This is a genomic window from Rhodococcus sp. IEGM 1372 (assembly GCF_030056835.1).
GTDB lineage: Bacteria > Actinomycetota > Actinomycetes > Mycobacteriales > Mycobacteriaceae > Rhodococcoides.
Window position 1 is genome coordinate 1 of sequence record NZ_JASHKS010000037.1, and the last position, 43,822, is coordinate 43,822.

At 64.9% G+C, this 43,822-nt stretch carries 48 protein-coding genes and 1 pseudogene; 39 read left to right on the top strand and 10 right to left on the bottom strand.

The window, feature by feature from the left end; genetic code table 11:
* Positions 1-72 precede the first annotated feature (72 nt).
* Complete coding sequence (locus tag QM590_RS21375; protein ID WP_317813903.1) at positions 73-1,212, bottom strand: acyltransferase family protein; 1,140 nt, start codon at positions 1,210-1,212, stop codon at positions 73-75.
* Positions 1,213-1,472: 260 nt separating this feature from the next.
* Between QM590_RS21375 and QM590_RS21380 the strand changes: the two genes are divergently transcribed.
* The 9 genes from QM590_RS21380 to QM590_RS21420 all read left to right on the top strand — a co-directional run bounded on the left by QM590_RS21380 (position 1,473) and on the right by QM590_RS21420 (position 9,975).
* Positions 1,473-2,096 (top strand): superoxide dismutase, encoded by a 624-nt coding sequence (locus tag QM590_RS21380; RefSeq protein WP_045197953.1) that lies wholly within the window; start codon positions 1,473-1,475, stop codon positions 2,094-2,096.
* Between the two features lie 202 nt (positions 2,097-2,298).
* Entirely contained in the window at positions 2,299-2,826 is a 528-nt protein-coding gene (locus QM590_RS21385) for a peptidase (RefSeq protein WP_094638518.1), read from the top strand.
* A 208-nt stretch (positions 2,827-3,034) separates the two neighbouring features.
* Complete coding sequence (locus QM590_RS21390; protein ID WP_068045022.1) at positions 3,035-3,739, top strand: TMEM165/GDT1 family protein; 705 nt, start codon at positions 3,035-3,037, stop codon at positions 3,737-3,739.
* Positions 3,740-3,772: 33 nt separating this feature from the next.
* On the top strand, positions 3,773-4,957 hold the full coding sequence (locus QM590_RS21395) for a sensor histidine kinase (RefSeq protein WP_269596335.1): 1,185 nt from the start codon (positions 3,773-3,775) through the stop codon (positions 4,955-4,957).
* A complete protein-coding gene (locus QM590_RS21400) occupies positions 4,954-5,970 on the top strand; it encodes a DUF8320 family protein (protein WP_269596336.1) in 1,017 nt (338 codons plus the stop codon). Before QM590_RS21395 ends, QM590_RS21400 begins: the two co-directional genes overlap by 4 nt.
* An 86-nt stretch (positions 5,971-6,056) precedes the next feature.
* On the top strand, positions 6,057-7,352 hold the full coding sequence (locus QM590_RS21405; protein WP_269596337.1) for an ABC transporter substrate-binding protein: 1,296 nt from the start codon (positions 6,057-6,059) through the stop codon (positions 7,350-7,352).
* The gene (locus tag QM590_RS21410; protein WP_269596338.1) at positions 7,349-8,254 is read left to right on the top strand and encodes a carbohydrate ABC transporter permease; all 906 of its coding nucleotides are present in this window, start codon (positions 7,349-7,351) and stop codon (positions 8,252-8,254) included. The genes QM590_RS21405 and QM590_RS21410 overlap by 4 nt, the downstream gene beginning before the upstream one ends.
* Entirely contained in the window at positions 8,251-9,090 is an 840-nt protein-coding gene (locus QM590_RS21415; RefSeq protein ID WP_068045038.1) for a carbohydrate ABC transporter permease, read from the top strand. Before QM590_RS21410 ends, QM590_RS21415 begins: the two co-directional genes overlap by 4 nt.
* A gap of 117 nt (positions 9,091-9,207) precedes the next feature.
* Positions 9,208-9,975 carry an SDR family NAD(P)-dependent oxidoreductase gene (locus QM590_RS21420; protein ID WP_269596339.1) on the top strand — a complete coding sequence of 256 codons (768 nt, stop codon included), beginning with the start codon at positions 9,208-9,210 and terminating at the stop codon, positions 9,973-9,975.
* A gap of 41 nt (positions 9,976-10,016) precedes the next feature.
* Here the strand turns inward: QM590_RS21420 and QM590_RS21425 are convergent, their stop codons facing one another.
* Positions 10,017-11,630: a TM0106 family RecB-like putative nuclease gene (locus QM590_RS21425; RefSeq protein WP_411567371.1), complete on the bottom strand. Its 1,614-nt coding sequence runs from the start codon at positions 11,628-11,630 to the stop codon at positions 10,017-10,019.
* A 107-nt stretch (positions 11,631-11,737) separates the two neighbouring features.
* Here QM590_RS21425 and QM590_RS21430 point away from each other — a divergent pair, with 107 nt between their 5' ends.
* From QM590_RS21430 to QM590_RS21470, 9 genes are all read left to right on the top strand, one after another.
* Positions 11,738-12,388, top strand: a complete 651-nt coding sequence (locus QM590_RS21430; RefSeq protein ID WP_037186611.1) for a DUF6474 family protein — start codon at positions 11,738-11,740, stop codon at positions 12,386-12,388.
* Positions 12,389-12,402: 14 nt separating this feature from the next.
* Positions 12,403-12,957, top strand: coding sequence for a hypothetical protein (locus tag QM590_RS21435; RefSeq protein WP_269596340.1), 555 nt, complete (start codon positions 12,403-12,405; stop codon positions 12,955-12,957).
* 44 nt (positions 12,958-13,001) lie between these two features.
* The gene (locus QM590_RS21440) at positions 13,002-13,658 is read left to right on the top strand and encodes a YcnI family copper-binding membrane protein (protein ID WP_269596341.1); all 657 of its coding nucleotides are present in this window, start codon (positions 13,002-13,004) and stop codon (positions 13,656-13,658) included.
* The gene (locus tag QM590_RS21445) at positions 13,655-14,200 is read left to right on the top strand and encodes a copper resistance CopC family protein (RefSeq protein WP_269596342.1); all 546 of its coding nucleotides are present in this window, start codon (positions 13,655-13,657) and stop codon (positions 14,198-14,200) included. Before QM590_RS21440 ends, QM590_RS21445 begins: the two co-directional genes overlap by 4 nt.
* Positions 14,201-14,216: 16 nt before the next feature.
* Entirely contained in the window at positions 14,217-15,161 is a 945-nt protein-coding gene (locus tag QM590_RS21450) for a CopD family protein (RefSeq protein ID WP_269596343.1), read from the top strand.
* Between the two features lie 35 nt (positions 15,162-15,196).
* Positions 15,197-16,372 (top strand): DNA cytosine methyltransferase, encoded by a 1,176-nt coding sequence (locus tag QM590_RS21455; protein WP_269596344.1) that lies wholly within the window; start codon positions 15,197-15,199, stop codon positions 16,370-16,372.
* Positions 16,356-17,213 carry a GIY-YIG nuclease family protein gene (locus tag QM590_RS21460; protein ID WP_094669712.1) on the top strand — a complete coding sequence of 286 codons (858 nt, stop codon included), beginning with the start codon at positions 16,356-16,358 and terminating at the stop codon, positions 17,211-17,213. The genes QM590_RS21455 and QM590_RS21460 overlap by 17 nt, the downstream gene beginning before the upstream one ends.
* Positions 17,214-17,237: 24 nt before the next feature.
* On the top strand, positions 17,238-18,146 hold the full coding sequence (locus tag QM590_RS21465) for a LysR family transcriptional regulator (protein WP_269596345.1): 909 nt from the start codon (positions 17,238-17,240) through the stop codon (positions 18,144-18,146).
* Positions 18,147-18,214: 68 nt separating this feature from the next.
* Entirely contained in the window at positions 18,215-19,324 is a 1,110-nt protein-coding gene (locus QM590_RS21470) for a TDT family transporter (RefSeq protein WP_269596346.1), read from the top strand.
* On the opposite strand, the gene QM590_RS21475 is transcribed toward QM590_RS21470, so the two are convergent.
* Positions 19,315-19,665: a VOC family protein gene (locus tag QM590_RS21475; protein ID WP_269596347.1), complete on the bottom strand. Its 351-nt coding sequence runs from the start codon at positions 19,663-19,665 to the stop codon at positions 19,315-19,317. The genes QM590_RS21470 and QM590_RS21475 overlap by 10 nt on opposite strands.
* 78 nt (positions 19,666-19,743) lie before the next feature.
* Between QM590_RS21475 and QM590_RS21480 the strand changes: the two genes are divergently transcribed.
* Positions 19,744-21,024 carry a plasmid pRiA4b ORF-3 family protein gene (locus QM590_RS21480; RefSeq protein ID WP_269596348.1) on the top strand — a complete coding sequence of 427 codons (1,281 nt, stop codon included), beginning with the start codon at positions 19,744-19,746 and terminating at the stop codon, positions 21,022-21,024.
* A 30-nt stretch (positions 21,025-21,054) separates the two neighbouring features.
* On the opposite strand, the gene QM590_RS21485 is transcribed toward QM590_RS21480, so the two are convergent.
* Positions 21,055-22,149 (bottom strand): hypothetical protein, encoded by a 1,095-nt coding sequence (locus QM590_RS21485; protein ID WP_269596349.1) that lies wholly within the window; start codon positions 22,147-22,149, stop codon positions 21,055-21,057.
* An 89-nt stretch (positions 22,150-22,238) separates the two neighbouring features.
* Between QM590_RS21485 and QM590_RS21490 the strand changes: the two genes are divergently transcribed.
* The 9 genes from QM590_RS21490 (at position 22,239) to QM590_RS21525 (ending at position 30,900) form a co-directional block, all read left to right on the top strand.
* On the top strand, positions 22,239-22,484 hold the full coding sequence (locus tag QM590_RS21490) for a type II toxin-antitoxin system Phd/YefM family antitoxin (RefSeq protein ID WP_149407682.1): 246 nt from the start codon (positions 22,239-22,241) through the stop codon (positions 22,482-22,484).
* Entirely contained in the window at positions 22,472-22,861 is a 390-nt protein-coding gene (locus tag QM590_RS21495) for a type II toxin-antitoxin system VapC family toxin (protein ID WP_269596350.1), read from the top strand. The genes QM590_RS21490 and QM590_RS21495 overlap by 13 nt, the downstream gene beginning before the upstream one ends.
* A gap of 96 nt (positions 22,862-22,957) precedes the next feature.
* Entirely contained in the window at positions 22,958-23,671 is a 714-nt protein-coding gene (locus QM590_RS21500; protein ID WP_317813909.1) for an extracellular solute-binding protein, read from the top strand.
* Complete coding sequence (locus tag QM590_RS26005; RefSeq protein WP_317813911.1) at positions 23,605-24,003, top strand: extracellular solute-binding protein; 399 nt, start codon at positions 23,605-23,607, stop codon at positions 24,001-24,003. The genes QM590_RS21500 and QM590_RS26005 overlap by 67 nt, the downstream gene beginning before the upstream one ends.
* Complete coding sequence (locus QM590_RS21505) at positions 23,969-25,612, top strand: ABC transporter permease (protein ID WP_411741375.1); 1,644 nt, start codon at positions 23,969-23,971, stop codon at positions 25,610-25,612. The genes QM590_RS26005 and QM590_RS21505 overlap by 35 nt, the downstream gene beginning before the upstream one ends.
* A 25-nt stretch (positions 25,613-25,637) precedes the next feature.
* On the top strand, positions 25,638-26,654 hold the full coding sequence (locus QM590_RS21510) for an ABC transporter ATP-binding protein (RefSeq protein ID WP_269596352.1): 1,017 nt from the start codon (positions 25,638-25,640) through the stop codon (positions 26,652-26,654).
* A gap of 217 nt (positions 26,655-26,871) precedes the next feature.
* Positions 26,872-27,357, top strand: a complete 486-nt coding sequence (locus QM590_RS21515; RefSeq protein WP_068045167.1) for a MarR family winged helix-turn-helix transcriptional regulator — start codon at positions 26,872-26,874, stop codon at positions 27,355-27,357.
* Between the two features lie 57 nt (positions 27,358-27,414).
* Positions 27,415-29,361 carry an MDR family MFS transporter gene (locus QM590_RS21520; RefSeq protein ID WP_411567375.1) on the top strand — a complete coding sequence of 649 codons (1,947 nt, stop codon included), beginning with the start codon at positions 27,415-27,417 and terminating at the stop codon, positions 29,359-29,361.
* A gap of 135 nt (positions 29,362-29,496) precedes the next feature.
* Entirely contained in the window at positions 29,497-30,900 is a 1,404-nt protein-coding gene (locus QM590_RS21525; protein WP_269596354.1) for a PQQ-binding-like beta-propeller repeat protein, read from the top strand.
* A 24-nt stretch (positions 30,901-30,924) separates the two neighbouring features.
* On the opposite strand, the gene QM590_RS21530 is transcribed toward QM590_RS21525, so the two are convergent.
* The gene (locus tag QM590_RS21530) at positions 30,925-32,517 is read right to left on the bottom strand and encodes a succinic semialdehyde dehydrogenase (RefSeq protein ID WP_256980806.1); all 1,593 of its coding nucleotides are present in this window, start codon (positions 32,515-32,517) and stop codon (positions 30,925-30,927) included.
* 115 nt (positions 32,518-32,632) lie between these two features.
* Here QM590_RS21530 and QM590_RS21535 point away from each other — a divergent pair, with 115 nt between their 5' ends.
* Both QM590_RS21535 and QM590_RS21540 read left to right on the top strand, forming a co-directional pair.
* Positions 32,633-33,838, top strand: coding sequence for a lipase family protein (locus QM590_RS21535; RefSeq protein ID WP_269596355.1), 1,206 nt, complete (start codon positions 32,633-32,635; stop codon positions 33,836-33,838).
* A gap of 131 nt (positions 33,839-33,969) precedes the next feature.
* A complete protein-coding gene (locus QM590_RS21540; RefSeq protein WP_269596369.1) occupies positions 33,970-34,722 on the top strand; it encodes a MerR family transcriptional regulator in 753 nt (250 codons plus the stop codon).
* On the opposite strand, the gene QM590_RS21545 is transcribed toward QM590_RS21540, so the two are convergent.
* Positions 34,691-34,984, bottom strand: a complete 294-nt coding sequence (locus QM590_RS21545) for a WhiB family transcriptional regulator (protein WP_269596356.1) — start codon at positions 34,982-34,984, stop codon at positions 34,691-34,693. The genes QM590_RS21540 and QM590_RS21545 overlap by 32 nt on opposite strands.
* A 235-nt stretch (positions 34,985-35,219) precedes the next feature.
* On the opposite strand from QM590_RS21545, the gene QM590_RS21550 reads away from it, so the two are divergent.
* Positions 35,220-35,603 carry a DUF5313 family protein gene (locus QM590_RS21550; protein ID WP_269596357.1) on the top strand — a complete coding sequence of 128 codons (384 nt, stop codon included), beginning with the start codon at positions 35,220-35,222 and terminating at the stop codon, positions 35,601-35,603.
* Between the two features lie 24 nt (positions 35,604-35,627).
* A complete protein-coding gene (gene rraA / locus QM590_RS21555) occupies positions 35,628-36,107 on the top strand; it encodes a ribonuclease E activity regulator RraA (protein WP_094638506.1) in 480 nt (159 codons plus the stop codon).
* Between the two features lie 44 nt (positions 36,108-36,151).
* Here rraA and QM590_RS21560 read toward each other — a convergent pair whose 3' ends face one another.
* Positions 36,152-36,991, bottom strand: a complete 840-nt coding sequence (locus QM590_RS21560) for an alpha/beta fold hydrolase (protein ID WP_269596358.1) — start codon at positions 36,989-36,991, stop codon at positions 36,152-36,154.
* Between the two features lie 102 nt (positions 36,992-37,093).
* Between QM590_RS21560 and QM590_RS21565 the strand changes: the two genes are divergently transcribed.
* From QM590_RS21565 to QM590_RS21575, 3 genes are all read left to right on the top strand, one after another.
* Positions 37,094-37,666, top strand: a complete 573-nt coding sequence (locus QM590_RS21565; RefSeq protein WP_269596359.1) for a TetR/AcrR family transcriptional regulator — start codon at positions 37,094-37,096, stop codon at positions 37,664-37,666.
* A 103-nt stretch (positions 37,667-37,769) separates the two neighbouring features.
* Positions 37,770-38,138 (top strand): glyoxalase superfamily protein, encoded by a 369-nt coding sequence (locus QM590_RS21570; protein WP_269596360.1) that lies wholly within the window; start codon positions 37,770-37,772, stop codon positions 38,136-38,138.
* A gap of 148 nt (positions 38,139-38,286) precedes the next feature.
* Positions 38,287-39,435 (top strand): serine hydrolase domain-containing protein, encoded by a 1,149-nt coding sequence (locus tag QM590_RS21575; RefSeq protein WP_269596361.1) that lies wholly within the window; start codon positions 38,287-38,289, stop codon positions 39,433-39,435.
* Between the two features lie 3 nt (positions 39,436-39,438).
* Here the strand turns inward: QM590_RS21575 and QM590_RS21580 are convergent, their stop codons facing one another.
* The gene (locus QM590_RS21580) at positions 39,439-40,350 is read right to left on the bottom strand and encodes an aminotransferase class IV (RefSeq protein WP_188078823.1); all 912 of its coding nucleotides are present in this window, start codon (positions 40,348-40,350) and stop codon (positions 39,439-39,441) included.
* Positions 40,351-40,414: 64 nt separating this feature from the next.
* On the opposite strand from QM590_RS21580, the pseudogene QM590_RS21585 reads away from it, so the two are divergent.
* Positions 40,415-41,388, top strand: a pseudogene (locus tag QM590_RS21585) (aldo/keto reductase).
* Entirely contained in the window at positions 41,375-41,827 is a 453-nt protein-coding gene (locus tag QM590_RS21590; protein ID WP_269596362.1) for a GNAT family N-acetyltransferase, read from the top strand. Before QM590_RS21585 ends, QM590_RS21590 begins: the two are co-directional and overlap by 14 nt.
* Here QM590_RS21590 and QM590_RS21595 read toward each other — a convergent pair.
* Complete coding sequence (locus tag QM590_RS21595) at positions 41,809-42,057, bottom strand: PLDc N-terminal domain-containing protein (RefSeq protein WP_269596363.1); 249 nt, start codon at positions 42,055-42,057, stop codon at positions 41,809-41,811. The genes QM590_RS21590 and QM590_RS21595 overlap by 19 nt on opposite strands.
* 59 nt (positions 42,058-42,116) lie before the next feature.
* Between QM590_RS21595 and QM590_RS21600 the strand changes: the two genes are divergently transcribed.
* On the top strand, positions 42,117-43,127 hold the full coding sequence (locus QM590_RS21600; protein WP_269596364.1) for a hypothetical protein: 1,011 nt from the start codon (positions 42,117-42,119) through the stop codon (positions 43,125-43,127).
* A 15-nt stretch (positions 43,128-43,142) separates the two neighbouring features.
* Complete coding sequence (locus QM590_RS21605; RefSeq protein ID WP_269596365.1) at positions 43,143-43,340, top strand: PLD nuclease N-terminal domain-containing protein; 198 nt, start codon at positions 43,143-43,145, stop codon at positions 43,338-43,340.
* 6 nt (positions 43,341-43,346) lie between these two features.
* Here QM590_RS21605 and QM590_RS21610 read toward each other — a convergent pair whose 3' ends face one another.
* Entirely contained in the window at positions 43,347-43,703 is a 357-nt protein-coding gene (locus QM590_RS21610) for a hypothetical protein (protein ID WP_269596366.1), read from the bottom strand.
* Positions 43,704-43,822: the final 119 nt, after the last annotated feature.

Consider the following 43,822-nt stretch of genomic DNA (forward strand, 5'->3'; position numbering starts at 1 on the left):
CACTGCAGATATCCAGTATCAACCGGACATATCCATACTCACAGTCACATTGAGTACCCAGGGGGGGCTCGGTCAGGTGGCGGATCGGGCGCGTAGGCGGGCGTAGTGAGTGCTGATATGTCGTGCCGCGGGCAGTTCGATCCAGCGGTACATGATTTCGGCTAGCAGGGCCGTGCCGGCCAGGAATGCCAGGACGGCGGCGCTGGGGCCCAGGTGCGGTTCGACGGTTGCGTAGATGCGGTAGAGCACGAGGGTGTGGATCAGGTAGATCGCGTAGCTCCGGGTGCCGATCCATCGGATGACGGGCCAGCGGGTGATGGGTCCGTTGTATCGGGCGAGTATCAGGACCGTTCCGGTGACGACGAGCAGTGTCCAGAGGTAGGTGTCGCCCATCCAGAAGGTGTGGACTTCGATGGCGAGTCGGATCACTTCGATCTGGGCGATGACGCCGACGACGACCCATCGCCAGGTGATCAGTCGTGCCCATCCGAGGTAGGCGATCTGGCCGAGGAACAGCGTGGGGAGTACGCCCGTGACCTTGGTCAGGAACGGGACTGTGTAGGGCTGCGGTAGGTAGAGGTTGTAGACGATCACCAGGGCGCACAGTGCAGCTCCGACGAGTGGCACCACGATGGGTCTGGTGTTCAGTGTTCCGCGCATCGAGATGCAGTAGAGGTAGAACACGATCTGAACGACGAGGGTCCAGGTGACGCCGAGGACGGCGACTTCCGGTCGCAGGAAGAAGCCGCCGAGGAAGAAGCTGAGGAACGCTTCGCCGTTGGTGATGCCGGGTTGGCCGCTGAACATTCCGTTGAGGCCGAGTTTGACCAGGATGACGGCCATGGCGACGGCGAACCAGAGCGCCGGGACGAGGCGGGCGAGACGCGCGACCATGAAGTCCCGACGCGATTGCCGCATGGCGGATCGGGTGATCAGCAGGCCGGTGAGCAGCATGAAGATGCTGACTCCGACGAACGAGAGGTGCATGTTGAGGCCTGCGTCCTCGATGAGGACGGTGTTGACGACGTCGATCATCCACCAGCCGCCGCCGATGTCGTCGAGCAGATAGAACGAAATGTGTGAGTACAGCACCGCGAGGACGGCGATGACGCGGAGGAGGTCTGCACCGTCCATCTGGACTCGGGGCGCGTCGACCGGCTGCGTGGCGGCGGACTTGTCGACCGTCTTCTGGCTCGGTCGGTCCCCTTCCACACCCGCGAGTTTAGGTTCCGTTCATCCGTTCGACCAATCCGCGGCCGCTCCGCAACTGATTCGTGATATTCGGAGCAGATTCACAGCCGAATAATTTGCCTGTCTCGTTCACACGAATTTATTCCGAGAAAAGCATCTCGGTTACAACTGTTGCACTGGGGGTAGGAATGAGATTGGGTTGAACCCTACGAAAGATCCGCAGTAGGACGAACGTGCCCGCATCACACGATGGGTACGGCGTCGTTAGAGAAGGGAACCACGTGTCCGAGTACACCTTGCCCGACCTTGATTTCGATTACTCCGCCCTCGAGCCGCACATCTCGGGCGAGATCAACGAGCTTCACCATTCCAAGCATCACGCGACCTACGTCGCAGGCGCGAACACCGCGGTCGAAAAGCTCGCCGCCGCGCGTGACAACGACGATCATGCAGCCATTTTCCTGCTGGAGAAGAACCTCGCGTTCCACCTCGGTGGCCACGTCAACCACTCCATCTGGTGGAAGAACCTCTCGCCCAACGGTGGCGACAAGCCCGAGGGTGAGCTCGCTGCCGCAATCGACGACCAGTTCGGTTCGTTCGACAAGTTCCGCGCACAGTTCACCGCTGCCGCCAACGGCCTGCAGGGCTCCGGCTGGGCAGTTCTGGGCTACGACTCGCTGGGCAAGAAGCTGCTCACCTTCCAGCTCTACGATCAGCAGGCCAACGTGCCGCTCGGCATCATCCCGCTGCTCCAGGTCGACATGTGGGAGCACGCCTTCTACCTGCAGTACAAGAACGTCAAGGCAGATTACGTGAAGGCGTTCTGGAACGTCGTCAACTGGGCCGACGTCCAGGCTCGCTTCGAGGCCGCGACGTCGAAGACCCCGGGTCTGATCTTCCCGTAGGTCCTCGCACCACCCGCTTCACCGACAGCGTCGATGGACCACTGCCCCGCTCAGACGGGTGCAGTGGTCCATTCACGCTTCGAAGGGAGTTCGCTGGCACTCTCCCCATCTTGTGTGCCAGCCGTTTTCGCGTCATTCTCTTCCTACCCAACGTCGTGTACCCGGCTTCGAGCCCTGTACCTGTCTGGGAGGAACGATCGAGATGGACGAGCGAGATCTCATCGGTGTTTCACCGTTTCATGCCGCCGGTCTGCTGCGCGGATTCGTTGTTTCCGGCCGCTGGCCGGACACCACCAAGGAATGGGCCCAGTTTCTGGCCCTCGCTGTGCGGGTGGCCTCGATGCCGGGCCTGTTGGCGACGTCGACGGTGTTCGGGGTGCGTGAGGAATTGCCCGACGACCCCGCGCCGGGGACGGTCGGCTTGGTCGTCGCCGAGGGTCCGGTGATCGGTGACTTCGCGTTGGCTCCCGGACGGTTCGCCGCGCATCAACCTGCCGCCTTGCTGATGCTGCATCCACCGTCGGAGACGACACCGACGCTCCCGGAATGTGTCGGCGCGGCGTCCGGCTGCGTTCTGCTCCCCGGCCTTCCGCATCTCGGACTCGACCATCGGGCGGCCTGGGTGGAGGCCGAATCCGACGGCACCGTGACCTCGATGGTCAGCCGGGTCGGTCTCGATCCCATCAGCGATCCCGACACCGCAGTTTTGGCGATGCTCCTCGCATCCTGACCGCTGTCCGCACACGAATTTTCGGGAACCCAAACTTATTGTCGCATTGGACATTTCGCGACGACACCCCTACAGTCGTGTGCAGCGAAGGGGAGTAGCCCCCAATCACCGTGTCGACATACTGGTTGCTCGAATGCAACCCGGCACCTGAACCGGCCAGTTCCGGTGGGCGAGACCTTCGGTCCTATCGACGACCGAGGAGTCCGCTGTGCTGTCCGCATTACTGTTGAGTTTCGCTGTCATTTTCGTCGCCGAGCTGGGTGACAAGTCCCAGCTCATGGCCATGACATTCGCCCTGCGCTACAAGTGGTACGTCGTCATCGGCGGCATCACCGTTGCCACCACCGTGGTGCACCTGGTCTCGGTCGCGGTCGGCCACTTCCTCGGTGTATCGATTCCCACCGAGGCGATCTCCATCGTCGGCGGCATCGCGTTCGTCATCTTCGGTCTCTGGACGCTACGCGGCGACTCCCTGTCCGACGACGAGGGCGCGAAGGCCTCCCGGGTCACCAAATCCGCATTCCTCGCGATCGCGTCGGCGTTCTTCCTGGCCGAGCTCGGCGACAAGACGATGCTGGCCACCGTCACTCTCGCCGCCGACAACGACTGGGTGGGCGTGTGGATCGGCTCCACCGTCGGCATGGTCGCTGCCGATGCACTCGCCATCGTGGTCGGCGCGGTACTCGGAAAGCACCTGCCGGAGCGCATGATCCAGTACGGCGCGGCCATCCTGTTCTTCGTCTTCGGTGCCGTCCTGTTCTTCGAGGGCCTGATGCCCGGCACCGCAGCTCCCTACATCGCTGCCGGAGCAGTCGTCGCGATCTCCGCCGTCGTCGTCGCCGTGTTCGTTCGACGCTCCCGCATCAGGGCAGCGCGGGAATCGGCACAGCAGACCAGCACCGAACACGCCTGACCTTGGTTTACACTCCTCTCCCGGGAGGGGTGCATGAACAACGAGCAGCAGGTGAGTACGACCGACGCGGCGCACCACTCGACCGACCGGCTGATCAGAATCTTCGGCCGTTTCGTCGGTACCGGCTATCTCATCTATCTGCTGCTGTTGATCCCGGATATCGCACGGAGCAGCGAGGTGGTTCCCGGTTGGTGGACTCCGGTCACCGTTGCGGTCGTGTTCGGCACCGGATTCGCGTTCGCGGCCTCCACCTTTCACCCGAGCATCGGGGTCATTCGCGTTGCCGGTTCCGTGGCCGCGTTGGCGTTTCCGATCATGGCCCTGCTGTGGTGGGTGGCTTGGGACGGTGCCACCTTCGATCAAGCCGGGACGTTTCTCGCGGTATTTCCCGGCTTGGCGGCACTCGCCGCCGCCACGGTGTGGCACCCCGTCCCGGCGTTCATCCACATGAGCGTCAGCGTCGTTCTTGTGCAGCTAGCCAACCAGGCTGTGCGAGAACCGTTCCCCCGCAGCAACATCATTGCGGAGATCTTCTTCGCGATGATGTTCTGCACGGTGTTCGTGGCCGCCACACTCGCCGCGGTACGCACCGGACGCATTCTCGACGCGACGATCTCGACGACACACGACGACGCAGCCCGGGCGGCCGCGGCCACCGCGCGTGAGGTCGAGCGCGAACGATTCGACGCGCTGATCCACGACGAGGTCATGTCTTCGCTGCTGGCTGTTGCCCGCCATGGCCGCACGCCCAGCCTGGCGCGTCAGGCGCGCTCGACTCTGCTGCATCTCGATGACCTGACCACCGGCACCGTCTCCGAGACGTTCTCGGCCGACGAGACTCTGGCTCAGCTTCGTTCTGCAGCAACGACAGTCGACGAGTCGATCGACTTCACCGTGCACGAGGGCGCGCTCGAGCGGACAGAGCACTACCCGGCCGAGACGGTACGCGCCATCGCCGCTGCACTGGCAGAGGCTTTGCGCAACAGTAGAATTCATGCCAGGGCATCACACCGTTCGGTTGCCGTGGAGCTGGCCCCGTCGTCGATGCACATCACCGTTCAGGACAACGGCATCGGCTTCGACCGACGTTCGGTGCCGCCCCACCGACTCGGCGTCGCCGTCAGCATCGAAGGCCGGATGCGTCAACTCGACGGCGGGTCGGCCGAGATCGAATCCTCCACCGCAGGCACCATCGTGCGATTGGGGTGGAAGCGATGAACCGCCAGGACATCCGCGACCTGCTGTCGATGAGGTCGGCAGCGGCGTACGCGGTTGCCGGTTTCTTCGTCCTCGCGTGCCTGGTGTGTGCATCCGCAACCCTGACCGGGGTGTCCGCAGTGTGGCCCGAATACGCAGCGGTGCTCGTGCTCTCGGCCGCGGTCATCCTGCTGCTCCGGGCACCGGGTGACCCACTGACCGCGCGGTCGACCGCACTGATGACCGTATCGGGCCCGGTGGCAGCCGCTCTGGTCTTCGCCGTCCTGCCGGTGCCGCTGACCGGAAGCTTGCAGACCTGGCCCCTGGGGATGTCGGTGGTGATCTACACCTTCATGTGTGTCCGCGGCCGGACCCCGGCCGCGTGGCTCGGGCTGGCACTGACCATGTCGGTGGCCATCGGATGGGCGGTGGTGACGGGTCAGGGATTTCTGTACGGGCTCTCGTTCAGCGCGATCAACATCGCGCCGCTGTTGATGGCGACGTTCTTCGCCTTCACCATTCGTCCCTTGGCCGCCGCAATTTTCGAGCTGCGCAAGCAGTCGACGGTGCGTATCGCGTCCCAGGCCGCGGCGGCGGCCGTGCTCGAGGAACGCGACGCTCGCCTGGCCAGTCTCGACGCGTTGGCCCGTCCGCTGCTGCAGCGCATCGCCGACGGCCCCGATCCCACCGAGGAGGAAGTCCTCGCGTGTCGACTCCTCGAAGCCGAGCTCCGCGATTCCCTCCGCGCCCGCGGTCTGGTGCGACCCGATCTCGCTCGCGCCGCCAGGTCCGCTCGGGCCCGCGGGGTGGAGGTGATGATGCTCGACGACCGATCCCCGGACGTACTCGACGATGACGCCCGTGAACGCATCGTGGCCGCCGCGTCGGGTGCTCTCGATGCCGCGGAGGCGGGCGCGGTGACGGTCCGCCTTCTACCGCCCGGCCGGACCGTGGCCGCGACGATTCTGCTCGACGACCTGGGCGACGGTGCGCACCGCGTCGAGTACGACGAAACCGGTCACGTTCGGCGCTGAACAGTGGTTTGGACCGCTGCTCCCCTGGCTACTCTGCGGCGGACCAGTCGGTCTGTACAGCTGCAGCCGGTGAACGGAGATCTTTCATGGCACTCGATCGTCGCTCGTTTCTGATCGGATCCGGTGCTGCCGCAGTGCCGTTGCTGTTGGCCGGATGCGGCTTCGTCAGATCCAGCCCGTCGCAGCAGACCGAGGGCACACTCACGTTCACCACCTGGGGTACCGATGCCGAGCTGGCCGGCTTCCGGGACTCGATCAGCGCATTCGAGGCGGCCAATCCCGGCTCGACGATCACCCTCAATGCGGTGCCGTACGAGCAGATGTTCACCAACATCGACGCCCAGCTGCAGGCAGGCAATCCACCCGACATCTTCCGCGTCCCGTATTACACGTTCGGCGCATATGCCGGCCGAGGCCAACTGCTGGATCTGTCGCCGCTGTTGGCGTCGGACACGCGGGATCAGTTCACGCCCACAGCGTGGGCCGCAGTGCAGAACGGCGGAATCCCCTACGGCCTACCGCACCACACCGACACCTCGGCAATTCTGGTGAACCGAAACCTGTTGTCGCAGGCTGGTATCGACTCGGTTCCGACAAGTCTGGACGACGCCTGGAGTTGGGACGAGTTGGCGTCGATCGGCGATCGACTGCGTTCCTCGCTGCCGGCCGACAAGTACCCGTGGGCCTACAACTGGCAGGGCAACGGTGTCACCCGCTGGTTGAGTCTGCTGTTCCAGGCCGGCGGGTCCTTCCTGGCCGAGGACCAGAAGACTCCCCTGATCGACTCCGACGAGGCGCGCCGAGCCGTCGAATTCTCTTCGTCGTTCTTCTCGAACGGCTACGTGCCGGCGAACAACACCATCGCGTCGTCGAGTTACGCCAGCGAGGCGTGGTTCTCGCAATCGGTGGCGATGGTGTGGTCGGGTGCGTTCCAATTGCCCGACGCCGATGCGACGGCCAGTTTCGATTGGACGGCCACCTACGCTCCCCGAGATCGCCGGGGCGGCGGCGACTTCGGTGGCAACGCACTTGTCGCGACGTCGCAGACCTCGCAGCCGGAGCTGGCGGCGTCGTTCCTCGAGTTCGTCACACAGCAGGAACAGATGCGCAACTTCTGCAGGGCCGCCTCGTTGCTGCCGACGCGTACCGATCTGCTCAACTCCGACCTCGAGTTCGATATCCGGTCGGAGCTGGCCCCGATCTTCGCAGCTCAGGCCACTACGGTGCAGCCGCAGGATGCCGCTCAGGTGGCGTCGCCGTCGATGTCGGCGATCATTCCGGTTCTGAAGGAGCAGCTCGATCTTGCGTTCGCCGGTTCGCAGGATGCCGCTGCAACTGTGTCTGCACTGCAGAGCGGAATCGCCGGGGTCACCGGCGCATGACGGCTGTAGTACGAGCGAAGACCAAGCGCGCCGGGGCCAGAAAAGAAGCGTTTGCGGCCGCCGGATTCCTGGCCCCCAGTTACGCACTGTTGGCCGTGTTCGTCCTCGTTCCTCTCGTCGCCGCGTTTGTCGTCAGCCTGCAGCAGACGGACGGCTTCGGTGCAGGTGAGTTCGTCGGGGCAGCCAATTACGCACCCCTGGTGGATGATCCGCTGTTCTGGCGGGCGCTGATCAACACCCTGCTGTTCACGGCGTTGGTCACTCCGCTGTCGATGCTGTTCGGTCTGATCGCGGCCGTCCTCCTCAACTCCGCGTTGCCGGCGCGGCCGCTGTGGCGCTCACTGGTGATCCTGCCGATGGCCGTCTCGGGCGTGGCGACCGGCCTGATCGGCATTCTGGTGTTCGACCAGAACTCGGGCGTGCTGAACAATCTGATCGGTTTCCTCGGGCTGCCTGCCATCGATTGGCAGTCTTCTCCCGGGCCCGCTTTCGCGTCGATCGTCATCGCCACGGTGTGGTGGCGCACCGGGTTGAACATGCTGATCTATCTGGCCGGTCTTCAAGGTCTCGGTCCCGACCTGTACGAGGCGGCCCGGCTGGACGGCGCGAACGCATTTCAGCGCTTCCGCAACGTGACGGTGCCGCTGCTGGGTCCCACGTCGTTCTTCCTGCTGGTGCTCAACGTCATCTACTCGTTCCAGGTGTTCGATCTGGTCTTCGTCCTCACCGGCGGCGGACCGGGCGGGGCGACCTCGGTCCTGGTCACGTACGCCTACGAGACGGGCTTCGTCACCCGCGATCAGGGCTACGCCGCATCGATCGGCATGGTGCTGTTCCTGTTCGCCCTCACCTTCGCCGCCGCGCAATGGCGCGCGAGCCGAACGAAGGATCTGGTCGAATGAGCGGGCCGAGAAACGCGTCCGCTCGCCGCGCACTGGTGCTGCGCACCGTGATCATCGCCGTCATCGGCCTGATCACCGTCGCACCGCTGTATTGGATGCTGGCCGTGGCGTTCTCGACTCGCGGGGAATTGCTGGGCGGGGGTGAGCTACGGCTGTGGCCGCGCCAGGTGACGTGGGAGAACGTCACCCGCGTGTTCGACTCGTTCCCGGTCGCGACGTGGCTGGGCAACTCGATCGCCATTGCCGTCGTGGTCACGATCATCACCGTGGTGACGAGTCTGCTCGCGGGATATGCGTTCGCGCACTTGAAGTTCCGATTCTCGACGCCGCTGTTCTTCATTGCGCTGGCAACGTTGGTACTGCCCGTGCAGGTGATCATGGTGGCGCTGTTCCGCATCGTCGTCGGACTCGGTCTCTACGGCACGTACTGGGCGGTGATCCTGCCGAGTTCGGCGTCGGCGTTCGGGCTGTTCCTCGCGCGCCAGTTCATGCTCGGCATTCCCCGTGAGCTGCTCGAGGCGGCCCGACTCGACGGTGCCGGGCATTGGCAGATCTTCCGACGCGTCGTGCTGCCGCTGTCGGGACCGCTTATCGCCGTCCTCGCCTTCATGAGCCTGCTGCAATCGTGGAACGACTTCGCGTGGCCGCTGATCGCACTGCGGGAGAACGAGTTGTTCACCCTCCCCATCGGCCTGCTGTACCTGCAAGGCCAGGCGAACAGTGACTACGGTGCCACGATGGCGTTCGCGCTGATCAACGTCGTGCCGATGGCGTTGCTGTTTCTGTTCTTCCAAAAATACTTCATCGCCGGATTCGCGCGCAGCGGTATCAAGTAGGCCCCACTCCAGGGTGCCTGAGGGCGGGTGAGGTGCCCCGCCGGTTATGGTGCAAGCGACTACGAGGTCGCAGCCTGTGCCGCGGCCCGCCACCGTGAGCGAAGGGGATCGTACGACGTGGAGATTTCAGGAACAGCAGCACTTGTCACCGGCGGGGCATCGGGCCTCGGTGCCGCAACGGCCGCACGTCTGGCCGCCGCGGGCGTCACCGTCTTCGGTCTCGATCTGCCGCAGTCCATCGAGCGTGCCGGAGACAGCGTCCCGGCAGGGGTGACGCTGCTCCCCGCGGACGTCACCAGCGAGGCCGAGGTCGAGGCCGCACTGGACACGATCGTCGCATCCGGTGTGCCGCTGCGCATCGTCGTCAACTGTGCAGGCGTCGGCTGGGCGGGCCGCATTCTGTCCAAGAAGGGACCGCACGATCTCGAGCTGTTCCGCACCGTCATCACCATCAACCTGCTCGGCACGTTCAACGTGATGCGCCTGGCCGCGAACCGGATGCAGTCGCAGTCGACCGTCGACGATGCGGGCCAGCGCGGCGTCGTCATCAACACGGCCTCGGTCGCGGCGTTCGAGGGCCAGATCGGTCAGATCGCCTACACCGCCTCCAAGGGCGGCGTGCACGCGATGACCATCACCGCAGCTCGCGACCTGGCGCAGGTCGGCATCCGCGTCAACACCATCGCCCCCGGCATCGTCGACACCCCGATGCTGGCAGGCGTCACCGAGGAATACCGTCAGGGCCTCGAGGCGTCGGTGCCGTTCCCCTCACGTCTGGCGCAGCCCAGCGAGTACGCGCAGCTGGTCCAGATGATCGCCGAGCACGATTACCTCAACGGTGAGACCATCCGCATGGACGGCGCAATCCGCATGGCTCCGCGTTAATCACTGACCACTGGCGCGTGGCCCCGCCGATCGAGGCGGGGTCACGCGCGAGCGCGCAGGTCCGCCACCGTCGGGATTTCCTTCTCCGCGCGGTCGGACATCCACTCGCGCAACACTTTCGTCGCCAGAACGTCGTCCTCGTTGTAGACGAGCAGTCGCTCGCGCTGCGTGTGGTCGGGCTCGGCGTCGTATCCGACGGCTTCCCGGTACCACCCCATCGACGCCTCGCCGCCGGCTTCGTCGTCTCGCCACGAAAATCCTGCGACAGGCGCAATCTTTTTCAGTCCCTTGCCGTTCGGGCAGATGAACTGATCGCTCACGGCCTGGTAGATGTCCACCCACTGCTCGCTGTCGATGAACTCGCGAATCTGCGCCTCGGTGGGAACCCCGGGAACGTCCGCGAAACGGCGAGCCGAGTCGAGCAGCCACTTGTCTTCCGCCTGTCGCGAATAGCAATAGGCGGCAAAGGTTTTGCCGCGCGCAGCCGCGTCGGCCCTGGTGTCCATCAACCAGTTCCAGAACACCGCAAACGAGCGTCCCTCGTCGACGGTCGGCAGCGGATCCCACGTGACGAAACCCCGATACGACGGCGGCGGGCCGCCTGCCTCGGTGAGCAGCGTGCCCCACAGATACGCGCCGTGTTCCTGGTAGCTCTCCATGTCCACGTCCACCTCGACGTCGGCGCGATGCACCGAGACGGTCTCCGAGCGCCGGAGCAGCGGCACGTCCGCTCGCCAGGCCAGCGCGGCGGACACGGCGTCGTCGAAGTTGCCGAACGGCCACTCCTCGGGAGCCGGGCCGGTCCACTGCGCCAACTCGTCGATGGTGCGCACGCCCGCGCTGCGCAACACCTCGGCGCGGGACCCGGAGGCGACAAGCGAGACGTCCCGAACGGCTTCGAGTTGCGGCTTGCAGTCGAACCACCATGCACACGAACGACATTCGCTCACCTGGGAGGGCACGGTGAACGCGACGCCCTGGGCCACCGCGAGCCGGTCCGCGAAGCGGGTGTCGTACTCGTCGAGGACCGTCGTGAGATCGTGCACCAGCATGCATTCACCCTTGTAGCCCACTGCGCCGCCGACGGGTGTGGCCGTGGCCAGGCCCTCGTGCGCGAGCATCCGATACAGGTGCGCGAGCCGGAGTTGATCGCGCAGCTGACTGCGCACCTTTCGAGTCTCGTCGATCGCCGGAGACCACTGGTCGAGCGGGGTGGTGCGCGCCCCACGGCCGGGGTCGGTGACCTTGTGGTTGACGGCGATCACCGGGATGTATCCGCCCGCCGCGTCACGGATGAGCAATTCGCTGCGCCCGCGTCGACCGGTGTCGCGTTCGAGGGGCAATACCGCGTTCCAGATGCGTTCCACGCCGGCCCGGCAGGCGGCGACGGTCGCGTCGGCCGCCTCTCGGGCGGTGGGTTCGTCGATCTCGATCCACCGCATCGAATCGCCGACCGCCAACTGCGCACGGACGTTCTCGCGGTGAGCCTGAGCTGCTTCTCGACGCTGCCGCACCCCTGGGTTCTCGGGTTCACCGCGCAGCAACGATCCGTACGCGGTGTCGAGATAGAGCCGATGCCTGCACCGCGTCAACGATCCGGCATCGAGCAGCACGGGCACAGGAGATGTGGCTGCCGCGCCTCGTTGACCGTTCACACTGTTAGACACTAGGTCAGCCCTCCGACAGCCTGCACAGATCAGCGCCCGATAGGGTGTGGGTAACGCACTGTCCCGCCTAGCAGCACACGTCAGGAGCCTTTTCGATGGGTTTGTTCCGCAAGCGTAAGGGTCGAGCCACTCGCAAGGCAGAGGCCAAGGCGCTCAAGCACAAGGCAACACTCGAAGCGAAGCTGGGCGCGAAGAACGAGCGCAAGCAGTTGAAGTCGATCGCCAAGGCGCAGCGCAAGCTCAGCGCTGTGGAGGCGAAGTCGCAGAAGAACGTCGAGAAGGCCCAGGTCTCCGCGCTCAAGGCGCAGCAGAAGGCCGCGGTGCAGGGAACGCTCAGCGTGGCTCAGATCCGCAAGTACCTCGGCATCGCTCGACTGCTGATTCCGGTGCTGGCTCCCATCCTCTACCGCGGTGCGACGGTCGTTCGCGCGCAGCTGGACAGCCGCAAGGCACAGCAGCTCGGTGTCGCTCCCGACCAGCTCAGCGAATACACCGGCCACGGCGGAAAGCTCAGTGCCCGCATCGCCGGTGCCGAGAAATCGCTCGACACCATCGGTGCGCGCCACTCCGATCCCGAGACCAAGAGCTTCGGTGCCGCGATCAGCGAGCGTCTGGACGATCTGACCACCGCCGTCCGCGCATCCGAGCAGATGCCGCCCGCTCGCCGCAAGACCGCGCACGCCGCGATCTCCGCAGAGCTCGACGGCATCGAGGCCGATCTGCTCGCCCGCCTCGGCGTGCGCTGAACCCTGCACAACCGATGACCGACAGCTCTGCCGCCCCGCTTCGCGGCGGAGCTGTCGGTATCGTCACCGCGGCGCTCGCAGTCGCCGCTCACGGCATGGCCGACGGCGGTTGGCCCGACGGTTCCGCACTGGCTCTGCTTGTCGTCGTCAGCATCGGGGTGGGTGCCATGACGGCCCTGCCCAGACGTTCGACCGTCCTGCTGCTTCCCGCTCTGCTGGGCGGACAACTCGTCGCCCACATCGCGCTGAGCCTCGGCAGTGCAGCGGAGATGCACGCGCATTCACTGTTGCCCAGCACAGCGATGATCGCCTTTCACGCGGCCGCCTCGGTCGTCACCGGCCTGATGATCGCCGCGGCCGAGCGCCTCTACGGCCCGATCACGTCCATCGTCCGAGCGATTCTTGCGCTCCTCACTCCCCTGCCCGACGGTTCCGCCGTCGGTCGCGTGTCCATGTCCGTCGCGGTTCCGTCGGTAGACGGCGCCGCTCTCGACTGGGTCATCTCTCGTCGCGGGCCCCCGGTGTCGTCTTGCTCGTTCCGCGGGCTCCACTCGCGGTCGGCGTTCTGACCGACATCCTTGTTCCGCTTCTCTGCACAGAAATGACCCAACCCATGAAGAGCTCTCTTTCCCGTGCCCTGTTCGTCTCGGGAGCCACCGTCGGCGCACTGCTGATCGGCGCAGGCGCAGCGTCCGCGCACGTCGTCGTCTCCGCTCCCGACGCCGCGCAGGGCGGCTACTCGGTGCTGACGTTCCGCGTTCCCACCGAGTCCGATACCGCCTCGACCAGTTCGGTCAAGGTGACCCTCCCCGGCCTCAATTCCGCTCGCACACAGCCCGTTCCGGGCTGGACGTCCACCGTCGAGAAGGACTCCGCCGATCTCGCGGTGTCGGTGACGTGGACGGCGAACCCCGGTTCCGAGGTCGGGCCAGGCCAGTTCCAGCAGTTCCTGCTCTCGGCGGGCCCGCTGCCCGAGCAGGAGACCGTCTCGTTCCCGGCCACCCAGACCTACACCGACGGTGAGGTCGTCGACTGGAACGAGCCGATGACCGAGGACGGTAGCGAGCCCGAATTGCCCGCTCCCACCCTGACTCTCGCCGCGGCCGGCAGTGGTGATGCGCACGGCAGCGCCCACAGCGAGACCACCGCCGCCTCCGAAGCGTCTTCGGAGGACAACACCGCCCGCTGGCTCGCCGGCGTCGGGCTCGTGCTCGGTGCCGTCGGCGCAGGTCTGGGCATCGGTGCAACGATCAGGGCGCGGCGCTCATGAGATCACTGGTCCAGTCCACGAGGGCGCTGGTCGTCTCGGTCGCAGCACTGCTGATGCTGTTGATCGCCGCACCGATCGCCTCGGCGCACTCGCAGGTCACCGGGTACAGCCCGGCCGACGGCTCCTCCCTGGACGCGTCTCCGGCCACGGCATCCGTGTCGTTCAACGAGGTGCCGCAGTCGCAGTTCGCCACGCTCAACGTCGTCGGGCCCGACGGCAACATCTGGTCGAAGGGTGATGCGCGCATCGAGGGCCAGAGCGTCGTCGTCGACGTCGGCGAGCTGGGGCCGGTCGGCGAGTACACCCTCGCGTATCGCATCACCTCGGCCGATGGCCATCCTGTCAGCGGCACAGCGTCGTTCACGCTGACGCAGGAGGGATCAGGGATTCCGGGGGCACCCGCCGACGCGTCGGGAAGCGCAGAGGAGTCCGAGGGCTCGTTCCTCGTCGGCTACGGTCGCATCGCGCTGATCGCCGTGGCGGTTCTGGCCTTCGCCGGGGCATTGGGGTTCGCGCTCCGTAAGCCCAAGACCCGGAAATAGCACCGACGTGGCTGCGGTGGGCGAGAGAAGCGTTCGGCTGGTACTCGCCGCCGCAGCTGCGGCTCTGGTGGGGGTCGCGGCAGCGTTCGCGCTGGCGTTCCCCACCTTACCCGGTGGGTCGTCGTGGCTACGGGTGATCGCGGTGGCGTCGGGTTCGGTGGTGTTGGGGTTCGGGGTTCTCGCTGTCCTGGACGCCAGTTCCGATTCCCGACGCCCCGCCGTGGACCCGCCGGTGATGTGGCGCGCGATCGGCTACCTGTCGGGGCTGTGGGCGGTGGCCGAGTTCGTTCTGCTCGCCGCCGCGGCAGCAGATTCTGCCGGTCGTACGCCACTGACGTTGTCGCCCAGCGCTTTCGCCACGTTCGCCACCTCGATCTCGGTGGGCCGTCTGGGTTCTGCGACGGTGATCCTGACGCTCGGCCTGTGCGCCATCGGGGTGGCCGGGTATCGGCTGAGGGCGAGCTGGTCACCGATTCCGGTGGTCGTGCTGGCATCCCTTGCGCTGGTCGCTCGGCCGATCACCGGGCACATGTCTCAGTTCACGTTCGGATCTTTTGCCGTCGCCGTGCATGTGGTGTGCGCGTCCGTGTGGCTCGGCGTCCTGGGTGCGATGGCGCTCAGTCTGCGCAGCAAATCGGCGTGGGCGACGGTGTTGCCGGTCTATTCGCGAGTCGCGTTCTGGTGCGTCGTCGGGGTTGCCACCACCGGAGTGCTCGACGCGGTCCTGAAGCTGGACAGTCTTGCTGCCGTCTTCGAGACCGGTTACGGCCGAATCGTTCTCGCGAAGCTTCTCGTCACCGTGATCCTGATCGCGTCCGCTCACCGAATCCGGGGGACGTGGTTACCCACCGTCGCCGCGCACCGATCCACCGTCGAGCACTCGGTGAGCCGAGCCGCAGCGCACATCTGCCTGCTGGCAGTGGCGTTCGGCTTGGCTACGGCGCTGGCGACCACTGCATAACCAAGCTTGTCGGCGCTCTGTACTAGCCTGGGTGCATGCCGAAGTTGACTGTGGTGCCGGGTGGTTCTTCGGCACCTGCGCTCGGTCGGATCCATACTGTCGCGGAGTTCTTCGCCGGTATCGGCCTGGTGCGAATGGGCTTGGAGCAGGCCGGTTTCGAGGTCTCGTGGGCCAACGACATCGAGCGCGACAAGCATCACATGTACCGCCAGCACTTCGGTGACGATGCCGGCCATTTTCAGCTCGGCGATGTCGCACGCACTCGGGGAGACGATCTGCCCGAGGGTCTGTCGTTGGCGTGGGCGTCGTTTCCGTGCACCGATCTGTCGTTGGCCGGCGGCCGGGCCGGGCTCGCGGGCAAGAACTCCTCGACGTTTCGGCATTTCACGCGGGTACTGAGCGAGCTCGGTGATGCTCGACCCGAGGTGGTCACGCTCGAGAACGTCGTCGGGCTGGCGACCAGCCACGGTGGAGACGATCTGGCCGCAGCGGTCCGAGAGCTCAACGAGCTCGGCTACTCCGTGGATGTCCTGACCATCGATGCCCGACGCTTCGTTCCGCAGTCGCGTCCGCGCCTCTTCCTGGTCGGTGCGCAGAATCCCCCGGAGGATGCACGCGATCCCAACAGTGAGCTTCGGCCGGATTGGCTGCAGGCGGTGTACGGCGATTCGACGTTGCTGACCCATCGGGCACCCTTGCCGAGTCCGCCGATTCCGTTGACCAGCGGTCTCGGTGATCTGGTCGAGCGCATGGACTACCGCGACGAGCGGTGGTGGGATGCAGACCGTACCGCAGCATTCGTGCAGTCCTTGTCGCCGATTCAGTTGCAGCGCATCGAGATTCTGAAGAAGGCCCGCAAGGTCAGCTACCGCACCGCCTACCGACGCACCCGTAACGGCGTCGCCGTCTGGGAAGCTCGCCCCGACGACATCTCCGGTTGCCTCCGTACCGCCCGCGGCGGTTCGTCCAAGCAAGCGGTGGTCAAGATGGGCAACGGCCGGTTGCAGGTGCGGTGGATGACGCCACTCGAATACGCCCGCCTGATGGGTGCCGGCGAGTACTCACTCGACGGGCTGCGAAACAATCAGGCGCTCTTCGGTTTCGGTGACGCCGTGTGCGTTCCCGTGGTCGCCTGGCTCGCCGAGCACTACCTGATGCCGCTGGTCAGCGGATCGTTCGATTCTGCTGCGGCGCATGTCCAGTCACGGTAAGTCCTCGCTGCGGTCGTCCGCCGTCGCGCCGCGCAAGAGCACCCTTCCCGCGGACGACGTCCAGTCCTTTCGCACCGCACTACGAGAAGTGCTGAGCGAGAAGGACGATCAGGGTCGAGTGTGGTCGGCGGCCAAATGGGGCGTATACGCGTTCTACGATTACGACGGTGAGCCGATCTACGTGGGGCAGACCAAGGAGAAGCTCAGCGTCCGGGTGCAGCGCCATCTGACCAACCAGCGAACCGACGCGGTCGCGATGCGGGTCCTCGACGTCTTCGAGGTCGCGGAGATCGAGATCTGGCCGCTGTGGCAGTACGAGGATCTCAAGAAGTCCGACGGCGCAGAGCAATTCCGCGCGGCCGAGCGTGATCTGAATGCGCACGAGTACACCGCGTATCTCGAGGCCATCGACAAGTCGCGACACAAGGCGATCCTCAACGAGAAGATTCCGCCGGTCTCGGAGCCCATCGCACTCCCCGCGTCGCTGCGTCGGTCGCTCATCTCCGAGCAGACCCGCCGCGAGCGCGGGCACCCCGACATTCGCATCGCGCGCCGCGCCGAGACCATCTCACGGCTGGCTGCCGTCACTCGCGAACGCGGTGAGGTCTCCGAGGGTCTACGACGCGTCCTCGTGGTCCAGGCCGTGCGTCTGGCCTACCTGTCGGCCGAGCGACTCGCCTTCGTCGAGGGACACCCCATCCCCGATCCCGCCGCGATCGACGTCACCGCGCTGGTGGGTTCGGTGCTGCACGAGCGCGCCCCGGACTCGGACGACGAGCCCGAAGACATCGAAGGGGCCACCGACCCCGAAGGCGAGTTGGACCTGTTCAGCGAGTTCTGACTCGGGTCGTCGTACGCTCGCCCTGTGCCGCTCCCCCCTCACGTTGCCGATCTCACCAGCATCGACCTGCTGCTGTCGGTCGCCGAGCTCGGCAGCATCGGGCGAGCGGGTCGAGCGCACGGCATGTCGCAGCCCGCGGCCAGCGCGCGTATCCGTGCGCTGGAACGACGGGTCGGCGCTCCTTTACTGAAACGAGGCGCACGCGGAACGGTGCTGACCGAGTTCGGCGAGCTGGTCGCGAGTTGGGCAGCGCCGGTCGTGCGGTCCGCCGAGGACCTGGCGACGGCCATCGCCACGTTGCACGCCGAACGCGTCGGCCATGTGCAGATCGCCGCGAGTCAGACTGTCGCCGAGTATCTTCTGCCGCGTTGGCTGGTCACGCTCCACACGCTCGTTCCCCACATCGTGCCGAGCCTCACGTCGGGCAATTCCACAGTGGTCGCCCAGAGAGTGCTTGCGGGCGCTGCCGACCTCGGCTTCATCGAAACCCCTAGTGTCCCTGCAGCTCTGGACCACCGGACAGTTGCCACCGACGAGCTGGTACTGGTGGTGGCACCGGATCACGCCTGGGCAGTCACCGCGCCCTCGGCCGTCGAGATCGTCGCCACCGCACTGGTGACGCGGGAGGCGGGGTCGGGAACGCGCTCGGCCTACGAAAGCGCTGTGGCTGCAGCGGGTCTCGGACGCCCGACGTCGCCGCTCCTCGAGGTCTCCTCGACGACGGCGATCAAGTCCGCCGTCGGGGCGGGAATCGGCGGAGCCGTGCTGAGCTCGTTGGCCGTCGCCCCCGAGTTGGCCGCGGGAAGTCTGGTCCGCGTACCGATCCCAGGATTGACTCTGCGTCGTGAGTTGCGGGCGATCTGGCCGTCCGGCCGCATCCCCACCGGCCCTGCCGCAGAATTGCTGTCCGTGGCGGCGAGGACTCAGTCATAACGTCCAGTTATGGGTAGTGAACATTTCGGTACCTACCGGACGTGATCGGCTACGCGCACGCTGAAGTCATGACCGTCACCGCCCTCACCCCCGCTGTGCATCCCAGGACTTTCGAGCACATCACCCCCAATTGGTTCGCCGCGGTGATGGGTACCGGGATCGTCGCCACTGCGGCCGCAAGTCTGCCTGTGCAGTTTCCTGCACTGCACGTCTTTGCCGTTGCGGTATGGGTGATCGCCGCTACGGCGCTGGTCGTGATCGGTGGAGCCTTCGCGCGGCATTGGATCGGGCACCGCGACCGGGCCGTCGAGTACGCGCGGCACCCGGTGATGGTGCAGTTCTACGGCGCTCCGCCCATGGCGATGCTCACCGTCGGCGCGGGAGCGGGACTGCTCGGCTCGGACGTGCTCGGCCCAACCACAGCCACCGCGCTGTTCGCCGTCCTGTGGATCGCCGGGACGATCGCCGGTCTGCTCACCAGCGTCGTTGTTCCGTTTCGGATGATCACCGCGTCCGATCATCGCGACGTCGCAGCCCTGCCCGCGTGGCTGATGCCCGTCGTCCCGCCGATGGTGTCGGCGTCGACAGGGGCGTTGCTGCTTCCGCATCTGCCCGAGGGCCAGTGGCGGCTGGCGCTGCTGTGCGCCTGCTATGCGATGTTCGGGCTGTCGCTGATCGTCGGGATGATCACGCTGACTCTGATCTACGGACGTCTGCTGCACGGCGGTCTGCCGCCCGTCGACGCGGCTCCGACCGTGTGGATCACGCTGGGGTTGATCGGCCAGTCGATCACGGCGGCCAACCTGCTGGGCACCGACGCATCGATGGTGTTCACCGGGGCACAGTCGTCGATCGCCGTCGGGCTACACGTGTTCGGCATCGGCTACGGGCTGATCATGGGCGGCTTCGGAATGCTGATGTTCGCGCTCGCGACAGCTCTCACCGTGCACGCGGCACGCAGGAACCTGGGATTCTCGCTGACGTGGTTGTCGTTCACGTTCCCCATCGGGACCTGCGTCACCGGAGCGACTGCACTGGGTCATGCGCTGCACTTCGGTGCGGTGCAGGCTCTGGCCGTTGCCCTGTACGTCCTACTGCTCGCCGCCTGGCTCACCGTGGCCACCCGCACCGTTCGCGGGATCCGGCGCGGAGAGTTGTTGCATCCGGATCACAGGTGAGACAGCACGTTCACGACGTTGCCGCCAGCATCGCGAAAGAAGAATCGGCGGACTCCCCATTCCTCGTTGGTGATCTCGTAGACGATCTCGAGTTCGGCGTCCATCGCTGCCCGGTACGCCGCGTCCACGTCGTCCACTTCGATCGATGCCGACGGATTGACCGGCCCGGTGGGGTCGGCGGTGATCAGACTGAGCTGCGCCGCACTGTCGCCCGACGGAGCGAGCGTGGCGATCCAACCGTGATTCATCACCACCTCCATGCCGGTGACCTGGACGTACTTGTCCAGCGCCGCATCGAGATCGGTGACTGTGAGCAATGGCATCGCGCGCAGAACATCCATGCCCGGACTGTATCGCCGACAACGTCCCCGCGGGGACGTGCTCGACGAACATCTCGCACATGATGGACAATCCTGACGATGCTGACGATCAGGGTGACTCTGGCCGACGTCGAGCCGGTGGTGTGGCGGCGATTCACTATCGCCTCCGACGCCACACTGCCCGAGCTCCACGACGTCATTCAGGACGTCATGGGTTGGGAAGACCGACATCTGCACATGTTCTTCGTCGGCGACAATCCTCTTCGAAGCACTCGACGCTACGAGATGAAGTCCTCGCTCGAGGAGTGGGACGACGGCACCGGGACGCCCGAGGACGGCGTTCGAGTCGACGAAGTCCTTGCTGCCGTCGGGGATCGTCTCGGGTACGAGTACGACTTCGGTGACGGATGGACACACCACCTGGTCGTCGAAGAAATATCGACTGCTGCCGGTACTGCCGCTTGTCTGGACGGGGGCCGCGCCTGCCCACCCGAAGACTGCGGCGGCTCGTCGGGCTACGACGAACTGCTGAAGGTTCTCGCTGATACCGATCATCCTGAACACGACCACATGAAGCTCTGGGCGGGCGACTTCGAGGAGCGCTTCGCGGTGGCCGACGCGAACAACAGAATCGCGTTGCGGCGAGCGGTGACTGAGTTGGCGAGCCAGGTACGGGATCGGCTACCCAAGCTCGGCTCGCTTCTCGAACGCGGGCCCCTCGAGTATCACCCCGATCTGCCCGATGTCCTCGCACGCGTCGATGTCGATGTGGCACAGGTGGACCCCGCAATGGCGGCATCGGCAATGGAAAAGCTGACGTGGATGCTGGCGCGCGTGGGCGAAGACGGAATCACGCTGACCGCTGCAGGCTATGTGCCGCCCAGGGACGTTGCGGCGATGCGTGCCGAGCTCGAGTGGGGTACCAGATGGTTCGGAAGCTCCAACCGCGAGGTGGACCATCAACAGGTGCACTGGCTTCGGGCTGCTGTGACGCAACTCGGACTCGTTCGCGTGCTGAAGGGGCAGCTTCTTCGCACCCGTTTGGGCAACACCCTCGCCACCGACCCAGTCCGCCTGTGGTCACACGTCGCGGCTCGGATGCCCGTTGGGCGCGAGCAGTACGAGAAAGACGCGGGCGTTCTGCTCCTGGTGTCGGTTGCGGCGAGTTGCTCTGTAGACGAACGCAATTCGCTCGTCTTCCGAAGCCTCGAGGCGCTCGGATGGAGGATCCCCGAGAGGGAGAGACCGTACGCCCAATACCTCGCTCGACCGACCTTGGACTTCCTGCCTCTGAGCGGCGCTGTGCCGTCGACCTTGGGTCGTGAAGGGGCCGGGCCGGATTGGGGACGGCAGTTCGCGGTACACGCACTCGGCTCATGAACCAGAATGGGCTACCGGCCGCGTATCAGGTCATGAGGCGCGCCCTGTGCGCCGCAGACGATCCCGATCGAGCGCCTCGAGCAACAGGGGTGCCAGAGGGTCAGGTACGCAGAACTTGTCGTTCACCTTGACGAGCAATCCGAGGTCGAACATCGACATGAACCGGAGTGTCGTGACGGTCTGGATCAACTTGCGGTCGGACATCGTCCCCAGGACGACACCCTCCGACTCCCCGACCGGATCACCGACGAGGCTGCGCGCGAGCACGGTGGTCGCCAAAGCCGAGCCTGCCACGAGCTCGGACTGCACGGAATCATCGCCGGAGTCGTACACAGGCGTCAAGCAGGATCCGTACGCCTCGACCACGGCGGCGCGAGTTCGGTCTGCACTCGGAGACACCACCCAAGCACCGGCTTCGGGTCCGCGGGTGTAATTCTGGCCCGCGTTCTCGAGAACACCGACCCTACGGGCGGTATCCAACACCGATCGATAATTCACCATCGCCATGAAGTCCGGTTGTGTAGCGACACTGTCGAAACCAGGAATCCCAAGCGCAGCAACGATCTCGGCCGAGTCGTTCCAGTAGTCGATGCGGGCCGATGTCGCGCAGCGCTCGGTCGCAGCCCACGTTGCCAAACGCTGCAGGAGCGAGACGACTATCGGTGTACTCAGTGGGCTTGCGCGCCCCGGCGATACCGAGGAACTGGGCACCGGCGCGACTGCAGTCGAGGACCCGATCTCCCTCGAGATCTCCTCGTTCTGAGATGGCGACAATCGCTCAGCGATGACGAACCTACCGAACAGATGGACGGCGCGGCGGATCTCGTCACGCTCTCTCGGCGACTGTTCATACTCATCGAAGTCGAAGTACTCGTGATCATCGAGACAGAACATGTCGATCGGAAAATCTGCGCCGTACACGCTCACGTTCCGCTCGCGGACCGATCGATCGATTGTCATCGCTGCCGCCAAAGCCGTCAACTGGTCTGTGGCCCAGCTGTTCTCGATCAGCCAATCGGAGAATTGGAGAAGGATGGTCGGCCAGAAAAGGGCTTCCCTTTCACGCGGATCCTGTATGTAGGCCTTGCGACTGGTCTTTCTGCTGCGCGATCTGCGGTTGCTCATGATGTCCCCCCGGATGTATGTGGTCGAGAGAGTAGGCGAGGGGTACGACAACCCCGAACTCCGAGTAGCACAAGTGCTACCCTTTCGATATGGAGTCCATCGGATTGAAAGAGCTTCGGCAGCACGCGTCCGACTATGTCAAGCGCGCGGAGGCAGGCGAGTCGATGCTCATCACGGTCGCCGGACGGCCCAGCGCCTTGTTGGGGCCGGCAGAGCGAAAGCAATGGAACACGTTCGACGACGTCGCCGATGTTTTCGACTCGGAACGCGACCCGACCCTTGCCGACGATCTGATCGACATCGACGACGTGATGCAGGACCCATGGCAGCGATGAGGACGGTGCTCGACACCAGCGTCCTGATAGGAGACTCGCTCGATCGCGTCGCAGGGGAAGTCGCGATCAGCGCCATCAGCCTGGCAGAACTTCACTTCGGAGTTCTGGTTGCTTCCACATCCGAACAGCGCGCGCTGAGACTTCAGCGATTGGTTGCGGTCGAGCGCCGCTTCGAACCTCTTGCAGTGGATGCCAATGTTGCCCGAAGCTACGGTCGGCTGGCAGCAGCGGTTCGAGAAAGCGGCCGCCGCCCACAAGCGAGAGCGCTCGACTTGATGATCGCGGCGACCGCACACGCTCACGGTGCTCGACTGATGACCCGCAATGCCGAGGATCTTCGAGGCATCGAAGAACTGGTCGAGATCCACAGCCCCTGAAGCCACCGCGTCGTTCACCCCGGCGACACGTGCAGTTCCCACAACCCATGCCTGCGTGTCGATTCAGGTCGGGAGCATGAGCAACTTCCGTGCTCGATGCTTCCAGGAGATGTACCTAGTGAACACTGTTCGTCGCGTTGCCACCGGTGGAATCCTCGGTCTCGCAGCCTCACCCTCGCATCCTGCTCCGAGCCCGCGGCTCCCGAGGCCGGTGGAGACGGCGACGGGGCCGGCGGCACCCTCACGGTCTACACCTCGGAGCCGCAGGCGAAGATCGACGCTCTCAACGCCGAGTTCACCGCAGAGAACCCCGGAATCGATGTGCAGGTGTTCCGCGCGGGCACCGGCGATCTCAATGCGCGCATCGCGTCGGAGCGGCAGACCGGCTCCATCGGTGCCGACGTTCTGCTCGCCGCGGACGCCCCCACGTTCGAGAAGTACAAGGCCGACGACCTGCTGCTGCAGTACACCCCGGCCGACGTCGACGCGCTCGATCCCAACGTCGTCGATCCCGACGGCTACTACGTGGGAACCCGCATCATCCCGACGGTCATCGCGTACAACACCGGGACCGCCTCGCAGCCCCCGACGTCGTGGAAGGACCTGGCGGACCCCCAGTACAAGGGCCGGATCACGCTGCCCAATCCCGATGTGTCGGCGCGGCAGCGTTCAACACCGCCGTCTGGTTGGGTCAGGAAGACCTCGGCCTTCCGTGGCTCACCGACCTGGTCGCCAACGAACCCGTGGTCGCCGAGAGCAACGGCCCCGTCGCTCAGGCCGTCGCGGCCGGCACCCAGCCTGTCGGGATAGTCGTCGACTACCTGGTGCGCGAGTTGGCCGAGAAAGGCTCGCCCATCGCCGCGTCGTACCCGACCGACGGCGTCCCGTACATCTCCGAGCCCGCCGGAATATTCAAGGACTCGGCCAACCAGGAGGCCGCGCAGAAGTACGTGGACTTCCTCGTCGGCAAGCGCGGTCAGGAGATTGCCGTCGAGCAGCAGTACCTGCCGGTTCGGTCCGACGTGGGCACGCCCGAGGGTGCACCCGCACTGGATGACATCGAACTGCTGAACCCGGACCTCGACACCATCACCGCGTCCCAGCCCGATGCCGTCGCCACGTTCAACGATCTTCTTGGCTGACCGCGTCACCTGGGTACGCGCCTGCCTGTGGTTGGCAGTACTGGCCCTGATCGGCGCTCCACTGGCGACCGTGGTCTCGATCGGATTGGGCGGCAACCACATACAGGAGCTGCTCGACGGTGGAATCGCGTCGGCCGCGACCAACAGCGTCGTGTCGGCCGGTGTGTCGGCGGCCGCGGCGGTGGTGATCGCGACCATCATGGCCCTCGTTCTCGATCGCACCGATCTGCCGGGCCGATCGGTGCTGCGCCTGATTCTGCTCAGCCCGTTGCTGATTCCGCCGTTCGTCGGCGCGATCGCCTGGACGGGCCTGCTCGGCCCGAGCGGGATGATCAACTCGTACTGGAACGACGCCTTCGGCGCCGGACCGCTGTGGAACATCTACGGCGGCGACGGAGTGATCTTCTTGCTGACGGTCCACTCGTATCCGCTTGCGTACCTGATCATTTCGTCGGCGCTCCGACGCGTACCCGGCGATCTGGAACAGGCGGCTCGAATTGCCGGGGCATCTCCCTGGCGAGCCATGCGCGATGTGACGCTGCCACTGCTGCGTCCTGCTCTCCTGGCGTCGCTGACGTTGACGGCCGTGTCCAATCTGGCCGATTTCGGCATCCCGGCGCTGGTCGGACTGCCCGAGCGCTACGTCACCCTGTCGACCATGGTGTACCGATACATCCAGTCGGGCACCGTCGATCGACCACTGGAGGTGGTCTCCACCATCGGCATCGGACTCCTCGCACTGGCCGTGGTCGCGGTCGCACTCGACCGCGTTCTGGGGCGTCGCTCCGTTCAGCTCGACGGTGCGGTCACTGCCCCGCAGCTACTTCCGTTGGGCCGCAGCCGAATTCCAGCAGGTCTCGCCGCGTGGATCCTCGGCCTCGTTCTGACGGTCCTGCCGATCCTGGCGTTGGCGACGCAGGCCCTGCTTCCGGCCCCCGGCGTGCCGCTCACCTGGGGCAACCTCACGCTGCGGAGTATCGAGAGCGCGGTCACCGCACCGGGAACCCTCGTCGGCATTCAGAATTCGGTGACGCTGGCCTTGGGAGCCGCAGTCGTCTGCGGATTCCTGGGCCTGGCCATCGGGGTACTGACCACCCGCACCAGGTCTCGCGACAACGTCGGCCTGGATTTGGCGGCGATGCTGCCGCAGGCGATTCCGGGTCTGGTCATCGCAGTCGGCTGGTTGATCATCGGCCGCTACACCGGCCTGTTCGACACCAAGTGGGTCATCCTGTGCGCCTACGTGATGGCGTTCCTCGCGATCGTCGTCCAGGCCGTTCGAGCACCGCTGAGTTCCACTCCGACAGCACTCGAGGAAGTGGCCAGATCCTCCGGCGCGTCACATCTTCGATCGCTGTGGGACGTGCCGTGGAAGATGGCGATCCCCGCTGCAGTCACCGGTGCGGTGCTCGTTGCTCTCACTGCGGTGCGCGAGCTGACCATGTCGGTGCTCCTCGTCGCTCCGGGCACACAGACCCTCGGCGTCTCCATATTCAACCTGCAGCAGGCCGGCGACTACAACGCCGCCTCTGCCCTGTCCTTACTCGTCGCGCTCGTCGGATTCGCGGGCCTCGGCCTCGTCGCCTCCACCCGAGCCGGACGACCGTAGATCCAACGCTGAGAAGAGAGAACCGATGTCCGCCATCACGATCGAACGTCTCGGCCTCCGGTACCACGACGGCACGGTCGGCGTGGAGGGCATCGACCTGAAGATTGCCGACGGAGAGTTCGTCGCACTCGTCGGGCCGTCGGGCTCCGGTAAGACCACGCTGCTGCGTACCGTCGCCGGCTTCCTGACCCCGACTGCCGGTTCGATCTCCATCGGCCCGGATGTGGTTGCCAGCGAGCAACTCTCGACGCCGCCCGAGTCGCGCAAGCTCGGCATGGTGTTTCAGCAGCACGCGCTGTGGCCGCACCGCAGCGTCGGGCGCAACGTCTCCTACCCACTCGAACTGGCCAAGGTCTCCAAACCGGAGCGAACGAAGAAGGTCGCCGACGTGCTCGAGCTCGTCGGGCTGCCCGGGCTCGAGAACCGAGACCCGTCGACGCTGTCCGGTGGCCAGCGGCAACGCGTCGCCCTCGCGCGCGCTCTGGTCGGCTCGCCACGGGCACTACTACTCGACGAGGCGCTCTCGGCATTGGACGAGCCACTGCGAGATCGGCTCCGCCTCGAGCTGAGATCTCTGACGCGAGCAGCTGGTCTGACCGTCGTACACGTCACGCACGATCGCACCGAGGCCCTCGCCCTCGCCGACCGGGTGGTCGTCCTCGATCGGGGCAGCATCGCGCAGATCGGTACACCCGAGGACGTGGTGCGCGCCCCGAACTCGGCGTTCGTCGCCCGCTTCCTGTCCGACGCCACCCTCGTCGACGGCACCGTCGCCCACGGCACCTTCACCTCGGGCTCCCTGACACTCGCGGCGCACGGTGTCGGCCCCGGAACGCTTGCGGTCCTGCCGTCCGATATCGACATCGTGCCCGACGGCGAGATAGAAGGAACCGTCACCTCGTCACTCTTCGGCCGCGATGCCAGCGATGTTCTGGTGCGCTCCGGCGATGTGGACTTCCGATGCTCGGTACGCGGACCGCGTCCCGAGGTGGGTGACACCGTCGCGCTGACCGTCCGGCGGTCGTTCTTCTACCCGCGGTAGTCACTCTCGACCGCGGATCGGCTCCCCAGTTTCGGATTTCCGACTGCGATCGGAGGCACAAATCCATATCCGGGGAGCCGATCCCCGTCCGGATCCACCCGATCCGCAGCCGACCCACCACTGTGACCCACCAGACAGGAATATTATTTGCTTAGCGCATGTATGTATATATATGGTTGCAGACAGCAAGTAAATGGACATCGGCGTTGGAGTACTCATGGCAGTTCAATCCACGACAGCGGAGTCGTTGGTCGAAGAGGTCTTCCTCTTCGGGCGCACGCTGAAGCGGGCCGTGACCACCGGAGTCGAGGATTCACCACTGCCGCAGGCCCTGACCGGAGTTCTGGCCATCCTGGCGACCGAGGGTGAATGCAGGCAGACCGACCTCGCCAGCAGGCTGTGCGTCAGTCAGTCGGCCCTCAGCCGGCAGATCGCGGACCTCGTCGACCTCGGCTATATCGATCGACATCCCGATCCCGACGACCGAAGGGCGTCACGGGTCTGTGTGTCGGACATCGGTCAGGTTCGACTGACACAAATTTGGAACAGACGCGCACGCCGCCTGGCAGAAATGTTGAGCGGCTGGAGCGAGGACGAGGCACTCGATGCACTCGACTCGATCCGCAAACTGAACGACACCTTCACCGAAGACGCCCACGCCCAGCACCAGGACGTGGCACGTATTGAATCGATTGCGAGATAAGACATGACCACATCTGCGGATACTCCGCCCAATCAGGCAGTCGTCGATCCCGACGCGATGTCGCATCGCCAGATCCTCGAAGCCCTCACCGGCCTGCTCGCCGCGCTGTTCACCGCGCTGCTGAGCACCACCATCGTCTCGACGGCACTGCCCACCATCATCGGTGATCTGAAGGGTTCGCAGACCGCGTATGCCTGGGTCATCACCACCGCACTGCTGGCCAACGCCGCATCGACGCCCATCTGGGGCAAGCTGGCCGACCTGTTCAACAAGAAGGTGCTGGTCCAGAGCGCGATTCTCATCTTCGTCGCAGGCTCACTGATCGCCGGCTTCGCGCACAACGTGCCGGTCCTGCTGGCCGCACGCGTGGTGCAGGGCATCGGCATGGGTGGTCTGACGGCTCTCGTCATCGCCATCATCGGCACCATCGTCTCCCCGCGTGATCGCGGCCGCTACTCCGGCTACACCGGTGCCGTCATGGCCGTGTCGATGTCCGGTGGCCCGATCCTGGGCGGCGTCATCGTGGACAGCCCGCTCGGCTGGCGCTGGTGCTTCTTCGTCTGCGTACCGCTGGCCGTCGTCGCCCTCGGCCTGCTGCAGAAGACCCTGCACATCAAGACCATCCGCAAGGACAACGTCTCCATCGACTGGCTCGGTGCACTTCTGCTCACCGCAGGTGTTTCCGTTCTCCTCGTGTGGGTCTCGTTCGCAGGCAAGGCCGACTACTACGCCTGGCTCTCCCGTGAGACGGCCTACCTGGTCGGCGGCGGAGTGCTGCTGCTCATCCTGACGATCATCGTCGAGGCGCGTCACAAGTCGCCGATCATCCCGCTCAAGATCGTCACCGAACGCACCACCGGCTTGGCTATCGTCGCGTCCATCGCCGTCGGTGTCGGCCTCTTCGGAGCCACCACCTTCCTCGGCCAGTACTTCCAGACCGCTCGCGGCTACACCCCGACCGAAGCCGGATTGCTGTCCATCCCACTGGTGTTCGGCATGCTCGTCGCCTCCGTCGGCTCGGGTCAGCTAATCACCAAGTTCGGTAAGTGGAAGCCGTTCATCGTCACCGGATCCGTTCTGTTGGTCGTCGGATTCCTGCTCCTGGGCACGATCGACCACGCCACCAGCCTGGTCACCGTCGGAATCTTCATCACCATCGTCGGCCTCGGTACCGGCATGTTGATGCAGAATCTCGTTCTCGCAGTGCAGAACACGGTCAGTGTGCAGAACGTCGGTGCGGCATCGTCGACGGTTGCGTTCTTCCGTACCTTCGGCGGCGCGATCGGCGTCTCGGTTCTCGGCTCGCTCCTGGCAACTCGGGTTGCCGAGAAGTCCGCAGCAGGCCTGGCCCAGCTCGGCGTCGACAGCTCGTCGGGTGGCGGTGGATCACTCGATCTCACCGCACTGCCCGCGCCGGTCCTCGAAGTCGTCCGCACGGCCTACGGTGACGCGACCGGACGCATCTTCATGATCGCCGGCTTCGTTGCGATCGTCACGCTGATCGCGGTGATCTTCATTCCGAATCGCCCTCTGCGCCAGACGATCGACATCGCGACGACCCCTGCGCAGGGACCCAAGGACGAGCCGCAGGACCAGCTCGCCGAGATTCCGTCCTTCGGTGACACGCAGGAGTACGTCTCCGCCGAGCGCGAGGCCGAGTACGACGCCCATCGTCGCGCCGAGGGTCGGCACGAGGCTCAACCGGGACAGCGCCCCTTCGAGGGTCTGAGCACCGACGCACGTGATCGACTGCTCGCCCTGCTGCTACCCGAGCCGAAGGACACGTTGGCCGCACTGGACGAGGCCGAGACCATCCGCGCCGAAGTGATCGAACTGCAGCAGGAACTCGATGCGAAGATGCTCGATTTCGATGCAGTGTGCGAGCGGCTCCGTCGCCTCGGACTCAGCGAGCAGCAGATCGCTCGAGTGTTGGGAGACAACCACATTCCCGACAGTCGCAATCACTACGCACACGCAGGATTGAACGGACACAGCGTCAACTAGGTCCACCGCCGACCAGGCCAAGCGTTACGGCGGTTCCCCGCACCCCCACCGGGAGTGCGGGGAATTTTCGTTCTCTATGCTCCAAGAACGGACCGGCCACCTTCTTTCGGTTCTGCACAGGCGGGAGAATCGCTCATGACACGTCGCCTCCAGATCTCCGCCGCCGCGGTCCTGGTAGCAGCGCTCGTCTGCGCTTCGTGCGCAACCGAAGAGCGGACGCCCGGCGCCCCCATCGACGGTGCAACGGGGTCCGCTCCCGGACTCGGGTGGACTCTCACTCCCTCGGATGCGGGTATCGAGGGCGGCCAGTTCCGCGATCCCGTCCAGGGCAGTGACACCGATTCGATGCACTCGGGATCCATCTCCGACGGGTCGACGGTCGTAACGCTCGTCGGCCGCCTGGACGGCAGGGAGTTCGTCGACGCGACCCTGGTGGGCGCGAGCATCGCAGACGGCTCGGTGCGCTGGCGTGCCCCCGCGGACGATATCGTCGGCTGCGGTGAGGAATTCGTCGACGGGCAGGTCGTCTGCTACCGCGGCAACACCGGCACTACATCCGAAATCCTCACTGTCGACACCGAATCCGGAGAATCGAGCACTCGGGACACGGCCTTTCCGATCACGAGTCTGACCACCGCAGACGGCCACGTGTACACCTCCCGGGCGGTGCGTGATGGTGCGAGGGCGACGGTGTCTCGCGGCACTGCGGACGCCCTCGACGCGGACTGGTCGGTGCAGTTCGATTCCACGGCCTCGCCTGACGCACCGTTCGCGTCCACGCTGCACACCGAGAACGAAATCGGGTTGTTCGACGACGGCCGAGGAGTGTTCGCCTTCGACCTCGACACCGGCGACAACCTCTGGTCCAGAACGGTTCCCGACTGCGCCCGATCGGGCGTCGCCTCGCGCGACGGCGCAGTGCGGGTGGCGCGGGCCGACTGCTCGGACCCGAATGCGATCGTGGGTTCGGAAATCGTCGACACCGACGGAACCGTTCTCGCTGCAACGGATTCCGTGACCCTGCAGCAACCGACGTTCGATTCCCCCGCCGAGTCGAGTCCGCTACTGCTCGGAACGGGAGGCTATCGGCCGTCGAATCCCGACCCCGTGTGGACCGCCGAGAGTCTGGTCTGGGCCGTTCCGTCGGACATCACCGGCCCCGCCGCGGCGTTCCTGTCCACCAACGGACTGGCCTACGCCGTCACGGGTTCGGTTGCACTGCTGCGCAACACCGACACGGCCACCGAATCCGCGATCGACCTCGACACCGGGACCACGCTGTGGAGTCGAGAATCGGGGGCTTTCGCGGAGGTCGGCGCCCTCGACGGCGACGTAGCCACGCTGTTCGGACCGGAAGTTCTGCGCGGAATCGACGTCAGAACCGGATCCACGGTATGGGACATCCCCGTGGCGACGTTCGACGACGAGGGAATCGATCGGCAGTCGTGGCCGATGTTCGATCGAGTCGACAGCGACTCGATCGACACCGACTCGATCTACAGCAGGGCACTGAGCATCTCGCTGCTACGAGCGAGATAGATCTTCCCCCGTCGTCGACGCTGCTTACCGACCCGGAATGTACTTCAGCGCCTTGACGAAGGGCGGCATGATCTTTGCCCACAGCTTCGGCGGAAGTCCGCGCGGCCCACCGAGGTTGAGCAGACGCGTCGTCGCGATGGTCTGCGATTCCGTGTACTTGAGCAGCCCCTCGGTACCGTGCCTGCGTCCGACACCGGACACGCCCATGCCGCCCATCGGAGCGCCGGTGGTGCCCCACGTCGGCGCGTAGCCCTCGTCGACGTTGACGGTGCCCGAATGCAGCCGCGCCGCAATGGCTTCGCCCTGCGCCTTGGTCTTGGCCCACACGCTGGCGTTGAGTCCGTACTCGGTGTCGTTGGCCTTCTCGATGGCCTCGTCGACGTCGGCGACGGGGTAGATCGACACCAGCGGCCCGAAGGTCTCGGTTGCCGCGCATTCCATGTCCTCGGTGACGTTCGTCAGCAGCGTCGGCTCGTAGAACAGCGGGCCGATGTCGGGACGTGCATTGCCGCCTGCGACGACGGTCGCGCCCTTGACCTTGGCGTCGTCGACGTGGGCCGAGACCGTCTTGATCTGATCCTCGGAGATGAGGCTGCCCATCTCGATGCCGAATTCGTAGTCGGCTCCGAGGCTCATATTGCGCACCCGTTGACCGAACTTCTCGGTGAACTCCGCGGCGATCGATTTCTCGACGTAGATACGTTCGATGGAGATACAGAGCTGGCCGGAGTTGGAGAAGCAGGCCCGCACGGCCGCGTCGGACACTTCCCGCAGGTTGGCACCCTTGGCGACGATCATCGCGTTCTTGCCGCCGAGCTCGGCGGAGAATCCGATGAGTCGACGCCCGGCCTGCTCGGCCAACAGCTGACCGGTGGCGGTGGAGCCGGTGAACATGACGTACTCGGTGTTCTCGACGATGGCGGTTCCCACCACCGAACCCGGGCCGGGAACCACGGCGAACAGATCACGGGGCAGACCGGCCTTGTAGAGCAGTTCGACGCAGGCGAGCGCGCAGTACGGCGTCTGACTGTCCGGCTTGAGCACCACTCCGTTGCCTGCCAGCAGTGCCGGGATGGCGTCGGACACCGCGAGGGTCATCGGGTAGTTCCACGGGGAGATGATTCCGACGACGCCCTTCGGCTGGTACCGGATCCGAGTCTTGGTCAGCACGGGCAGCATGCCGGTGACCTTCTTCGGGGCCAGCAGCTTCGCGGCGGTGCGCGCGTAGTGCCGAGCGGTCATCGAGATGTCGAGAACCTCTTCGAGGGCAGCGGCGCGGGACTTGCCGGTCTCGGCCTGCGCCATGTCCATCAGCTCGTCGCGGTGGGCGAGCACCAGGTCGCGGTAGCGGTGGAAGATCTCGGCGCGCTCGGACACGGGACGCTTGGCCCAGGCCACCTGAGCTGCGCGAACGCGGGCGATCGCAGCGGTCGCGTCGGCGGCGGTGCCCACCGGGATGGTCGCCAGCTCCTTGCCGGTGAACACCTCGGTGATGGTCTTCGTCGGCCGCGATTCGGCGTCGGGGATGGCGATGAGATCGGCGAGCCGGGAGAAGGTCGAGGCGGACGGTGCTGGCATGGACTGGTCCCTACTGGTGAGTAGTGTTTTGAGTAACAGACAACCTACCTGGTCTTCGGCTCACTTCACAGGGCCGAAATTACCGAATCCTGTGGCACGATGGTCAGTGGTCTACCGGACGTCGGGGCGTACGGAGCTACAGGGTGGGAAATATATGCGCAAGGCATTCGTTCTGGCCGGAGCCGCGGCACTGATGCTGTCGTTCGCAGGGTCGGCCCAGGCCGATCCACTGCAGGATTTCATCGCTCCGCCGAGCGATCCGGATGCGTATCTCCCCACCTCACTCGGTGATCCGTGGTTCGACCCGCCTGCCGGGTACGAGAACCTGCAGCCCGGCACGGTGCTGAACCGTCGCGACGTCGCGGTCACCCCCGAGGCGTCGTCCGTGCAGTTGCTATTCCGCTCCACCGATTCGAAGAACCGACCCATCGCCGCGGCGACGACGGTCCTGACGCCCACCGTGCCGTGGACCGGAGCCGGAGATCGTCCGGTCATCGCGTACAACGAGGCAACGGACTCGCTCGGTAATCAGTGCGCGCCGTCGTACACACTGCCGCGCGGCAACAACAAGGAAGTCGATCAGGTCCGGATTCTGCTCGACCGCGGCTACACGGTCGTCGTCACCGATTACCAGGGTCCTCGGCAAGCCTATTCGGCCGGTCTCGTCTCCGGACACACCGTGCTCGACGGCTTACGCGCATCCCAGAGTGCAGGAGTGGCTGCGGACGCGCCGATCGGCATCACCGGCTACTCCGGCGGTGCCATCGCCTCGGGTTGGGCCGCCCAGTTGGCTCCCGAGTACGCGCCCGAGTTGAACATCGCCGGTGTCGCGTTCGGTGGCCCGCCGACCGACTACAAGATTCTGCAGACCTCTCTGAACGGCCAGATCGGTTCCGGTCTGTTCACTGCGGCGACCATCGGATTGTCCAGGGAGTACCCGGAGATGCGGGAGCTCGCCAACGACAACGGGAAGCGACTGGCTTTGGCGCAGAAGGATCAATGCGTCGATGTGTTGTCGTATTCGGGGCTGTTGTTGCTGGACCAGCGAAACCTCTCCAACGTGCCCGATGTCTTCGACCACCCGATCACCAAGGCCGTCGTCGAAGAGAACCGGATGGGCCAGACGACGCCGGACGCACCGATCTACATCTACCAGGGGCTGCAGGACTTCCTCATCCCCAAGGAAGGTGCCGAGGCCGTGCAGGACCAGTGGTGCGCGGCGGGAGCGTCGGTTCGCCTCGAATTGGTTCCCGGAGATCATTCGGTGGCGCAGACCAACGGCCGTCCCGGTGCGTACGACTGGCTCGGGCAGCGCCTCGCCGGAGAATCCACCTCCGGGTGCGAGCGCGTGACCCGGTAGGAGTGGAGCCTGCGGAACGACCATGAAGGCCAGCGCGGCTTGACCCTCACGCCACGGGAGGCAGCACAGTGTCCTTCGTGAGTGATTCTTCCTTCGTCGGCAACGAGACCTTCGGCAGCGACCAGGACAGCATGCAGGTCGGTGCTGTCGCACGGTTGGTGGGTGTCAGCGTCAGGACGCTGCATCATTACGACGAGATCGCGTTGGTGGTGCCGTCGGGTAGAACCCCGAAGGGCTATCGGACGTACTCGTCGGCCGATGTCGAGCGGCTGCATCAGGTGTTGACCTATCGCGAGCTCGGGTTTGCGCTCGACGTCATCGCGGCGTTGCTCGACGATCCCGCGGTCGATGCCATGGCGCATCTGCGTCGGCAGCGAGAGTTGTTGAACGAGCGAATCGATCACTTGCACGCAATGGCTGCGGCCGTGGACAAGATGATGGAGGCGAAAAAGATGGGTATGCAACTGACTCCCGAGGAGCAGCGCGAGATCTTCGGCGACAACTGGACCGGCGAAGAGTACGCAGAGGAAGCCGAGCAACGCTGGGGCGAGACCGACGAGTGGAAGCAGTCGCAGGAGCGGACGGCGTCGTTCACCAAGGACGACTGGAAGGCCGTCAAGGTCGAGGCCGATCTCCTCGAAGCGGATCTCGCAGCCGCGATGCAGCGGGGTGTGTCACCGGATTCCACCGAGGCCGGGGTACTGGCCGAGCGTCATCGGGCCTCGATCGAACGGTACTACGACTGCGGTTACGAGATGCAGGTGAACCTCGCGGAGATGTACATCGCCGACGAGCGATTTGCCAAGCACTACAACGAGATTGCGTCCGGCTTGGCGCAGTACCTTCGCGACGTCATCGTTGCGAACGCCGCTCGCCAGGGTTGACGCGCGCCATCGCGGACCGCTCGTGTGCGGTCGATCCACCCCAGACTCCGTATTTTTCGTCCGAGTCGAGTGCGTGCTGCAGGCAGCGCGCGATCACGGGGCATCGATCGCACACGAGCTTCGCCTGTCGCTCGAGGTTTCTCAGCGAGTATCCCCGCAGTCCCAGGGGCGGGTAGAACATCGAGACCGGCATCGAGCGGCAGGCAGCGTTCATCTGCCAATCCCAGTGCTCGGAGATCGGTTGCATTGCTTGCGTTCTCATCGGCAGCATCCACCCCTTTCGATCAGAGACTCAGTAGTCGGCGGGTGTTGCGGGATGTGACTGCGCGCCGGTTCCCCAGTCCGCCGTCCGCGGCACGTGCGCTGAGCAGGGTTCTGCGATCGATCACTGTCGAAGTCCTTCTGTCCGCCGTCACAAACTGACGTTAGCGTCACATATGAGATAAACCGCAGTCAACGGTGACATATACCAAGACAGGTCGGACTAGCATTGCGCGATGACAACCGATCGCTCTACCCCGAGCCCCATGCAGTTCCTCGGGTACACGTTCGGACGCGTCCTGCCCGCGTCGATGCAAGACTGGGTTCGAAACGATCTGGTGGGTAATGGCGCCCAGGTTCGCTACATCGCGCGCTTCGTTCTTCCGATCGTTCCGCTACTGCTGCTGTTCCTGCTGGTCCCGGGGCCGCTGTGGATGTCCCTGGCGATGATGTCACTGCTGTTCATTCCGCTGGTCTACTTCTCGATCGCGCTGATGAACGTCTACCGGCGGCATCGTCTGCTGATCCACGGCCTCGACCCGCAGATGATCAACGCCAAGGCCCAGAGCCGGGTCGACCGCACTCGTGACGACTACGAACGGCGTCACGGCCGCGGTTGATGTGCGAGCGATAGTCTGTGCCGCATGACGTCACCTGTGGAATTCAAGGCAACAGCTGATCTGGCCGACGAGATCGGTCCCGATATCCGCAGTTGCGACACCCAGTTCATCCAGTTCGGCAAGCACACGGAGTTCGCGGGCCCCATCACCACCATTCGCTGCTTCCAGGACAATCTGCTGGTCAAGCAGACCCTGAGCGAACCCGGCAACGGTGGCGTGCTGGTGGTCGACGGCGATGCCAGCGTGCATACCGCGTTGGTCGGAGACATCATCGCCGGACGCGGCGTCACCAACGGTTGGGCGGGTGTCATCGTCAACGGTGCGGTGCGCGACTCCGCGATTCTGCGCACGCTCGAGATCGGCGTCAAGGCACTGGGGACCAACCCGCGCAAGAGCACTCAGACCGGCTCGGGCGAGAAGAACGTCCCGGTGAGCTTCGGCGGAGTGACCTTCAACCCGGGCGAGATCGTCTACAGCGACCACGACGGCGTCGTCGCGGTCTAGCCCACGAACGGCGGCAGGCGTCGATGCCTGCCGCCGCGATGTTCTTACTTCACGAACGCGAGCAGCGCGTCGTTCACTTCCTGGAAGTGCGTCCACAGCAGCCCGTGCGGCGCGCCCTCGACCTCGACGTACGTCGCCTCCGGGAACACCTTGTGGAACTGCCGGCCCGTCGAATCGATCGGCAGGATGTTGTCTGCCGTGCCATGCAGGATCAGCGTCGGCTTGCCCGAGTCGCGGACCTTCTCCACATCACCGCGGAAATCCTCGAGCCAGGTGGGCACGACGGCGTAGGCAGCCACGGGAGCGCTGCCGGTCGCGGTGTTCCAGCTCGCGCGGACCGCAGCCTCACTGATGCGGTTCCCGAGGTTCTCGTCGAGGTTGTAGAAGTCCTTGTAGAAACTGTCGAACCAGGCGAAGCGATCCTCGCGAGCGGCACTGTCGATGCCGTCGAACACCGACCGAGGAACGCCGGTGGGGTTGTCGTCGGTCTGCAGCAGGAACGGCTCGAGCGAGGCGAGGAACGCGAACTTCGCGACGCGATCCGTGCCGTACTTCGCGGCGTAGCGCGCGAGTTCGCCTGTGCCCATCGAGAATCCGACCAGGATGACATCGTTCAGATCGAGCTCGGTCAGCACCTTGTCCAGGTCGGAGGCGAAGGTGTCGTAGTCGTATCCGACGGTCGGCTTGCTCGACTGACCGAATCCGCGGCGGTCGTAGGTGATGACGCGGTAGCCGGCGTCGAGCAACGCCCGCGACTGCCGTTCCCAGGAGTTGCCGTCGAGCGGGTAGCCGTGGATGAGCACGACGGGCTGCCCGGTGCCGTGATCCTCGTAGTAGACCTCGACGGGTGTGGAGTTCTCGGTTCCGACGTTGATGTGCGCCATGATCCTGCCTTCCTGTGGTCCTGAGCCGAGCAGGAGAACGGTCGTTCTCTCCGCATGTGGACTACTGTAGAGAACGTTGGTTCTCTCGGCAAGGGGTAGACGATGACGAATACGGAACTCGGGCGGGACGACGTGATCCGAGCAGCGGACGCGCTGTTCTACGCCCGCGGAATTCAGGCCGTCGGCATGGACGAACTGCGCACTGCGGCGGGCATCTCTCTCAAACGCATGTACTCGCTCTTCCCGTCGAAGACCGCCATCGTGGCCGAGGTTCTTCGCGGGCGCACCCGTCAATGGAACGACGGCATCCATGCCGAAGCCGCCGTTCACGAGTCTCCTCGAGAGAAGCTGCTGTCGATCTTCGACTTCCTGGACCACTGGTTTCGCGAGGACGACTTCCGCGGGTGTGCCTTCATCAACTCCTTCGGCGAATTGGGCGCAACCATGCCCGAGGTCGCCGACGCCGCACATCAGCACAAGAAGAACTTCATCGACTACGTCACCCGATTGGCCGTCGAAGCCGGCTGCGCACCGACCGTCGGACTGCAGATCGCGTTGCTCGCCGAAGGTGCGCAAACCACCGCGGCCATCACCGAACTGGCCGAATCTGCCGCTGCGGCAAAGACTGCGGCCGAGGTTCTGCTGGATTCGAGCGCGGGGCAGGTCGATCGCTGACCAGCGCACCTCACCGTTCACAACCGTGCGCGATGCGCGGCATTCCGCGTCCGAGATCCACTTCTGAACACTGAGGTGCGCCCCACGTGTCACACTCGAGGCCATGAAGGCATTCGGCTCGGCAATTCCGATTCTGCGTATCTTCGACGACGCCGAAGCGCGCGCGTTCTACGTGGACTACCTGGGCTTCACTGTCGAGTGGGAGCACCGCTTCGAGCCCGATCTACCGCTGTACGTGCGTATTTCACGTGGGAAGTGTGTACTCGATCTCTCGCAGCACTACGGCGACGGCACACCAGGCACATCGGTGTGGATACCGATCCCGGACGTCACGTCCTTCAATACCGAACTGCTGCAGAAGAACAACCCTCGCAGCCGACCAGGAATCGATCCCGACGCACCGGGCGGACCGACCATGACGATCACCGATCCGTTCTCGAACAACCTGCGCTTCTGCCAGGTCGGTCGCTGACCAGCGCACCTCACCGTTCACAACCGTGCGCGATGCGCGGGTTTCCGCGTTCCGGACCCACTTCTGAACAACCAGGTGCGCTCACTCATCGACAATCACTGACATTTGACACTGAAATTCTTCGCAGGGCGGCGTTAGCGTCGAAGACATGAGCAAGCTACGAATCCTCGCCGCCCTCACAGTGTCGACGTCCCTGCTGGTCAGTGGGTGCTCCACATCCGACGAGCCGTCAGCCGTCGAGTCGACCACCACCACGCCCTCGACCGGAACCATCAGAACCGACGACGTCCAGGCGGCCTTGGACGCCATGGTCGACGCCGGATCCGTTGCCGCTGTCGCGCAGGTACGTGACGGCGAGGATTCATGGTCGGGAGCCGCAGGCCTGGTCGAACGCGACGGCACCGAGGCCGCGTCGGCCGACGACCCGGTCCGCATTGCCAGCGTCACCAAGGCGATGGTTGCTGCCGTCGTGCTTCAGCTCGTGGACGAGGGGAAGCTCGAGCTCGATCAGCAGGTCGACGAGTTGCTTCCCGGCCTGCTTCCGAGGTCGGTGACCGTTCGCCAACTACTCGATCACACCAGTGGAGTTCCCGACTACTTCACCGGATTCGACTCGGCGGAGCAGATCGCCGCGCGGGCGAACGATGCCGTCACCGACGACGAGTTGGTCGCCCAGGCTGTGGCCATGCCCTGGACGAGCGAGCCCGGTCAGGAGTTCAGCTACGCCAACACCAACTACGTCCTGCTCGGGAAGATCATCGCCGAGCTGGACGGCAAGTCCATCGGACAGTCGTTGCAGTACAGGATCTTCGATCCCCTGGAGATGAGCGACACGACGTACCCCACCGATTCGACGCTCGACGCCGATGCCCTGCACGGTTACGTTCTGGACAACGGGACGTACACCGACGTCACCGAGTACGACGCCAGCATCTGGTCGGCGGGGGCGGCAGTGGTCTCCACCGTGGCCGACATGAACACCTTCTTCAGAGGGCTGTTCGACGGCACGCTGATCCCGCAGAACCTGATCGACGAAATGCAGGTCGTGACGCCGTCCACGTACGGACTCGGCCTGCTGCTCGGCGGAGATGCGTGCAACCCGGGCTCGGGCGAGCTCGTGTTCGGCAACCGCGGCAACGGCTTCGGTTACCGCACCTACGCGTTCTCGAGCCCGGACGGTCAGCGTCAGGTATCGCTGGCCTGGACCACGGCGGGGCCGAACCCGGCCGCCGATCCACTCGAGCAGCCGGCCGCCGAAGCGTTGATCGCCGGACTCACCTCGACCTGCCCGGCGTAGAACTCACAGCACGCTCACCCAGCCGTGCACCTCGTCGCTGGTGAGCGCGGCCTGGTGTCGCTTACGCAGAGTCAGCGTCACCGGGCCGGTTTCCTTGGTTCCTAGTGCGCGACCGTCGATTTCGTACACCGGAGCAACTCCGGCCGAGGTGCCGCAGACGAACACCTCGTCGGCGATGTACAGCTCGGTGAGATCGACCGTCCGCTCCTGAACCGTCAGCCCTTCCTCGCGCGCCAGGGTCAGAATGGTCCGACGGTTGATGCCGTCGAGAATGTCGCTGGTGACGTCCGGGGTCACGAGAACGCCGTTCCGGACGAGGAAGATGTTCGCGGCACTGAGTTCGCACACGTGGCCGTTGATGTCGAGGAAGATGCAGTCGTCGAAACCGCTGTCGATCGCATCCTGTTTGGCGAGAACAGAATTGACGTACGCACCGTTGACTTTGGCGCGCGATGGAATGGCGTTGTCGGGGATTCGACGCCACACACTCGTCTTCAACCGCATGCCGTCCTGCGGGACAATGGGATTGGCGTCGTACAGAAAGATCGACACCGTGGTGTGCAGCCCGCGCACCCGAGTTCCGGGAATCGATTCGTCCACGTGGACGGTGGCTCGGACGTAGACCTCGGCCGTCGGGGCGTTGGCGTCGACCACGTCGCGGGTTGCCTGTACGAACCTCTCGAACGTCCACTGCGACGCGAACGTGTCGATGCCGATGATCTTGCAGGACTCGACCAGTCGCTGGTAGTGATCGAGCAACCGGAACGCAGTACGCCGATCACCGTCCACCTGCACGGGGAAGACGGTGTAGACGCTGAGCCCGTACAGAACGGCCGAGGTCGCTACTCCGAGCGTCGCATCCTGCGCCTCGACCAAACGGTCGCCGAAATACACCTTCGAGTGTGGAAGAGCCATGCGGCGATGCTAGTCGCCCGGCAAGTCCGAGCGACAACACATTTCTCGTCGTATGGTCGAGTCCATGAGCGCACGAACAGTACAGACCCGCACCCTGTGGAACGACGGCCCCGAGGTGGGTGCCATCGGCTTGGGGTGCATGGGAATGACCTGGGCATACAAGGCCGACGACCGGACGGAGAGCCCCGATCACGTCATCGGGCACGCCCTGGACCTGGGTGTGAATTTCATCGACACAGCCGATGTGTACGGACCGTTCACCAACGAGGAGGTCGTCGGCACAGCCATCGGTAGCCGACGCGACGAGGTGATCCTCGCGACCAAGGGCGGTCTCGAATCTCATATCGGCGACGCCGGAGAGCCGGTCATTTCGGGCCCCAACGGCAAGCCCGAGCACCTGCGTTCGGCGATCGACGATTCGCTCCGTCGCCTGGGCGTCGATCACATCGATCTGTACTACCTCCATCGCCCGGATCCCGAGGTGGACGTCGAAGACAGCATCGGCGCGATGGCCGAGGCCGTGCAGGCCGGAAAGGTTCGCGCACTGGGTGTCTCGGAGTTCACCGTCGAGCAGCTCGATCGGGCCCAGCAGGTGCATCCGATCTCGGCCGTGCAGTCGGAACTGTCACTGTGGACGCGCGACCACCTGGCGACCTCCCTGAAGTGGACACAAGACAACGGTGCGGCCTTCGTCCCGTTCTCACCGCTGGGCCGCGGCTTCCTGACCGGCAACTTTCGCGGAACCACGCCTGCCGCAGATGATTTCCGTTCACGTCTGCCGCGCTTCAGCCAGGACAACCTCGATGCCAATCTCGTGATCGTCGACGCCATCGCGGCCGTCGCCGACGAGCTCGGTGCGACGCCTGCGCAGGTGGCCTTGGCGTGGGTTCTGGCGCAGGGTGAACATGTGGTCCGATTCCGGGCACCCGGCGCACGTCGCGTCTGGACGAGAACGCGGGAGCGGCCGAGTTGACCTTGAGAGCCGATCACCTCGCTGCACTCGACGCTTTGCCGGCTCCCGCTGGTGGTCGCTATTGAGATCGTCAGTGTCGACCCTGCCGCCGATCTGGGCCTCGCCGAGCAGATTCTCGCAGTGCAGAAGAGTTCGTACGCAGTCGAAGCAAGACTGATCGGCGACAGCAGGATTCCGCTGCTGCACGAGTCGGTGGACGATCTGTGCGCCGCACATGTCCACTGGCTCGTCGCGCGAGAGGATCACGAAATCCTCGGTGCCGCTGCATGGTCCGAGGCGGAGATCGACCGCCTGGTGGTGGCTCCACACGCACATCGACGAGGAATCGGACGCGGTTTGGTCAACGTGATGTTGGATTCGATTGTGGAACAACGAGTTCAGGTTGCTACCGGACGAGACAATGCGCCGGCCCGCAGGTTGTACGAGTCACTCGGCTTCGTACACACCGAAGATCAAGAAGTACTGCCGGGACTGTGGCTGGCTCGCTACGAACTCGTTCGCTGATCGTTGTCGGAGTTACGCGGGCGAGCGACGAACCAGATCAGTGCACCGGTTATCGGCATCAGCAATACAAATACGCACCACCAGAATTTCGTGCCCCTACGCGACTGAGTGCTGCGAAATATCGACACCCACGCAACAACGACGAGCACCAGCCACAACACGACCATGGACATCCAGGCAAGGTCGAACGCCAGCGGAAGTGTGGGATTGACCTCGGCGCTGATTCTCACCCGACTCCCTTCGACTCCGAACTCCACCTTGTCGAGTTAGATCGCACTAGGCTGCGGCCATGACCGCGTGGATCGAAGTGCTCACGGCTATGACAAGTGAATCGAACATACCGTTGCGCGGCACTATCGAGGAAGTCCACGAAGCGGGCAGCCCCGAGTCCTTTCGTCACGGATTCGCCTACAGCGGAACGCCACCCGTTCTGATCGCGCCCGAAGACAGCTGTCGGGTATGGCGATCCGGGCGAAAGACCCGCGTGGAACGCATCGACGGCAGTCCCATCTTCATCAGCGACGGCACGCGCGCCTGGGACTTCACGGGCCCGGCCGACCGGCCTCGCGTCGGCCCACTCGGCAGAGTGATCTACCTCGGGCCCAGCCAATTCTTGTTGCAGCAACGCAGTACCGCCGAATGGGCCAGCAACGAGTTCGCCCAACCCACCGGGCCGGTGGAGACCGTCGAGTTCGCCGGGCGCAAGTGTTGGACGGTTCGATTGGCTCCGCCGGAGGACAAGCCGTATCCGCTCCGAATCTGGGTCGACGTCGAGTCCGGCTTCATCCTGGGTGACCGCATCGACGAAGTCGGAATCGGTTCGCAGTTCGTCGAACTCGCAGTGGGCGAACCGATCGACGAGGCGTTCTTCGTCTGGGACGGGCCCGCAAACACCACCGAGGAGTACCAGAAACTGCTCGAGGACGAGTCGAGGGCGTCGCGCCGCGAGCACGTGCAGTGGTTCGCAGACCAGGTGGCGTCGACGCCGCTGACCGTTCGTGCGCCTTTGAATTTCACTCCCGAGGACGTTCGCATCGCCGGTGACGGGGGCTTCGATACCAGTTCTCGCAGAACGTTCCTGGGCCGCCGTCCCCGCAGTGACGAGGGATGGGCACCGACGTGGAGGGTGACGCACTATGTGTGGTCCACGCAGGACTGGGACTGGGCGGCCGGGGCGTACGACACGGAGTTGGACGATGCTGCAATCCTTGAGTTGCAGCAATCGTTGCACCCGGGGGATCCGGTGGACCGTGGTCGGCGAGTCGCGGTACGTCGCGATTCTCTGCGCGGAACCGACTGAGTTGCGTCTCGACAGATGACCTCTACCGGTGTCGCTGTCGCGCTCGCCCTGTTCGCCATGGCTGGTTTCTCGATCGTCCGTGACCGCTACATGGGATTCTTTGCCAAGTTGGCATGGATTCTCGTTGCGTTCGTTCTGCCCATCATCGGGCCGATCCTGTGGTTCACAATCGGTAAGCGGTACTCCTACGGGCCGAGCGGCGGCAACGGCTAGCCGCCGCTAGTGACCGAGTGCGCTCCTGAGATCGACATTCACCAGATGGCCTGCCTGAGCGCGCAACCATTCGATCGTCTGCAGACTCGGCGCAGGTGCGTGAGCCAGCAGCACCCATCGGAGCTGGGTATTCGGTCGTAAATCGAACTGCACCAGCACTTCCGGAACGGTAGGCCACGGTGAGCTCCACACGACACGGTCGAACTCACTGCTCTCGACCACCCGAGGCGGCGGCGCGTCCTGGAACATCACCGGCCAGGCGAAGCCTCGATTGTGCGGGTGCAGATCGGGATGCATCAGCGCATTCCACACGAAGCGCGCAGGCGGCGACAACGAAGCCGTGCCGCTCCCGAGAACCATCATCGACCCACCGTACGCAACGGCCGACCTCCGAGTCCGTCCCTCGGACAGGCAGGTTGTGCTGATTACCGGGACTGTCTGAATAACGGTTGATCCGGTCCTTGGTTCGACACGCCGAGCTC

What these genes read in the sequence shown, in the direction of transcription:
- rraA (WP_094638506.1), top strand. Translation starts at nt 35,628, where the DNA reads ATGACGTCACCTGTGGAATTCAAGGCAACAGCTGATCTGGCCGACGAG.
- QM590_RS21515 (WP_068045167.1), top strand. Translation starts at nt 26,872, where the DNA reads ATGGCAGTTCAATCCACGACAGCGGAGTCGTTGGTCGAAGAGGTCTTC.
- QM590_RS21610 (WP_269596366.1), bottom strand. Translation starts at nt 43,703, where the DNA reads ATGATGGTTCTCGGGAGCGGCACGGCTTCGTTGTCGCCGCCTGCGCGC.
- QM590_RS21460 (WP_094669712.1), top strand. Translation starts at nt 16,356, where the DNA reads ATGTCCAGTCACGGTAAGTCCTCGCTGCGGTCGTCCGCCGTCGCGCCG.
- QM590_RS21410 (WP_269596338.1), top strand. Translation starts at nt 7,349, where the DNA reads ATGACGGCTGTAGTACGAGCGAAGACCAAGCGCGCCGGGGCCAGAAAA.
- QM590_RS21455 (WP_269596344.1), top strand. Translation starts at nt 15,197, where the DNA reads ATGCCGAAGTTGACTGTGGTGCCGGGTGGTTCTTCGGCACCTGCGCTC.
- QM590_RS21470 (WP_269596346.1), top strand. Translation starts at nt 18,215, where the DNA reads ATGACCGTCACCGCCCTCACCCCCGCTGTGCATCCCAGGACTTTCGAG.
- QM590_RS21485 (WP_269596349.1), bottom strand. Translation starts at nt 22,149, where the DNA reads ATGAGCAACCGCAGATCGCGCAGCAGAAAGACCAGTCGCAAGGCCTAC.
- QM590_RS21405 (WP_269596337.1), top strand. Translation starts at nt 6,057, where the DNA reads ATGGCACTCGATCGTCGCTCGTTTCTGATCGGATCCGGTGCTGCCGCA.
- QM590_RS21475 (WP_269596347.1), bottom strand. Translation starts at nt 19,665, where the DNA reads ATGGATGTTCTGCGCGCGATGCCATTGCTCACAGTCACCGATCTCGAT.
- QM590_RS21440 (WP_269596341.1), top strand. Translation starts at nt 13,002, where the DNA reads ATGAAGAGCTCTCTTTCCCGTGCCCTGTTCGTCTCGGGAGCCACCGTC.
- QM590_RS21575 (WP_269596361.1), top strand. Translation starts at nt 38,287, where the DNA reads ATGAGCAAGCTACGAATCCTCGCCGCCCTCACAGTGTCGACGTCCCTG.
- QM590_RS21435 (WP_269596340.1), top strand. Translation starts at nt 12,403, where the DNA reads ATGACCGACAGCTCTGCCGCCCCGCTTCGCGGCGGAGCTGTCGGTATC.
- QM590_RS21490 (WP_149407682.1), top strand. Translation starts at nt 22,239, where the DNA reads ATGGAGTCCATCGGATTGAAAGAGCTTCGGCAGCACGCGTCCGACTAT.
- QM590_RS21395 (WP_269596335.1), top strand. Translation starts at nt 3,773, where the DNA reads ATGAACAACGAGCAGCAGGTGAGTACGACCGACGCGGCGCACCACTCG.
- QM590_RS21400 (WP_269596336.1), top strand. Translation starts at nt 4,954, where the DNA reads ATGAACCGCCAGGACATCCGCGACCTGCTGTCGATGAGGTCGGCAGCG.
- QM590_RS21520 (WP_411567375.1), top strand. Translation starts at nt 27,415, where the DNA reads ATGTCGCATCGCCAGATCCTCGAAGCCCTCACCGGCCTGCTCGCCGCG.
- QM590_RS21580 (WP_188078823.1), bottom strand. Translation starts at nt 40,350, where the DNA reads ATGGCTCTTCCACACTCGAAGGTGTATTTCGGCGACCGTTTGGTCGAG.
- QM590_RS21565 (WP_269596359.1), top strand. Translation starts at nt 37,094, where the DNA reads ATGACGAATACGGAACTCGGGCGGGACGACGTGATCCGAGCAGCGGAC.
- QM590_RS21570 (WP_269596360.1), top strand. Translation starts at nt 37,770, where the DNA reads ATGAAGGCATTCGGCTCGGCAATTCCGATTCTGCGTATCTTCGACGAC.
- QM590_RS21510 (WP_269596352.1), top strand. Translation starts at nt 25,638, where the DNA reads ATGTCCGCCATCACGATCGAACGTCTCGGCCTCCGGTACCACGACGGC.
- QM590_RS21545 (WP_269596356.1), bottom strand. Translation starts at nt 34,984, where the DNA reads ATGAGAACGCAAGCAATGCAACCGATCTCCGAGCACTGGGATTGGCAG.
- QM590_RS21535 (WP_269596355.1), top strand. Translation starts at nt 32,633, where the DNA reads ATGCGCAAGGCATTCGTTCTGGCCGGAGCCGCGGCACTGATGCTGTCG.
- QM590_RS21415 (WP_068045038.1), top strand. Translation starts at nt 8,251, where the DNA reads ATGAGCGGGCCGAGAAACGCGTCCGCTCGCCGCGCACTGGTGCTGCGC.
- QM590_RS21505 (WP_411741375.1), top strand. Translation starts at nt 23,969, where the DNA reads ATGCCGTCGCCACGTTCAACGATCTTCTTGGCTGACCGCGTCACCTGG.
- QM590_RS21480 (WP_269596348.1), top strand. Translation starts at nt 19,744, where the DNA reads ATGCTGACGATCAGGGTGACTCTGGCCGACGTCGAGCCGGTGGTGTGG.
- QM590_RS21605 (WP_269596365.1), top strand. Translation starts at nt 43,143, where the DNA reads ATGACCTCTACCGGTGTCGCTGTCGCGCTCGCCCTGTTCGCCATGGCT.
- QM590_RS21430 (WP_037186611.1), top strand. Translation starts at nt 11,738, where the DNA reads ATGGGTTTGTTCCGCAAGCGTAAGGGTCGAGCCACTCGCAAGGCAGAG.
- QM590_RS21495 (WP_269596350.1), top strand. Translation starts at nt 22,472, where the DNA reads ATGGCAGCGATGAGGACGGTGCTCGACACCAGCGTCCTGATAGGAGAC.
- QM590_RS21500 (WP_317813909.1), top strand. Translation starts at nt 22,958, where the DNA reads ATGCTTCCAGGAGATGTACCTAGTGAACACTGTTCGTCGCGTTGCCAC.
- QM590_RS21540 (WP_269596369.1), top strand. Translation starts at nt 33,970, where the DNA reads ATGCAGGTCGGTGCTGTCGCACGGTTGGTGGGTGTCAGCGTCAGGACG.
- QM590_RS21560 (WP_269596358.1), bottom strand. Translation starts at nt 36,991, where the DNA reads ATGGCGCACATCAACGTCGGAACCGAGAACTCCACACCCGTCGAGGTC.
- QM590_RS21445 (WP_269596342.1), top strand. Translation starts at nt 13,655, where the DNA reads ATGAGATCACTGGTCCAGTCCACGAGGGCGCTGGTCGTCTCGGTCGCA.
- QM590_RS21600 (WP_269596364.1), top strand. Translation starts at nt 42,117, where the DNA reads ATGACCGCGTGGATCGAAGTGCTCACGGCTATGACAAGTGAATCGAAC.
- QM590_RS21525 (WP_269596354.1), top strand. Translation starts at nt 29,497, where the DNA reads ATGACACGTCGCCTCCAGATCTCCGCCGCCGCGGTCCTGGTAGCAGCG.
- QM590_RS21385 (WP_094638518.1), top strand. Translation starts at nt 2,299, where the DNA reads ATGGACGAGCGAGATCTCATCGGTGTTTCACCGTTTCATGCCGCCGGT.
- QM590_RS21550 (WP_269596357.1), top strand. Translation starts at nt 35,220, where the DNA reads ATGACAACCGATCGCTCTACCCCGAGCCCCATGCAGTTCCTCGGGTAC.